Consider the following 56,790-nt stretch of genomic DNA (forward strand, 5'->3'; position numbering starts at 1 on the left):
CCAGCTCGGCACCGACGAGCTCGGCACGATCGTCCCCATCGGACGGCCCATGTGGAACACCCGCGCCTACGTCCTGGACGCCACCCTGCGCCCCGTCCCCACCGGCGTGGCCGGCGAACTCTACATCGCCGGCACCCAACTCGCCCGCGGCTACCTCAACCGCCCGAACCTCACCGCCGAACGCTTCATCGCCGACCCCCACGGCCCGTCCGGCTCGCGCATGTACCGCACCGGCGACCTCGCCCGCTGGCACACCGACGGCAACCTCGAATACCTCGGCCGCACCGACGACCAGGTCAAGATCCGCGGCTTCCGCATCGAACTCGGCGAAATCGAAGCCGCCCTGGCCACCCAACCCGGCATCACCCAGGCCAGCGTCATCGTCCGCGAGGACAGACTGGTCGGATACGTCGCCGCCACAGCGGAGTTGGACGTCGCGGAGGTGCGTGCGCAGCTCGCCACCCAACTCCCCGACTACATGGTCCCGGCCGCGCTCGTGCTCCTGGACGCGCTGCCCCTGACCGTCAACGGCAAGCTCGACCGCCGTGCGCTCCCCGCGCCCGACTTCACCACCACCACCGCGAACTACCGCGCACCCTCCACCCCCCAGGAAGAGGTGCTCTGCGAGGTCTTCGCCGAGACGCTCGGCCTGCCCCAAGTCGGCCTCGACGACAACTTCTTCGAACTCGGCGGCCACTCCCTCCTCGCCGTCACCCTCGTCGAACGACTCCGCACCCGCGACATCCACATCAGCGTTCGCGCCCTCTTCACCACCCCCACCGTCGCCGGCCTGACCACCGCCACCACCGGAGCCGGCACGGCCGAGGTCATCGTCCCACCCAACCTGATCCCTGCCGACGCCCAGCACATCACCCCCCAGATGCTCCCCCTCGTCGACCTCACACCCCAGGAGATCGACCGCATCACCACCACCTTCCCCGGCGGCGCACCCAACATCGCCGACATCTACCCCCTCGCCCCCCTCCAAGAGGGCATCTTCTTCCACCACCTGATGAACGCCGACGGCATGGACCCGTATGTCCTGCCGACCACGCTGACCTTCGACTCCCGCGAGCGCCTGGACACCTTCCTGGATGCGCTCCGGCTCATCGTCGACCGGCACGACATCCTGCGCACCGCCGTGCTCTGGCAGGGCCTGCGCGAGCCGGTGCAGGTCGTGGCCCGTCAGGCCGAGCTGCCGGTCACCCTGGTCGAGCTCACCGGACCGGATCCGGTGGCCGAGCTCACCGCCGCCTGCCCGGCGACCATGGACCTGACCCGGGCACCACTGCTGCGCGCCCACATCGCCGCCGAGCCGAACACCGAGCCGGACACCGAGCAGGACGCCGATCCGGGCAGCGCGCGCTGGCTGCTACTCCTCCAGCGCCACCACCTGGTCACCGACCACACGGCGATGGACGTGCTGATGGCGGAGATCCAAGCCGTGCTGGACGGGCAGCAGGCCGACCTGCCCACCCCACTGCCGTTCCGCGACTTCGTCGCCCAGGCCCGCCTCGGCGTCTCCCGCGAGGAGCACGAGACGTTCTTCACCGAACTGCTCGGCGACGTCACCGAACCCACCGCACCGTTCGGCCTGCTGGACGTGCGCGGCGACGGCCGACAGGCGACCGACGCCCGCCTCCCGCTGAGCCCCGAGCTCGCCGCCCGGATCCGGGCGCGGGCCCGGGCACTGGGCGTCAGCCCGGCCGCCCTCTTCCACGTCGCCGTGGCCCAGGTGGTCGCCGCCACCGCCGGCCGCGACGACGTGGTCTTCGGCACCCTGCTCTTCGGCAGGATGAACGCCGGCAGCGGCGCCGACCGGGTACCCGGCCTGTTCATCAACACCCTCCCGATCCGGGTGCCCACCGCCGGCGTGAGCGCGGTGGATGCCGTGCTCGCCATGCGCGGCCGGCTCGCCGACCTGCTGGTGCACGAGCACGCCCCACTGGCCCTCGCCCAGCAGGCCAGCGGCATCACGGCGCCGGCACCGCTCTTCACCACGCTGCTCAACTACCGCCACGGCCAGGGCCCCGAGGAGCCGGTCCAGGCTGCTGAGCCGCAGGGCATCGAGGTCCGGCACGGCGACAGCCGCACCAACTACCCGCTGACCCTGTCGGTGGACGACCTCGGCGTCGGGTTCGCGCTCTCCGTCCACGCGGTGGCGCCCATCGACCCCGAGCTCGTCTGCGCCCTGGCGCACACCACGCTCCAGGGCCTGGTCACCGCGCTGGAGAGCGCACCCGACACCCCGCTGACCGAGATCGACGTCCTGGACCACGCGTTGCGGCAGCGGATCCTGGTCGGGTGGAACGACACCGCCCATGAGGTGCCGGCCGCGACCCTGCCGGGGCTGTTCGAGGCTCAGGTCAGGCGGACTCCCGACGCGCCGGCGGTGGTGTTCGAGGGCGTCGAGGTGACGTACGGCGACTTGAACGCCCGGGCGAACCGGCTGGCGCGGCTGCTGGTCGAGCGCGGGGTGGGGCCGGAGTCGGTGGTGCCGGTGCTGATGGAACGCTCCACCGAACTGGTCGTCGCGCTCCTCGCGGTCCTGAAGGCCGGCGGCGCCTACCTGCCCGTCGACCCGGACTACCCGGCCGACCGGATCGCGTACGTGCTCGGCGAGGCGAAGGCCTCGGTCGTCGTCACGCGGGAGCTCGTCGACGAGGCCGACCAGCACGACGCGGCTGATCTCGGCGATCGCGGCCTGGTCCCCGGGCATCCGGCCTACGTGATCTTCACGTCGGGGTCGACGGGCCGTCCCAAGGGCGTCGTGATTCCGCACACGGGAATCGTGAACCGGCTGGCGTGCATGCAGGACGTCTACGGTCTGACGGCCTCGGACCGCCTGTTGCAGAAGACCCCGTTCGGCTTCGACGTGTCGGTGTGGGAGATCTTCTGGCCGTTGTCGCAGGGCGCCACGCTGGTGGTGGCGCGTCCCGGTGGCCACCGTGAACCGGAGTACCTGGCCGAGCTGATCCGGCGTCAGCGGGTGACGGTCACTCACTTCGTGCCGTCGATGCTCCGCGCGTTCCTCGGCGAGTCGCTGGCCCCGGCGTGTACGGGACTGCGGGAGGTGATGTGCGGAGGCGAGGCGATGTCGGCGGAGCTGCGGGACCGCTTCGCGCAGGTGTTGCCCGGTGTGTCGCTGCACAACCTGTACGGGCCGACCGAGGCGTCGGTGGAGACCACCGAGTGGGCCTGCGCGGGCGAGCACGGCAGCGGATCCGTGCCGATCGGCGGCCCGGTCTGGAACACCCGCGTCTACCTGCTCGACGCCGGCCTCCGGCCGGTGCCGCCCGGCGCGCTGGGCGAACTGTACGTCGCCGGAGTGCAGTTGGCACGCGGCTACCTGAACCGTCCCGGCCTGACGGCGGAGCGCTTCGTGGCGGATCCGTTCGGCGCCGCGGGTGATCGGTTGTACCGCACCGGGGACCTGGCGCGGTGGCGTGCGGACGGGACGCTGGAGTACGCCGGGCGCACCGACGACCAGGTGAAGATCCGCGGCTACCGGATCGAGGTGGGCGAGGTCGAGACCGCGCTCGCCTCGCACCCGGCGGTGGCGCAGGCCGCCGTGGCGGTACGCGAGGACGTTCCCGGTGACAAGCGCCTGGTCGGCTACGCGGTCCCCGCGGGCGACCTGGACCCGGCGGCGGTACGCGCCCACCTCGCCGCGACCCTGCCCGACTTCATGGTGCCGGCGGCTCTGGTGGTGCTCGACGCACTGCCCCTGCTGGTGAACGGCAAGCTGGACCGACGCGCGCTGCCCGCGCCCGACTTCGTCGCGGGCTCGCACTACCGGGCGCCCACCACGCTGCGCGAGGAGGTGCTGTGCGAGGTGTTCGCCGAGGTCCTCGGGGCACAACAGGTTGGCCTGGACGACGACTTCTTCCAGCTGGGCGGCCACTCGCTGCTCGCCGTCTCGCTGGTGGAACGGCTGCGCGCGCGAGGTGTCCTGGTGAACATCCGGACCCTCTTCACCTCGCCGACCGTCGCGGGCCTGGCCGCCGCCGCCACGGTGGGCGAGGTGGCGGTGCCGCCGAACCTGATCCCCGCCGACGCGCAGCTGATCACGCCTCAGATGCTGCCGCTGGTGGACCTGACGGCGGAGGAGATCGAGCGGATCGTCTCGGTGTTCCCCGGCGGCGCGCCGAACATCGCGGACATCTACCCGCTGGCTCCGCTGCAGGAGGGCATCTTCTTCCACCACCTGATGAACGCCGGCGGCGATGACGTCTACGTGCTGCCGACCGTGGTCACCTTCGACTCGCGGACGCGGCTCGACACCTTCCTGGCCGCGCTGCAGCACGTGGTGGACCGGCACGACATCCTGCGCACGGCGGTTCTCTGGGAAGGCCTGCCCGAACCGGTCCAGGTGGTCGCCCGCCGCGCCCTGCTGCCGGTGGAACTGGTCGAGCTGACCGGCACCGATCCGGCGGCCGAGCTCTCCGCCGCCTGCCCCGCCGCCATGGACCTCGGCCGGGCGCCGCTGCTGCGGGCCCGGATCGCGGCCGAGCCGGGGAGCGAGCGGTGGCTGATGCTGCTCCAGCGGCACCATCTGTCGACGGATCACACCGCGATGGAGGTCCTGCTGGAGGAGATCCAGGCCGTGCTGGACGGCGAGCAGGACCGGCTGCCGATGCCGCTGCCGTTCCGCGACTTCGTCGCGCAGGCACGGCTTCGGGTCTCCCGGGAGGAGCACGAGCGCTTCTTCGCACGGCTGTTGGGCGGGGTGAGCGAGCCGACCGCGCCGTTCGGCCTGCTGGACGTGCGCGGGGATGCCAGCGGGGTGGCGGAGGCCAAGCTGCACCTGGCCGCCGAACTGGCGGAGCGGGTGCGGGAGCAGGCCCGGCGACTCGGTGTGAGCGCCGCCGCCGTCTTCCACGTGGCCTGGGCCCGGGTGGTCGCGGCGACCTCGCACTGTGACGACGTGGTGTTCGGCACCGTGCTGTTCGGGCGGATGAGCGGTGGCAGCGGCGCCGACCGGGTGCCGGGCCTGTTCATCAACACGCTTCCGGTCCGGGTGCCGACCGCCGGTGTCGGGGTGGCGGAGGCACTGCTCGCGATGCGCGGGCAACTCGCGGACCTGCTGGTGCACGAGCACGCGCCGCTCGCGCTCGCCCAGAAGGCCAGCGGGATCGGTGGCGCGACTCCGCTGTTCACCGCGCTGCTCAACTACCGGCACAGCCACGCCGCCGAGCAGCCGGCGCCGGATTCCTCGGGAGCCCAGCCGTCGGGGATCGAGGTCCTGCACAACCGGGAGCGCACCAACTACCCGCTGACCGTGTCGATCGACGACCTCGGCGCCGGGTTCGTCCTCACCGCGCAGGCGGTGGCCCCGATCGACGCCGAGCTGGTGTGCACGCTGCTGAACACGACGCTCGCGGGGCTGGTCGAGGCGCTGGAGACCGCTCCGACGTTGCCCCTCGGGCACGTCGAGGTGCTGGATGAGGTGGAGCGGCGGCGGATCCTGACGGAGTGGAACGACACGGCGGTCGAGCCGGTGACCGGGACACTGCCGGAACTGTTCGCCGCGCAGGTCACGCGGACGCCGGATGCGGTGGCGCTGGTCTGCGGCGACGTCGAGTTGACGTTCACGGAGCTGGACGCCCGGGCCAACGGACTCGCCCGGCGCCTGATCGCGGAAGGCATGGGCGCCGAGCGCGGCGTGGCTGTTCTGATGGAACGCTCGGCCGAGCTCGTGATCGCGCTGCTGGCGGTGGTGAAGGCCGGCGGCTGCTACGTCCCGCTCGATGCCCGCTACCCGCTCGCGCACCGTCAGGCGATCCTCGCGGAGACCGGGGCGAAGGTGATCCTCACCGACACCGCACTGCGCGAGCAGGCCGGGGAACTCAGGCTCACCGTCCTGGAGGTCGGCGACCGCGTCGGTGAAACCGTCGATATCCCGTGCGATGCACGGCAGTTGGCGTACGTGATGTACACCTCCGGCTCGACCGGCCGCCCCAAGGGCGTCGCCGTCACCCACCAGGACGTCGTCGCACTCGCCACCGACCGCCGCTTCGCCGGCCCCGCGATGGAACGCGTGCTGTTGCACTCCCCGCACTCCTTCGACGCCTCCACCTTCGAGCTGTGGGCACCACTCCTGACCGGCCGTCAGATCATCGTCGCCCCCGCCGGCGACATCACAACAGCCTCACTCGGCCGCCTGATCACCCACCACAACGTCACCGGGCTCTGGCTCACCGCAGGCCTCTTCGCCCTCATCGCCGACGAAGACCCCAACTGCCTGCACGGCGTCCGCGAACTATGGACCGGCGGCGACGTCGTCTCCCCCACCGCCGTCACCCGCCTCCAGACCGCCTGCCCCGACACCACTGTCGTCAACGGCTACGGCCCCACCGAAACCACCACCTTCGCCACCACCCACACCGCCAGCCGCCAGCCAGGCCCGCTGCCCATCGGCCGCCCGCTGGACAACATGCGCGCCTACATCCTCGACGCACACCTCCACCCAGTACCGACAGGCAGCACCGGCGAGCTCTACCTGGCCGGCGCCGGCCTCGCCCGCGGCTACCTGGACCGACCCGGCCTGACCGCCGAGCGTTTCATCGCGGCACCCTTCAGCGCTCCCGGCGAGCGCATGTACCGCACCGGCGACCTCGCCCGCTGGAACCACCACGGCCAGATCGAATACGCCGGCCGCGCCGACCAGCAAGTCAAACTACGCGGCTTCCGCATCGAGCCCGGCGAGATCGAGGCCGCCCTGGCCGCACACCCGGCCGTCGTGCAGGCCGCCGTGCTGGTCCGCGAGGACGTCCCCGGCGACAAGCGTCTGGTCGGCTACGTGGTGCCCGTGGGCGAGCTCGACATCACGGCGATCCGGAGCCACCTGGCCACCACCCTGCCCGACTACCTGGTCCCCAGCGCGATCATCCCGCTCGACACCCTCCCCCTCACCATCAACGGCAAGCTCGACCGCCGCACCCTCCCCGCCCCCGACCTCACCACGGCGCCCGGCCGCGAACCCCGCACCCCGCACGAGGAAGTCCTGGCCGTGCTCTTCGCCGAGGTGCTGTCGCTGCCCCGGGTCGGCGTCGACGACGACTTCTTCGACCTCGGCGGCCACTCGCTGCTCGCCACCCGCCTGGTCAGCCGCATCCGCACGGTGCTCGGCGAGGAGCTGGCCTTGCGAGACCTGTTCGAGGCGCCCACGGTGGCCAACCTCGCGCAGCGCCTCGCCACAGGCGCCGAACTCGGCGACAAGTTCGCCGAGTTGATGCCACTACGCCGCGAGGGCGCGCTACCTCCACTGTTCTGCGTCCACGCCGGATACGGCGTCGCGCTGGGCTACAGCCGTCTGCTGCCCTACCTGCCCGATCGTCCGCTCTACGCCCTCCAGGCGCGCAGCCTCACCCAGACCGAGCAACTGCCCCAAACCGTCGAGCAGATGGCCGCCGACTACGTGGCCCACATCCGTTCGGTCCAGCCGTCGGGCCCGTACCACCTGCTGGGCCACTCCTTCGGCGGCCTGGTGGTCCATGCCATCGCCGGTCGGCTGCAGGAGCTGGGCGAGGAGGTGGCCGTGCTCGGCATCATGGACGCCTACCCGTACGCCGCCTACACGGTGAAGGGCACCGAGCGGGACGAACAGGAAACCCTGGCGGTCTTCCTGGAGATGTTCCAGGTCGAGCGTCCGGGCACGGATGGCACGCCGCTCACCCGCGAGCAGGTGGTGCAGACCCTGGTGGAGAGCTCGTTCTCGTCCTTCTCCGCCGAGGACCTCGGTGCCATGGGCGACGCCTGGGAGCGCCACGTCCGGATGATGCGGGACTTCGAGCCCGCCCGCTTCCGCGGCGACGTGCTCTTCTTCACCGCCACCCGCCGGCGCCCCGAGGGCACCCCGCCGGCCACCGCCTGGGCCCCGCACATCGAGGGCCGGATCATCGACCATCACCTGGACGCCACCCACCACGGCCTGATGGATCCCAAACCCCTCGCCGAGATCGCCCGTGCGATCACGGAGTTGACGGAGCATCAGGCCTGACTCGACGCGTGGGACGTTCCGGTCCGGCCGGCGAGGGCACTGCGGTCCGCCGCCCTCGCCGGCCGGCGCCGTACTACAGGCCTCGCTTCATCGCGCCGTCCGCCAGGGCGTCGGTCGCCAGCAGCAGTTGCACCCGGACCTGGTCGAGTCGGCCCAGCAGGGCCAGCATCCTCAGCGACTCGCCGGTGGCCGGCGCGGTCACCAAGGCGACCATCTGCTCCTGATGGGCTCGCTCCAGGGCGGCCGCCGCGAGATGCGTGCCGGCCACGTCGGCCGCCGGCGAGCGCCGGTGGTTCACCAGGCCCGAGACGGCCGTCCGCAGGCCGGCGACCAGGCCGACGATGCCCTGGGTGAGCGGGACGAGCCGGTCCGGCGAGGTCGGGCCGTACAGGTCGAACTCACGGACGAACTCGTGCAGCACGTGGGTGCCGCCGTCCACCGCGTGGGACACCCGTAGCAGGTCCTCCCGGTCGATCGGGGTGGTCAGACACCGGACGAGCCGCGTGCTCACCTCGTCCCGCAACTCCCGGCTCTGCCGCCTGTTCGCCTGTTCGCCTGTTCGCCTGTTCGCCTCCGAGCGCAGCGCCGCCTCCGCGGGGATCGACTCCCCCGTGCTGACCAGGTGGGCTTCCACCACCGCGGCGTCCGACATCGCCAACTGCCCCAGGATCGCCCGCTCCAGCACGCTGTCGGGACGACCGGACAGGGCGCCGGACAGCGCGCGCAGTCGGGGCCAGCCGGCGGCGCGCGCCGAGCGGCCTACCGCTCGGACGCCGTTCGACCATTCGTCGCGCGCGGCCGACCGGTCGTCCCGCCGGTCGTCCGGCCGCGTCAGCCCGACCGACCGCGTGAACCCGGCCCGCGGACGGATCCGTCGTAGCAGGCGGGCGCCCTGCCCGTCGTAGCGAGTTCTCTGGAGGCATCCGATGACCCAGCACGCAGCGGACCGGGTCGTGCTCGACCCGCAGGCCGCCGACCGCCCGGCCGAACGCCGCCGGCTGCTCGCCGCGGGCCCTGTCGCGCCGGTGGAGCTGCCCGGTCGGATCCACGCCTGGGCGGTCACCCGGCAGGAGGTGGCCAGAACCGTCCTGACCGACCCTCGGTTCGTGAAGGACGTCAACCAGTGGGGCGCCTGGCAGCGCGGGGAGGTCCCCACCGGCTGGTCGCTGACCGCGGCGGTGAACCCCACCCGCAGCATGGTGACGGTCGACGGCGCCGACCACCGACGGCTGCGGAGCCTGACGTCCGCCGCGCTCACCGCGCGCCGGGTCGAACAGCTGCGGCCCAGGATCCAGGAGATCACCCGCGAGTTGCTCGACCGCCTCGCCCACCACGACGGCGTGACGGTCGGCCAAGCGGTCGACCTGAAGCGGACCTTCGCGTTTCCGCTGCCGATGAGCGTCATCGGCGACCTGTTCGGCGTCGACCCGGGACAGCACCGCGCCCTGCGACAGCTCTACGACTCGCTGTTCGACAGCACCACCGCCCCAGCCGAGGTGCTGGCCACCATCAGCGCGCTGCGCGACCTCTTCGGCGAGATCATCGCGTCCAAGCGCCGGGCGCCGGGCGCCGGGCGACGACCTCACCAGTGCGCTGATCGCCGCGAGCGAGCAGGGCGACCGGCTCACCGAGGAGGAGTTGCTCGGGACCCTCAGCGTCATCGTCGCCGCCGGTCACGAGACCACGGTGAACCTGATCGTCAACGCCGTCCGCGCCTTGTGCGCCAACCCCGGTCAACTCGCGCTGGTCCTGGCCGGCACGCACAGCTGGGAGGACGTCGTCGAGGAGACCCTGCACTGGGCCTCGCCGGTCAACAACTTCCTGTTCCGCTACGCCACCGAGGACATCGACGTCGCCGGCACGCTGGTCCGCCAGGGCGAGCCCGTGTTGATGGCCTACGGCGCCATGGGCCACGACCCCGGGCAGCACGGCCCCGACGCGGACCGCTTCGACCTCACCCGGGGTACCGGCCGCCACCTGTCCTTCGGCCACGGGCCGCACATCTGCCCGGGCGCCCAACTGGCCCGTCTCGAGGCACGGATCGCGCTGGGTGCCCTCTTCGAGCGCTTCCCCGCGCTCACGCTCGCCGTGCCCGAGGAGGAGCTGGTGCCCTATCCGGCGATCGCGCTGAACAGCCTGCGCTCGCTGCCCGTCCGCCTCTGGCCGCGACGTGCTGCCCAGCAGTAACCGTGCGGGGAGTCGCCGGCGATCTGGCGGCTCGACGTTCTGGCTCTCGCAGGCTGCGCGGCCGGACGGTGTCGTACTGGCGCGAGTGGCGCATGGGCCTGCCGGCGTGGGCCCGGCGGAGAGGCAGACGGCAGTGACGGACGCGGTGACGTGGCTGATGGCGGGGACTGGACAGGGTGACAGGGCTCCCGTGGCGGACCATGGCACGAGCTCGGACGATTCGGGAGCCCGTCGTGATCGCCGGCTTCAGGCTGCGTCGGCGAGGATCTGGTGGACGGTGTCGATGTCGACGCCGGTCCTGCTGCGGATCCGCTCCGCTGTCCAGCCGCGGCGATGCGCCCGTAGGACTGCGTCGGCAGCTCCTTGCCCGGTGGCCTTGTAGTGGCGGATCGCGGCCATGAGTTCGGTCGTCTCGCGGTTCTGCGCGGTGTCGATGGCGCGGTTCATGGCGGCGAACCGCGCGCTGATCTGGTCGACGGGCACGCTGTAGATGGCGGCGAGGTCGCTCTCGGTGAGGCCTTCGGCGTCGCATCGGCGCAGCAGGGTGCAGTCGTCAGGGAGGGCCATGTTCGTCCTCTCGAGGTGGGGCGGCTGACCTTACCTCCGTGGCGGCCTGTTGGGTAGGTGTTGGTGCAGGTGGGCAGCTTGCGGGGGCCTGCATAGGTCTCGGTTTGACGACGGCTGCCACGATCTCATCACGATGAACACGGCGCAATGTCGTTAAGCTGCTGCAGGATCGACCGTCGTCTGGAGGCCCGCCCCGTGCAGATCCCGATACCTGCCGAGGACGACCGCGACGCGCGGCTCACCGCCCACCACGCCGTCGCCGCCGCGCTGAACGACTGCGGCGAGCGGGAGTTGGGCCGGCTGGTCGAGTCGGCCACGCCGATCGGCACCGGGATCGGCGGGGCGGTGTCCCGGCTGGAGGTGGCCGGGACGCCCGTCTTCGTCAAGCGGGTGCCGCTCACCGAGCTCGAGCTGCTGCCCGAGCACCGCGGGTCCACCGCCGATCTGTTCGCGCTGCCCGCCTTCTGCCACTACGGCATCGGCGGCCCCGGCTTCGGCGCCTGGCGCGAACTCGCCGTGCACCGCAGGACGACGGACTGGGTGCTCGCCGGGCAGCACGAGGGCTTTCCACTGCTGCACCACGCCCGGGTGCTGCCCGGCCCCGTCCAACCCCTGCCCGAGGAACTGGCCGACATCGAACGGGCCGTCGCCTACTGGGACGGGCGAGCCGAGGTGCGCCACCGGATCGAGGCGCTAGCCCGGGCCTCGGCGAGCGTGGTGCTGTTCCTGGAGTACCTGCCGCAGACCCTGCACAGCTGGCTCGGCCGGCAGCTGCGCGCCGGCGAGCGGGCCGCCGACCGGGCGTGCGTGATGGTGGAGCGGGAGCTGACCGCCACCGCCGCCTTCCTGCGCGCGCGTGGGCTGCTGCACTTCGACGCGCACTTCGCGAACATCCTGACCGACGGCCGGCGCCTCTACTTCGCCGACTACGGTCTCGCGTTGGCCGACGATTTCGAACTGTCCCAGGAGGAGGCCGAGTTCGTCGACCGCCACCGCAGCTACGACCACTGCTACGCGCTCACCCACCTGGTGCACTGGCTGTTGACCGAGCTCCACGGCGGCGACGCCGCACACCGCAGGGCGCTGCTGCGCGCGTACACCGAGGGCACCCGCCCGGCGGCCGCGCCCGAGGTGATTCCCGAAGCGGCCGAGGCGATCCTGCTCCGGCACGCGCCGTTGGCGCTGGTGATGACGGAGTTCTACCGGCAGCTGCAGCGGGAGAGCCGCCGAACGCCCTACCCGGTGGCGGAGCTCCGCCGGGTGCTGGGCGAGGGCGGGCCCCTGGCTTCCTGATCCACGCTCGCCACCCACCACACCGCATGGGCGAGCGCCACTTCACCGATCCGAGCCTCGCCATTCATGACGTCGCGCCGATCAGGGCCGCGGTGGTGTTCGCGCATCCCCACGACAGCGTCACGCCGGCGCCGCCGTGGCCGTAGTTGTGGACGAGCCGGGTGCCGGGCAAGGTCTGGTCGTCCGCCTCCAGCCGGACGCCGCCGTGGCGCGCGGGGCGCAGTCCGACCAGCTGGCCGGTGATGTCGGCGCCGCGCAGTTCGGGCACCAGGGCCGTGCAGCGGCGCAGGATCGACCGCGCGGTCTGCGGGTCGACGGCGGTGTCCCAACTGCCCTCGTCGAAGGTGCCCCCGAGCACGACGTCGGTGCTGCGAGGGTGGACGTAGGTGTATCCGGCGGAGTTGTCCTGGACCCGGAGGGAGGTCGTCAGGCCCGGGTTGCGCACCAGGACGACCTGTCCGCGCACCGGATGCAGCGCCTGGTCGTCGCAGAGCCGGCGAGCGCCGAGTCCACTCGCGTTGACGATGGTCGATGCCCAACCACGCACCTGTTCCAGGGTGTTCAGCCGCTGCTGGATCAACTCACCGCCGGCTTCCAGGAACCGGTCCAGGAGCAGCGCCAGATACACCGGCATCTCGACGCAGGGAGCAGTGAACTCCCAGCCGCCCGCGTAGGGAGCCGCCAGCTCAGCCAGTTCGGCCGGCTCCAGCCGGCGCAGGTCCGAGACGGGCGCCCCCCACCACGGCACGTCCGGAGTGTCCTGGTGCGTCAGCATGCGGGTGGTGCGCATCGTCACCCCGGGGGTCTCACCGGCGGCCTGGCGGGCGAGCTCGGCGAACGTGCTCGCGGACCAGGCCCGGACCCGGCTGCCGTCCGCCACGCCGGACGGGTACCACACGGCCGCGGCCACGGCCGAGGTCGTCGACAGCGGCGGGTCGGCGGTCACGATCGCCACCCGGGCCCCCTCCCGCTGCAGGCGCAGCGCACTGGTCAGCCCGATGACCCCGCTCCCGATCACCACAACGTCCAGCATGAACTTCCCCTTCGGGTCCGCCGCTGACCGGACGTCGACGGGCTGAGCCCAGGAAAGCCGGTTCGCCCGAGGGTGTCCAAGACCGTCCTGGTCACGAGTGATAAGTGGCGCTTATCATCGGCTGATGGACTTGCGTCGGATGCGCTACTTCGCCGTGCTCGCCGAGGAGCTGCACTTCACCCGGGCCGCGCGGCGGCTGCACATCGCGCAGCCCGCCCTCAGCCAGCAGATCAAGGCCCTGGAGCGGCAGATCGGCGCCCGGTTGATCGAACGGGGCAACGCGGGCTGCACGCTCACACCGATCGGCGCGCTGGTGGCTGAGGAGGCGAACAGGGTGCTGGAGCAGGTCGCGGCCGCCGAGGAACGGATCACCGCAGCGGTCGACGGACGGCAGGGGCGGCTGCGCCTGGCCTACACCCGCTCTGCGCGCGGCGGTCCCGCCGACGCCCTGGTCGCCGCCTTCCGTCACCGCCATCCCGAAGTGGACCTCAGGGCGCAGACCGGCTGGACCGCGCACAACACCGTGGAACTCCTCGCGGGGCGGCTCGACGCCGCGTTCGTCCGCCCACCGCTCGACGTTCCGGACCTGGCCTGCCACGTCATCGCGGAGGAGGAACTCCTCCTGGCCGTCCCGGCCGACCACCCGCTCGCCAGGTCGCACTCCAGGATCAGCCGCCGCCGGATCTGCGCCGAACCGGTGATCCTGTGGCCCCGGGAGAACGGTCCCGGCATGCACGACCTGATCACCGGTCAACTCTGGCCGGGCCAAGGCCCCCGGATCGTCCGCGAAGAGCCCGACGACGAGCAACTGCTCCTCGCCGTGGCCGCCGGACACGGGATCGCCCCGATCCCCGAAGGCCGCGCCCGCACGCTCCGGGTCCCCGGAGTCCGGCTGCGCCGCCTGGCCGACCCCACCCCCACCGTCACCCTCGGCCTCGCCTACGACCCGAGAGCCGACTCCCGTACGGTGCGGCTCCTGCTGGCCATGATCGCTCCGGACGGCCCGCGTTGAGTCCCAGCGCCCAGGGTCTGCCCGATTCCGTCCGGCGACCCGCCGCGCAGCCCGCGCGGGTGCTGGGAGAGCGGAACGGCTACTCGCTCCCCTGATCCGCAGCCACCCGCCCGCCACTCGCCGCCGTCAGTCGCGCGCCGCGCAGGCCAACGCAGTCCAGTGCCCAGAAGGTCTCCGAGTACACGAAGGTGCCGGTCATCCACTCCTGGTGCGCCGACAGCCTGACCACCTGGAACGCGCCCGGCGGGTAACGCAACGTCGGCGGCCGGAAGCCCAGCTCCTCCGCCGGGAGGAAGCCCCGCTTGCGGTAGTAGCTCGGCGAACCCTCCAGGAAGACCAGCGGCACACCCTGCCGATCGGCCGCCCCGACCGCGTCCTCGATCAACCGGCTGCCGATGCCGCGCCCCTGATACTCCGGCAGCACACCCAGCGGCGACAGCGAGTACACGTCGACCAACCGGGGCAGCGCGTCCAGCCGGCCCGCGCTCAGCAGCACGTGCCCGACCACCCGCTGGTCAACGGTGGCGACGAAGGAGAGCGGCGGCAGCGCCGCCTCGGCGGCCCGGAGCGTGTCGACCAGCCTCGGCACCCGCTCGCTGTCGCCGAACGCGCGGGCGTGCACCGTGCGGATCCCGTCGTGGTCCTCGGGGGTCTCGGGCCGGATCAGCAGCTCGGCGGGGGCGTCTGTGGTCATGGCCGCGAGGGTACGTCACCACCGGCGCGAGTGCGGTTCGATTATCCGGCTGCTGTGCTGCGTGGGAACTCTCCGAGCGGCGCAGCAGCAGCACGCTGCGGTTCCTGGACCGAGCCGGGGTGGCGGCGGCGTTGGCGGGGGCCGGGTTGGTGGTCGAGGAGCAGTTCGGCGATCTGCACAGCGGCCCGCTGACGGACGCGAGCCCGGAGATCGTCACCATCGCGCGACGCGACAACGGCAGCTGAACCCCCCTCAGCTTCCGCTCCGGGTGCCGCAAGCAAGGCCCGGTCGATCTTGGCGGTCAGAGCCGCCGCTTCCTGATCACGGGTCACGCCTCGTCGTGATCGCAACGGCCATCGTCTTGTCCGAACCCGGCCCCCCACCTCGCCGACCGGCGCCAGCACCACCCGGATCACGAACTACACCTGCCGTGACCACCATCAGCCCCACTGGCGGATCATTCCCCAGGTTCGACCCACTGCGACCGCCAGGCCGGCGGGTCGAACGGGTCAGCGAAGTACTGCGTCTCCCTCACCACGCGTCCTGCCGAGAACTCCATGATGCTCACCGTCTGCGTGGGCTTGCCGTCATAGGTGAGCACGAACTCGGTCACCCAGAGATCGCCGGCTCCGAGGATCCTGCGCACGGTGAAGGTCCGGACCGCGGGATGTTGGGTACGCAGTGCCTGGATGTTGCTCCTGCCGCGGATGACCTCGCCGGACTGCGGGTACTCGACGATGACGTCGTCGGCGTAGATGTCGTGTTCCGCGTCCGCGTCACCGCTGTTCGATGCGGCCCAGTGCCGGTCCAGCAGAGCCCGGGCAACCGTCGCTTCCATCGTCATGGCCCTTTCGCTCGGAGCACCACGCGCCCGACGTCCTGGGTCGCGGGAACCGATCCACCCCGCCGGTATTCTCCCCCCTCCTCACCCAACCACGCTAGGCAGCCGCGCCGACCGCCCGCAAACCGGTGCTCCGTCGGCGGCCTTGGACGCGTATCGCGCCATCGACGGTGGCGCCCTCGGCCACGGATGCATCCGGTCACATGTGGTCGGCCGGAGAGCGAGTAGTTGCGGATGACCGGGGCGGCCCGTGGGCCCGGCCGCAGGCGGACCGTGAGGAACTGCCCCGGCAGCGCGCCTGGGAGCGGCTGTGCCTGTCCCGTGACGCTCCGAACCCCATGTGGTTCAGGGGATGACGCGACCGATGTCGTTGTCTCGCTGATGGATCTCTTCAAGCTCACCCCAGGGTGGCGGACCGCCCAAACGCCAGGGGACTTGCTTCGTGTCTGACGCGTGGATCGATCGCCTGGCAGCGTCGACGAACTCCCGTTGTGCAGCGTCGAGTTTCGTATGAATCTGACGAAGTAGCGTCATGTCCTTTGGTTCTCCAAACGGGAAGGCACTGAACTCCCCCACAAATGAGGCGAGTTGCTCCGCAGAGATCCCCACATCGGTGTCGGCCACCAGGCTGACCGACACCAAGGCGGCGTTCCACTCCTCCCAGTCGATCCCCACCGGCTCGCGCTGCTCCCAGTACGCGTGGCGCATGCCGATCTCGACCGCGCCGAAGCTCTGGAGAAGGCGCTCGTACGCCGCAATCTTCCGATCGCGTATCCACTGCCCGGATTCATTGCGGCGCCCGGCCCGGGTACCTACGAGGATGCCCAGGATCGTCGCGGCCACTCCGCTGGCGGTGGATATGAGGGTTCCCCAAGGGAGATTCATGATATTCCTACCTTTCAGTCGGACGTCCAGCCAAGGCTCAGTCGAGGCTTCTGTCAGGTCGGGTGTAGAAGGACTCGACGCCCCGCCAGGGCGAGGGGCCGCCCAGTGATCGGTCCAGGCGCCGTTGGGACGGGGCGAGGGAACAGCGGGCCGCATTGACGAAGCTCAGGTGAGCCTCGCCCAGTGCGGTATGAATCGGCCGCAGTTCTTCGAGGTCGGTCGGCTGACGGCCGTGGAAGAGAATGGTGAAGTCCTCCAGGGTCTCGCAGACCCGCTCGGCTGCTGTGCTGGTCGCCGGGTCGGCAACGAGGCTCACCGAGTGCTGGGCGGCCACGAACGGCACCCAGTCGACGGCGGGCCTCCGCTCGTCGAGGAATGCCTCGCGCAGCTCCGCCTCCACGGCCCCGAACGCCTGCAGGAACTTCTCGTAGGCGGCGGTCTGCGTCCCCTGCAGCCATTGCTGGTGCTGGCCGCGGCGCCCGACGACACCGCCGGCGATGACGCCCACGACCGTTGCGGTGACACCACCTGCCGTGGATATCAGCAGATCCCATGAGACAGTCAAGCCAGGTCTCCTCACGATGATGAGCGGGGCGCCCCGGGCAGCCCCGCGCTGAACGAAGCCAACGGAATGAACATCAATTCTTGCCCAGTGTCGATGAGATGGATGCTCGAAGTCTTCTACTCGGCCCTCCAGAGACGCCACCGGGGCGCGTGGCGGGCCTCAGCGCCGTATGGATGTGAATGTCGAGGAGGTCGGCCAGTACCGGTGCGGGTAGCTCGGTGGCGAGGGCGATGAGGGCTGCGGTGCGGGCGGCTCTGGTGTGGATGCCCTGGCGCGCGAGCCGGTCGTTGAACGCTTTGCGGCTGAGTGGACGGCCGGGAACGACGCCGGGGAACAGCCACGGCGGCTGACCGGTGAGGGTTCGGGTCATGGCGGAGCGCTGGTACGGCGCGTCGGCGAGTTGGTGGAGGAGTTCGGCCAGGGGTGGTGGGATCCACAGCCTTTGCGGGTCTGGCGGCCTGAGTGATCGGCAGGTCTGCATGAACACCGCGCAGCGCTTTCTGGTTGCCGAGCAGGGCTTCCGTGTTCTCACGGCAGCAGTAGTTCGGCGATCTGCCCAGCCGCCGGTTGACGGACGCTCGCCCGGCGACCGTCACCATCGCGCGACGCGCGAGCGGCAGCTGAACCCCCCTCAGCCTCCGCTCCCGCTGCCCCCGCGCCGGGCCCGGAATGCGGCGGCCTTGACCCGGTTCTGACACGCCGTCGAGCAGAACTGCTTCGCCGCGTTCCGCGATCCGTCCACGTACACCCGGTCGCAGCGCGGCGCCTGGCAGACGCCCAACCGGCCGGCCAGGTCGCTGCCGATGGCCAGCGCCAAGGCGGTCGCGCACCCGGCGCTCCAGCCCACCGCGAGGGTGTCGTCGCGGCCGTGGAAGTGCAGTTGCCACGGTTCCCCGGCCACCCGGTCCAGCTGCGGTCGGGCGCCGGCGGCGCGCAGCAGCACGTTCAGCGTGGCCGCGGCGGCGTCCAGGTCGCCGGCGTCCACCGCTTCGAAGATCTCGCGCATTCGCCAGGCCGTGGCGATCAGGTGGTCGGCCTGGGCCGGACCGATGGCGTCGGGGTCGGTGCCGGCAGGCGGCAGGGCGGCGACGATCGCGGGCGCCGACTCGGCGCCGCGCGGGGCGGTGTAGGGCCTGCCCCGTGCGCTGCCGTCGGTCAGCGCGTTGACCAGAGCGACCGAGGCGTCCAGCAATCTCACGACGTGACTGTCGAACATCACTTGACCAGCTACTCCTTTGCCTCTGGACCTTCGGTGAGATGCGGCCGTCGCTGGCATGGACCGAGCGGGATCCCGCAGGAGTGGCCCATGGTTTGAACGATGCGGACCCCGGCTTCGGCCGAGGCCTCCCGCCATGCCCACCGCATCAGTTCAGTGGTTCCTTCATCATCACGGAGAATACGGGCGAGTCCGATCTCAGGCATGCGCTTCCCTCCGATGGTCAGTCCAGGATCGGTTGTGTGGACTGCCGGGAGCGACCTTGGCGAGCGTGGCCGTGAACTGGTCAAGCATGTGTCCGGTCCGTCCATGGCTCGCGGAAAGCGGCACCGGCTGAGCCGTGGCCACCGCCGCTTCGAGCTCCGTCTGCCGAAGCTGAGCACTGGTGAGATCGGTCAGCGTCAGGTGGCGGATCCGCTGCACGGAGGGACGCAGGAGGGCCAGGTTCCGGTGAGCATGCGCTTCAGCACCAGCCCACAGACCAGCCTGGGCCAATTTGGGGCGGCGAGACCTTGGTGCGACTGGGCTACCGCGCCCAGCGTCCCATGGCCGGCGCGGTGCCGATCAGGCACTCGATGCCGGTCGGGAAGCCGGCGAGAGCGTAGGCGGTCAGGCGCAGGTGGCCCTCAAGGCAGACCAGGGATGCGTCAGAACCTGCTCGGCCTGCCCGGCTGCCGCCAGATGTGACCGGAGGTTCTGGCCGAACCTCCGGCTGGACAGCTCGCCACTCAAGAAGCAGGCGACCATCTCGTCCTCACTACTCACGCCCAGTACCTGCACGACCGTCAGCATAGGACTGACCCGGCTGGGCACCGCAACCTGCTCGCACGTCATCTCGTCCACAGGTCTTGACCATTGCTCGAGTCTTCTCGACATCGCAGAGACCGTGCTCAGCTCCTTTGCAGCGAACGGGCGGCCACCGCGCGGGCGTTACCGCCTTGCCGTCTCCCAGCACGAACAACGCGTCTGGCTCCATGGGACCGATGGCCCGGTGTGGCACCTGGTCCGACCGGGAGCCCACCCCGCGAACCGCCCCGTCCGGGGCCCTCTCTGCTGCGTTTTCGGAGGTCGTAAAGAGCGAAGCCGACACACGGGAAGACCCCCGCCGGTCAGGTTCTCTCCTGGCTCACGGGGGTCTTCGTCACTTCTCAGGCGCGGGCCGAGCTGTAGCATTCGTCACTGACGATACATGGTTCACCAGTGACGATTGGCATCCACATGCGCTTCGGCCCGAGCCCGGCAGGTTCGCCACCACTGCCACGTACCGTCCGGCTGCTCGTCGCGGCCCGGGCGATGAACCGGCTCGCGGCCTTCTCGCTGCCCTTCCTCACCGTGCTGATCAGCACCGACTTCCACGCTTCCACCGCCACCGCCGGACTGGTCGGCACCGCCTTCGGACTCGCCACCATCCCCTCCCGGCTGGCCGGCGGCAGACTGGCGGACCGGCTGGGCCGCCGACGCACCATCGTGCTCGGACTGACCGGCTGCGCCCTCGCGCAGCTCGGGCTCGCGGTGGCGGGCAGCCTGGCGGTCGCGGCCGGGTTCGCCGTGCTGCTCGGGCTCGCCTTCGAGCTGTACGAACCGCCGAGCCAGGCGATGATCGCCGACGCGGTGGACCCGGCCGACCGGGTGCGCGCCTACAGCCTGCTCAACGCGGCCCTGGCGGCGGCCGGGCTGGCGGCCGGCGTACTGGCGGCCGCGCTCGGGCGGTGGGACCTGCGCTGGCTCTTCGTCGCGGATGCGGCGAGTTGCCTGGCCTGCGCTGTGGTGGTGTATGCCGTGCTGCCGGCAGACCGGCCAGGCGGGTCCAGTGACCCCGGTTCTGACGAACCGTCAGTAGTCGGCAGCCCCTGGCGGGATCGCGGGCTGCTCGCCATGCTCGCCTCCGGCACCCTGTTCGCACTGGTCTACCTCCAACTCACCCTCGCGCTGCCGCTCTCGCTGGCCCGGCACGGCCTGCCGCCGGCCGACGCCGGGCTGCTCTACACCGCCTCGGCGCTGACCGTGCTGGCCGGCCAGCCGCTGCTGCGCCGGCCACCGCTCGCCGGTCTCTCGGCGCCGGTCGCGCTCCGCGCGGGCTACCTGCTGCTGGCGGCGGGCCTGGCCGGCTACGCGATCGCGAACGGTCCGGCCGGCCTGCTGGCCTCCACCGTGGTGCTGAGCCTGGGCGACCTGCTGCTGCTCGGCCGCGCCTACGCCATGGTCGCCGACCTCGCCCCGCCCGGCGCCGCCGGCCGCTACCTGGCCGCCTACGGCACCAGTTGGGGCATCGCCGCCGTGGCGGCACCACTGCTCGGCACCCAGTTGCTCGCCCGCGCCGGGACCGGCGCCCTCTGGTTCACGATGGCGGCCGGCTGCCTGCTGCTGGCCGCCGGACAGCCGCTGCTGCTTCGGGCCACCCCTCGCAATGGCCAGCCAATCGGTCGCTGAAGCCTCGCAACTGCCGGGCGGACCCGCTGTTCGATCACCCAGGAAACCGCCGGCCGCTCGGTGTCCGGCACCAATCGCCCCACCGGTCGCCGCCCTGTTTGGATAGGCCCCGGCCCCACCGCACGGGGCCCGGCTCGCGGCCTCCCCCACCACGCGAGCCCTCGGCGGCAGCCGCGCCCTGGCCCAGGGTGCGGGGGGCCGTGCACGTGGCCTGACCTCAAGCAGGCACACCGCACGCCCCTCCGCACACTCCACCACCGCGCGGCTGCCGCACGAAGCGCCACCGCCTGAGTGTCAGTGGTGTGCGGCACGCTGTCCGTATGCGTGCACCTCGGATCCAGTGCCCCACCTGCAGCCGCCTGGTCGCCCTGATGCCGACGACCCGCCGTCCCGGCTACGGCGTGGTCCACGACCACAAGAAGGACCGCCGCTCGCTCGTGCTCTGCGAGGCGAGCATGCAGCAGTTGCCGACCGCCACCGCTGACGCCTGGCAGGACGCCCTGCCCGGCGCCGACGGCCAACCGGACGCGGCGGCAACGCTGTTCTGAGCGGCTCGCCCACTGCTGCTTCAAGCAGCTACGCCGCCCGACCGCCCGGTGGCCACGGATCAAGGCCGGACGCAACGACGACCTCGGCACCTCATCCGGCGATCATCACCAACCGCACCGTCACTGAGTTCAGGATTTAAGCAGGTGCGGGGCGGCAGGCCGTCAGCTAGCCTCCGGCCCATGACCTGGCTGCCTGCTGATTTTGTCCATCCCGTCCGCGTGCCACTCCCCGGCGGCCACCACCTGCGCCCGATCACGGGCGCCGACACCGAGCTCGACTACCCGGCTGTGATGGGTTCGCGCCAGCGTCTGTGGTCCATCTACGGCGAGGCATGGGGCTGGCCGCCGGCCACCATGACGTATGAGCAGGACCGGGAGGATCTGGTGCGGCACGAGGTCGAGATCGCGGCGCACAAGTCCTTCAACTATGCGCTGTTCGATGACGCGGGCACGGCCCTGCTCGGCTGCGTCTACATCGACCCGCCGGAGAAGACCGGCGCCGACGCCGAGATCTCCTGGTGGGTGGTGGACGACCAGGTCGGCACCGAGCTCCAGCGCGCGCTGGACACCCTCGTCCCGCGGTGGATCGCCGAGGCATGGCCCTTCGAACGCCCCCGGTACGTCGGACGGGACCTCTCCTGGCAGGACTGGCTGGCCCTTCCGGATCTCACCTGACTCAGCTCGATCTCTGAACTCCGCCCGTACCGACGGCCGACCCGATGCGGCGACAACGCTGTTCCGAGCGCCACAGCGTGCGACGATGTCGGTCAACGAGCTTCTGCCGTCGCGAAGTTACGAGAGGGGTCGGCGATGAGCAACCGGGTCAGCGGGGTTGTCCGGTGGTACAACCAGGTCAAGGGCTACGGCTACATCGACGGGGACGACGGCCGCGAGGTGCTGGTGCACCGCGCGGCCGTGGAGGACTTCCCGTTCCTGACCGAGGGCCTGCGGGTCACCTACCTCATGGTCACCGACGAGGGCGACGACTCGGGCGAGGTGCACGCGGAGCAGGTCCATGTCGTCCAGTGACCTCGCCTACCGGGACTCACCGCTCCCCCGTCCCCGCTCATGCAGCGCCTGCCACACCTTGTCGCGCAGGAACGGGGCCTCGGTGAAGCGGATGCCGGTGGCGTCGCGCAGGGCGTTGGCGAAGGCGGGCGGGACGGGGTTGAAGGGGCTCTCGCTCATCGACTTGGCGCCCAGCGGGCCGATGGAGTCCGAGGTTTCGCTGAAGTGGACCTCGGTGCGCGGGACATCCGCGTAGGCGGGCAGGCGGTAGCGGCGGAAGGCGGCGGTGGTGACCTCGCCGCGGTCGTTCAGCAGGACCTGCTCGAAGAGGGTCGCGCCGAGCGCCTGGGCGACCCCGCCCTCGACCTGGCCGCGGCACTGCAGCGGGTTCATCACCTTGCCGGCGTCGGCCCCGTGGACGCTGCGCAGGATCCTGATCTCGCCGGTGTCCGGGTCGACGGCGATCCTGAACCACTGCGAGTTGAAGGCCACCGAGCGGGGTGAACCACCCCAGTGCCCGTCGGCCGACAGCTCAACTCCCTTGCCGCGCGCGGCCTCGAAGATCTCCTTGAGCGAGACCGGGCGCCCGTCGCAGTCCACCGCGTCGGCGGTCAGCCGCAGCAGGCTGCGCGGTGTGCGGGCGTACTCGGCGGTGAACGACAGGAGTTGCTCGGCGAGCGCGTTGGCGGCCTTCATCACGGCCTTGCCGGCCACCACCGTGCCCGCCGAGCCGAAGGCGCCGGTGTCGTGCTTGACCACGTCGGTGTCGGACTGCCGGATGGCGATCCGGTCCACCGTGGTGCCCAGCGCCCCGGCGGTGATCTGCTTGTGGACGGTGGTGGTGCCGTTGCCGAACTCCGCGGTGCCCACGGCTATGTCGTACGTGCCGTCCTCCAGCAGCTTCACCGTCGCGTCGGCGAAGTGGCCGCCGGGCGGGCCGGTGGCGATCGCGGACATCGCGAAGCCCTGGCCCACCAGCCAGCCCTCGGGGGCCAGTTCGGCGCTCCGGTCGTCGGCGAGGGCGTTGCGCACCACTTGTAGGCACTGGTCCAGGCCGTAACTGGCGATGTGCAGGTCCTCCTCCTCGCCGCACGGGCCCTCCATGTGCTCGCCGGGGCCGATGACGTTCTTCTCGCGCAACTCCAGCGGGTCGATGCCCAGTTTGCGGGCCAGTTCGTCCATCGCCGACTCCAGCGCGAAGGTGACCTGGCCGAGCCCGTAGCCGCGGAAGGCCCCGGCGGGCACGCCGTTGGTGTAGACGGAGTACGCGTTGACCTTCTTGTTCGGCGCGCGGTACACGCCCATCGACTCGCCCACGCTGTGGAACATCACCGCGGGACCGTGGTTGCCGTAGGCGCCGGTGTTGGCGACCACCCGGAACTGAATGGCCGTCAGAGTGCCGTCGCTCCTGGCGCCGAGCTTCACGGTGACCTTGAACGGGTGCCGGGTGGTGGCGCCGTAGAACTGCTCGGGGCGGGTGAACTCCAGCTTGACGGGGCGGTGCAGCTTCATCGCGGCGAGCACCGCGATGTCCTCGGTGAGCATCTCCTGCTTGCCGCCGAAGCCGCCGCCGACCCGGCCCGCGATCACCCGGACCTTCTCCATCGGCAGGTCGTACAGGTCGCAGAGCGCGCGCCGGGTGAGGAACGGCACCTGGGTGCTGGAGCGGACCACGATCCGCTCCGCACCACCCTCCTCGTTCTCCTCGTTCTCTTCGTTCTCTTCGAAGTAGACGACGCAGCCGTGCGTCTCCAGGCTGGCGTGCTGCACCCGCTGGGTCTGGAAGGTCTCCTCGTAGACCACGTCGGCCTCGGCGAAACCCTGCTCGACGCTGCCCAGTTCCCCGTGCACCTCGCCGCAGACGTTGTCCGCGGCGCGGAAGATGCGGGACTCGGGGCCCTTCGGGTGGATCACCGGCGCGCCCGGCAGCATCGCCTCCTCCGGGTCGATGACGTACGGGAGTTCCTCGTAGTCGACGACGATCCGGCGGCAACCCTCCTCGGCGGCGCCCTCGCTGTCGGCGACCACGGCCGCGACGCGCTGGCCGACGAAGCGGACCACGTCGTCGAGCACCCGGGTGTCGTCCGGGTCCTCGGTGGGGTGCTCGTGGCGGGCGGAGGAGTAGTGCTTCTCGGGGGCGTCGTGGTGGGTGAGGACGGCGTGCACGCCGGGCACCCGCAGGGCGGCCGAGGTGTCGATGGAGCGGATCCGGGCGTGCGGGTGCGGGGAGCGCAGCAGCTTCAGGTGCAGCAGGCCCTCGACCTCGACGTCGAAGGTGTAGCGGGCGGTGCCGGTGACCACCTGCGGCCCGGCGGGGGCGCCGAGGCTGCGGCCGACGGCCTGTCCGGCGCACGGCCGCTCGGTGTGCTTGACGCCGCGGATCGCGTCCTCGATCGCCCGGTAGCCGGTGCAGCGGCAGAGGTTGCCCTTGAGCGAGCGGGGCAGGTCGGTGAGCTGCTCGGCGTCCAGGGCGGAGGTGGTCATCAGGAAGCCTGCCGTGCAGAAGCCGCACTGGAAGCCCTGGGCGTCCAGGAACTTCTGCTGCATCGGGTGCAGTTCGCCGCCTTCCTCGGCCAGACCCTCGACGGTGGTGACCGAACGGCCCTCGGCGCGGACCGCCGGGAAGATGCAGCTGTGCACGGGCCGGCCGTCGACCTGCACGGTGCAGGCACCGCAGTCACCGGCATCGCAGCCCTTCTTCACGCCGAACCAGCCGCGGTCGCGCAGGTAGGTCCGCAGGCACTGGCCGGGGCGGGGCTCGGCGTCGAACTCCTGGTTGTTGACGCGGATCGAGTAGCTCATCGTCCGGCCTCCTGGGTCTGGGTCAGTTCCCGACGGATCTCCTGCGCGTAGCGGAAGGTCAGGTGCCGCCGCCAGGCCGGGAGTCCGTGGATGTCGTCGAAGTACTCGTGCGGCTCGACGGCGTTCTCGACGGCCTCGCGCACCGCCTCGGCGTTCGGCGGCACCGGGAAGCGCAGCTGGATCGGGCGCACGGTCGAGGCGGTGATGGTGAGGGTGAGGGTGCCGTCGAACGGGTCGACGGCCCCGATCAGCAGCACGCCGGAGCGGCCGAGACCGTAGAGCGAGGCCTGCCGGAAGGCGGTGCGGGCGGCCAGTGCCCGAGCGGGCAGGGTGACCGAGCGCAGCAGCTCGCCGCGCCGCAGCACGTTGCGCCCGGCCCCGAGCACGAAGTCCGCGACCGGCACCCGGCGCCGGCCGCCGTCCTGGTCGAGCAGCAGCGCGACGCCGTCCAGCCCGGCGGACAGCGAGATCATCGGCCCGGCGGGCAGCGAGTTGCACAGGTTGCCGCCGAAGGTGGCCATGTTCCAGATCTTCCAGGAGGCCAGGAAGGCCCGGCAGCACTGCTGGAAGAGCGGCGCCGCCCGCCACCCGGCCGGCTTCGGGTACTCGGAGAGCTCCGCGATGGTGCAGGTCGCGGCGATCTCCAGGTCGCCGCCGGTGGTGATCCGCAGTGGCTCCCAGCCGGTCCGGCTCAGGTCGATCAGCCGGCGCAGGTGGGGCTGCGGCTCGGAGAAGAGGTACGTGCCCCCGCCCAACCACGCGTCACCGGTCTGCCACGCCCCGCGATCGCGGGCGTCGCGCACCTCTACCACCGTGTTCAGATCCACGTCGTTCCACCGTCCTTGACAAACTGGATACGGCGATTGAAGCAACGCGTGTCGGCGGCGACGAGTGGTGCTGGACACCAGCTCCGGGGGGCTGAGTTGGATGATCGACCAGGCTGCCGGTGCCCGGTCCTACCGGTTCGGGACCGAAGCACCGCCTGCCAGAATTCCGGCCATGACGAACGACATCGGAGCGATATTCGAACAGGCCGGCTGCGAAGGCGCGCTGCGCGTCGAGTCGCTGGACGACGGCGCGGCCTTCGGCTTCCATCCCGACGAACCGGTGGTGCTGGCCTCGGTCGCCAAGGTGCTGATCGCCCTGGAGGCCGAGACCTGGTTCGCCGACGGCCGACTGGACCCGCGCGAGCCGGTCACCCTGCCCGCCGCCGACCGGACGCTGGGCCCGACCGGGATCTCGCTGTTCGAGGACGACGCGGTGGTGTCCTGGCGGGACATGGTCGTGCTGATGCTCACCATCAGCGACAACCACACCACCGACGCGCTGCTGCGCCGGGTCGGCGTCGACAGCGTCAACGCCACGGCCGCCCGGCTCGGGCTGGGCAACACGGTGCTGGTGTCCGACCTGCGGACGATGATCGACTCGCTCGCCCAGGACCTCGGCCGCGCCGACTGGGCCGACCTGCTCACCTGGACCGCGACGCTGTCGGAGGCGGAGATGGCGCGGGTGGACGAGTTGCTGCCGTCCACCCGCGCCCTCGACCCGGCCCGGGGCACCCGCAGCACCCCCCGCGAGATGACCCGGCTGCTGCGGCTGCTCTGGGCCGACCAGGCCGGCCCGGCGGCCGCCTGCGCCCGGGTCCGCTCGGTGCTCGGCAAGCAGCTGACCCGGCACCGGCTGGCCGGCGGCTTCCGGCGCCCGGTGCGGGTCGCGGCCAAGAGCGGCAGCCTGGTGGGCGTGGTGCGCAACGAGATCGGCGTGATCGCCTACCCGGACGGCAGCCGGTACGCCGCCGCCGTCTTCACCCGTTCCCGACCGGGCGCGGACGACGCCGCGATCAACACCGCGATCGGCAGTGCCGCCGCGCGGGCGGTCGCCACGCTGCGCGGCGAGGCCGCCCCCGATCTCTGACGGTCCGTCAGTCGGCGGCCCGGCGCGCGAAGTGCACGGTCTTCGCGGTCAGCAGGAACAGGTCGGGCCGCCGGTCGACGCCTGCCGGGTCCGCGGGGTCGAGCAACCGGTCCAGTGTCGCCCGGTCCTCGGCGGTCAGCCCCGGCGCGCTCTGCGAGGTCTGCGGGTCCTCCGGCGGCCCGGCGAGCACCTCCCGGTAGCGCTCCAGCATGCTGCGCACCCAGCGCCGCGGGCCCGCCGCCAACGGGGCGGGGAGGTCGATCAGGAAGGTCCGGCTGCGGGCCTCGGTGAGTCCGGCGGCCCGCAGCATGGCGGGCCAGTCCTCCACCAGGGCCACCGAGCCGGGCAGTTCGGCCCGCATCCGGCTGAACCGCGCCGCCTGCGCCGCGTCCATCCGCTCGAGCAGGCCCGGGCGTCCGAAGCCGAGGTCCCGGGGCAGGCTGCGCAGCGGCAACCCGCCCTCGACCACGGCCAGCACGCCGCCCGGCGCCAGCAGCCCGGCCAGCTGGTCGAGCGCGCCCTGCTGGTCCCCGACGTGGTGGACCGCCTGCCCCGACCAGATCAGGTCCGCCGAGCCCAGCCCGGCCAGCCCCGCCGGGAACTCGGCCTGCTCCGTGCGCAGCCGGACCCCGAGCCGCTCGGCCCGCTCGGCGGCCCGCGCCAGCAGCTCCGGCGTGCCGTCCACGGCGGTCACCTCGGCCTGCGGGAACGCCGCCGCGAGGCTGCAGGCCGCCACGCCCGGGCCGCTGCCGATGTCGAGGATCCGGCGCGGGTTCAGCCCGGGCAGGTCGGCGAGTTCGCCGATGGCCTGCCGCACGTAAGGGCTGTGCGTCTCACCTTCGAGCTCCAGCAGTTCGGCGAGGGCGGCCCAGTCGAACTCGGTCCCCGGCCCGTGTGCGTGTCCGTGTGCGTGTCCGTGTGCCTGTGTGTGCGTGTGTGCCTGTGCCATGGGTGAGCACCTCCTGCAGCGACCATGCCCCGGGCCCGCGTGGCTTGACAAAAACTGTTGCCGATTCAGCAAAATGGCTCCATGGCACACGATCACGCCACGAACTCCGCCGAGCTCTCGGCCACCGCCGACAGTGCCGACAGTGCCGACACCGCCGATGTCCTGGCCGGGGTCGGCCCGCGCCTGAAGCGGATCCGCCAGCAGCGCGACTGCACCCTCGCCGCGCTCTCGGAGGTCACCGGGATCTCGGTGAGCACCCTTTCCCGGCTGGAATCCGGCGGCCGCAAGCCGACCCTGGAACTGCTGCTCCCGATCGCCCACGCCCACCAGGTCCCACTGGACGAGCTGGTCGGCGCACCGCCGGTCGGCGACCCCCGGGTCCGGCTGCGGCCGATCAAGGCGTACGACGCGACCGTGCTGCCGCTCAGCCAGCAGCCGGGCGGCGTTCAGGCCTTCAAGATGATCATCAACGTCACCCGCAGCACCCCCGAACCCCGCACCCACGAGGGTTACGAGTGGCTCTACGTGCTCAGCGGAAAGCTCCGCCTGGTCCTCGCCGACCACGACCTGATTCTGAAGGCGGGCGAGGCCGCCGAGTTCGACACCCGCCTGCCGCACTGGTTCGGCAGCACCGGCCAGGCGCCGGTGGAGGTGCTCAGCCTGTTCGGCCCGCAGGGCGAACGCATGCACGTCCGAGCCCGCCCGACTGCCGGCTAGGCAGCCTGACCACACGCAACGACCCCCTGACGCTGTGCCTCGTGCGGCTCTGCGCATAGGCTGCCTTGTCGGACCTCAGCGGGGTCGGCAACGGTGTCGCCGGACCGGCCGGACAGGAACGGGTGTGGACGCATGACGGAGTCGTGGAGCGGGGCGGGGCTGCCGCCCACGGCCGCGGCGCGGGTCGCCGAGGCGAAGGCCAGCGGGACGTGGTCGTCGGCGCTGTCGACCGGCGAGTTCGCCGCGATCAGGTCGGTCGGATTCGAACCGGTCGGCCAGGTGATGGGCTCGGCCGTCTACCAGGTCGCCCGCAGCGGCCGGTACTGGGGCTACCACGACTGCCTGTATAGCGGCGGGGGACTGATGGGCGGCTACGGCATGGCCGGCATCGCCCTGTCGGGCAACGGCGCGCCCTCGGCCGGGCTGGTGCAGGTGATGGACTCGGCGCGGCGCACCGCACTGGGCCGGATGACCACCGAGTGCGCGGCCCTCGGCGGCGACGGCGTGGTGGCGGCCCAACTCACGATGGCTCCGTTCCCCGCGATGCCGAACTGCCTGGAGTTCAAGGTGATCGGCACCGCCGTGCGCGCCCAGGGCACGGTGCGGCCGCGCCGCCCGTTCACCTCGCATCTGGACGGCCAGGGATTCGCGAAGCTGGTCACGGCCGGCTGGGTGCCGGTGGACCTGCTGGTCGGGATGTCGGTCGGGGTGCGCCACGACGACTACCAGACCCGGCGGCAGAACTTCTCCTGGAACAACCTGGAGGTCGACGGCTGGACCGCCCTGGTCCACCAGGTCCGGGCCGACGCCCGCACGCAGCTGCACCGGCAGGGCGTGGAGCACGGCGGCGACGGGGTGATCCTGGCCGACGGCAACCTGCGGGTCTGGGAGGAGCGCTGCATTCGCACTTCCGTGAACACCGAGCAGACCGACCACATCGCGGAGAGCACCCTGATCGGCACCGCGATCGCCCGCTTCGCCGCCAAACCGGCCGAGCCGCGCACGCTCTCCGTCATGCCGCTGAACGGCGGCGGCGACCTGCTGCGCCGCCGGCTCGCCCAGGCCGGACGGCCGACCGCCCGCCGCTAGCCCGGCGCCAAGGCACGCCCCGGGCCGCCCACCGCCCGGCGCGGCTCAGCACCAGCAACGCTGTCATCCACACCGTCACGGGAGAACAACCCACATGAGCAGCTTCGATCCCAGCGCGCAGGGCGTGCCCGCCGACGCGATGCGGCGGCTGGCCGAGTTGGAGCCCGGCAAGCCCGGCTCCATCTTCACCAGCGACCTCTCGGTCAACGAGTTCCTGCTGGTCCGGGAGGCCGGGTTCAAGCCGATCGGCCTGGTCCTGGGCAGCTCGATCTACCACGTCGGGATCCAGCTCGGCCGCTGGGGCAAGAACCAGGAGCTGGAGACGCTCAGTCAGGCGATGTACCACGCGCGCGAGCTGGCGATGACCCGGATGGAGGCCGAGGCGGCCCAGCTGGGCGCGGACGGCATCGTCGGGGTCCGGCTGACCGTGGAGGCCCGGGAGTTCGGGTCGGACATCGCCGAGTTCATCGCGATCGGCACCGCCGTCAAGGCGGACCAGCCCGCGCCCGACGGCACCAGCTGGCGCAACAACAAGGGCCAGCCCTTCACCTCCGACCTGTCGGGGCAGGACTTCTGGACGCTGATCCGGGCCGGCTACGCGCCGCTGGGCATGACCATGGGCACCTGCGTCTACCACATCGCGCACCAGAAGATGGGCTCGGTCTTCTCCAACATCGGCAAGAACGTGGAGATCGAGCAGTACACCCAGGCGCTCTACGACGCACGCGAGTTGGCGATGGCGCGGATGCAGGCGGAGGCGGAGGAGCTGCACGCGGAGGGCATCGTCGGCGTCCAGCTGAACGCCCACAACCACCGCTGGGGCGGGCACACCACCGAGTTCTTCGCGATCGGCACGGCGGTGCGACCGCTGCGGGCCGACCACGAGATCGAGCGGCCGACCATGGTGCTGAGCCTGGACGGCTGAGCACCACCAGGACCACCAGCACCGCCGACCAACCGCCGGACCACAGCACATCGCAGCGCATCACAGTACATCGCAGCGCATCGCGACAAGGAGCGACATGACCGACCACGGCGAGATCGAACCCGCTTCGGAGGGCGAGGGCTCGATCGACCTGCTCGCGGCCGCCCTGCGGCGGGACGCCGCGGACCTGGAGGTGTACACCCAGGTGCTGACCGGCGCGCTGGCGGACGCGCTGCCGGCCGACGCGGTGGCGATCGAGCGCAAGCGCAGCGTCGGCGACCGGATGGCCGGGCGGCCCGGCCGGATCGAGCGGGTCGAGGTCTCGATGGAGGATCAGCGACTGATCCTCAGCGTGGCCCAGGGCCGCCCGACGGGCGAGGTGTGCCGGGTGGTCCGCGGCGTTATCCTCTCCCGCCGACCGGTGCCGCTCGACGAGTGGGCCCATGAGCTGGCGGCAGCCGTGACCGCCCGCGCCCGCTCGGACGCGCGGGCCCGCGCAGCGCTCGAACGGCTGCTGCTGGGCGAGTGAGCGAGGCCACCAACGGACCGCGCCGGGCGGCTCGGTAGGGTGTGGACCATGATCAATGACTGGCGGACGGACCGGATCGGCAGCGCGCTGCGGGGTGAGAACCCGACCGTGCTGCGGCGCCTCGACGAGGGGTTCGCGGTGATCGGGGACGTCCAGTTCCTGCCCGGGTACTCGGTGTTGCTGACCGACCAGCCAGCGGTCCAGCGGCTGTCGGAGCTACCGAGGGGGCGGCGGCTGCGGTTCCTGTCCGACATGGACCGGCTGGGCGAGGCGGTCGAGCGCGCCTGCCGCCGGTCGGATCCGGCCTTCCGCCGGGTGAACCTCGAAATCCTCGGCAACACCGACGGCTTCCTGCACGCGCACGTCTGGCCGCGCTACGAGTGGGAGGACGCCGAGCTGGTCGGCCTCCCGGTCTGGCTGTACCCACACGAGAACTGGCGGGCCGAACGGTTCGCGCTCGACGCACGGCACGACGGCCTGCGCGTGGCGATCGGCACCGAACTCGACCGGCTGGCCGACCAGCACTGACGCCCGGTCGGCCCAGCCGGTGCGACCTCCGAGCGCCGCGCCGACCGGCGGGCGCACGACAGCGGGGGCGGACCCGAAGGCCCGCCCCCGCCACGCTATCTGACGCTAGGTCAGCTCGCGTTCAGCGCCGTGTCGTCGATCACGAAGCTGGTCTGCAGCGAGGAGTCCTCGGTGCCGGTGAACTTGAGGGTGACGGACTTGCCGGCGTAGCTCGACAGGTCGAAGCTCTTCTGCACGTAGCCGGTGTTCGCGTTCACGTTGGAGTACGTGGCGAGGTTGGTGCCGTTGGCCGTGACGGCGAGCTTGTCGTAGGCGGTGCTGCCGGTCTCGGCGGTGTCGATGTGCAGCCAGAAGCTGAACGTCGCCTTGCAGCCGGCCGGGATGGTGACGGTCTGCGACAGGGTGTCGGTGTGGGTGGTGCCGTAGCCGTCCAGCCAGGCGTCGTAGCTGCCCGAGTGAGCGGGCTCGGAGGTGGTGTCGCTGTTGATGACACCCGCGGTCGCGGTCCACGGGGACGCGCTACCGGTCTCGAAGCCGGGGTTGCCGAGCAGCTGGCCGCCGCCGGTGCAGCCGCCGCTGCCGGAGCCGATGGTCCAGCTGAAGCTCGCCGAGCCGCTGGCGCCGGTGGTGTCCTTGGCGGTGACGGTCACCGAGGAGGTGGCCGCGGTGGTCGGGGTGCCCGAGATCAGACCCGAGGAGCTGATCGACAGACCCGCCGGCAGACCGGTGGCCGAGTAGGTCAGCGTCTGACCCGAAGCCGAGTCGGAACCGGAGACCTGCAGGCTGACCGCCGTGCCGACGGTGCCGGACTGGTTGCCGGGGCTGTTCACAGTGACCGTGTTACCGGTGGTGGAGGAGACGGTCCAGCTGAAGCTCGCCGAGCCGGAGGCGCCGGTGGTGTCCTTGGCAGTGACGGTCACCGAGGAGGTGGCCGCGGTGGTCGGGGTGCCCGAGATCAGACCCGAGGAGCTGATCGACAGACCCGCCGGCAGACCGGTGGCCGAGTAGGTCAGCGTCTGACCCGAAGCCGAGTCGGAACCGGAGACCTGCAGGCTGACCGCCGTGCCGACCTTGCCGGACTGGCTGCCCGGGTTGGTCACGGTGACCGTGTTGCCGTGGTTGAGGATCGGGTGCGAGATGGCGCACGCGTTGGTGTCGTTCGACCAGCTGGCCTGCTCGGCGAAGGTGCCGGTGCCCATGGTGATCATGGCCGCGCCGCCCGCGGTGCCCGCAGCGATCCAGGCGCACTCGTCGGAGTTCTCCTGGCCGTTGTTGGCACTGCCGCTCTGCTGGTTGGTCCAGCCACCCGCCGGGAACTGGTCGGACATCATCTCGTGGTACTCGTGGCCGAGGGTCATCGTCCAACCATCGAGCGTTCCAGGCGAGTTGACGAAGCCGACGCCACAGCCCGAACCGGAGTCCATGTTGTAGGGCTGGTTGGAGAACGCGAGGTCGCCGTAGGGCGAGTTGACCGCGCCGCCGGTCAGCGAGCTGTCACCGGTGTAGTCGTGCCAGGCGCAGTACTGGCCCTGGTAGCTGTCCGGGTTGGTGCCGGTCGGGGACATGATCACGTAGTACGTGTGCCGGTTCGACGCGGCGGTGGTGTTGCCGAAGTGGGCGGCCGCGTTGACCGCCTCCTGGCCGAGCTGGTTGCCGGTCGTGGCGCTCGGCGAGGCAGCCGAGTTGTCGTACCACACGCCGGACAGCACGCCGCCGGCCTGGTACGGGACGAAGCTCGCGTTCGAGGGGCAACTGGTGGCCCCGGCCGCGACGTTCGGACCGTCACACCACTGGGTCAGGTCGGCCGACCACAGCTCACCGCCGGTGCCGATGCCCTTGAACATCTCCTGGGCCACCGGCGCGGCACCGTCCTGGTCACCGGAGAAGGTGGCGTCACCGGAGCTGTTGGTGCTCTGCGTGCCCCACTGCGAGCCGTAGAAGACCAGGTAGACCTGTGACTTGCCGTCGTTGACGCCGACCCCGTTGACGCCGCCGCCGTAGGAGAGGGTCTCCGGGCCGGTCGTGGCGGTGGTGGAGTGGGTGTCCGCCCACGACTTCATCTTGGCGTTCTGCTGCAGCGTCGGGATGACGCCGTGCCGGTACGCGTGGTCGGTGCTCGGGTTGTACGGATTGGCGGTCGCGCTGCTCGACGCGTTCGTCGAGGCCAGCGCCTCGGGCGCGGTCACGGCGAGCATGGCGCCGGTGACGAGCGACAAGGACGCGAGGCCGGTCAAGGCTACTCGGGCCGAGCCGCGGAAGCGGGGGATGCCCATCTTGTGGGGGGTTCCTCTCTCCTGCAGACCGCCGGGCGCTGGTCGGCGCGGGCGATCGGGTCTGCTGCACGGGACAGGGTGACGAGGGCGCACCGGGCCATCGGCCGGCGATCGCACGACAGGACGGAGCGAAGGGTCACGCGCGAGCTTCGCTCAGGTTGGGGACCTGGCGGTGAGGGTTCGGTGCACGGCGTGGCGGTTCGCGGAGAGCTACTCGTCCTGCCCTGATGAAGGGCGGTGGAACCAACCGTGACGACTCGCACGGTGTCTGGCGGTCTGACAGGTGGTGCGCCGTTGCTGCGGTGAAGCAAAGCAGAGTTGGCTCACCCCGGTCAACGGTGCAGACAGGCTTTTCAGGTACCGACCGACCGATCGGTCGTGCCGTCCCGGAGGGCTGACGATTCCTCTGGTGACAAACTGTCAGTAGTGCTCCGAGTCAAGGGTCCTGTCCGGTGGCGGGCGGTCCCGCAGCACGAGCGGCGGCCCGCTGAAGGGATGCCATTCAGCGGGCCGCCGGGCGGTACGACACCTCTCGCTCAGCGGACGGCGGCCTAGGGCCTGTACGGCGGATCTTTCCGGGCCCGCGACGCCGGGCAAGATCCGTAAGAGAGGCCCTAGGACCGGACCTTGCGCCAGGCGCTCTCGCGCAGCAGCCGCAGGCCGTTGAGGCCGACGATCACGGTGGAACCCTCGTGTCCGAGCACGCCGAGCGGCAGCGGCAGGGTGGTGCTCAGGTCCCAGACCACCAGGCCGGTGATGAACACCGCGGCGATCACCAGGTTCTGCACCACCAGGGCACGCGCCCGCCGGGAGAGCGCCACCACGGTTGGCACGGTGGCCAGTTCATCGCGGACGATGACCGCGTCGGCCGTCTCCAGCGCCAGGTCCGAGCCGGCCCGGCCCATCGCGATGCCGGTGTGTGCGGCGGCCAGCGCCGGGGCGTCATTGACGCCGTCGCCGATCACCAGCACCTTGCGCCCGGCCTGCTCCAGTTCCCGCACGGCGGCGACCTTGTCCTGTGGCAGCAGGGCCGCCCGCACCTCGGTGATGCCGACCTCGGCGGCCAGCCGGCCGGCCGCCCGCGCGTTGTCCCCGGTGAGCAGGACCGGGGCCGCCCCGGTCAGTTCGGTGAGGGCGGCGACCGTGCCGGCGGCGTCCGGGCGCAGCCGGTCGGCGATGCCCAGCAGGCCGACCGGCCGTCCGTCGACGGTGACCAGCACGGCGGTGCGGCCGTCCTCCTCCAACTCGGCGGCCAGCTTGGCGACCTCCTCGGCGTCGGTACCTTCCAGCAGCCGGGCGGGCGCGCCGACGGCGATCACCCGCCCCTCGACGGTGGCGCGCACGCCGACGCCGGGAGTGGAGTCGAAGTCCGTCGCGGTGGCCAGGACCAGACCCCGGCCGCGGGCGGCGTCCAGCACGGCGCGGGCCAGCGGGTGCTCGCTGGCGTGCTCGGCGGCGGCGGCCAGCGCCAGCAGGGCGTCCTCGGTGAACTCGGCGCGCTCGGTGAACACAGTGCCCTCGGCGAACTCGGCACGCGGCAGCGGTCGCAGGTCGGTGACCCGCGGCGTGCCCTCGGTCAGCGTGCCGGTCTTGTCCAGCGCGACCGCGTCCACCTGGCCGAGCCGCTCCATCACCACGGCGGACTTGACCAGCACCCCGTGCCGCCCGGCGTTCGCGATCGCGGAGAGCAGCGGCGGCATGGTGGCCAGCACCACCGCGCACGGCGAGGCGACGATCATGAAGGTCATCGCGCGCAGCAGCGAGCCGGTGAGGTGCGCGCCGAAGGCGAGCGGGACGGCGAAGACCGCCAGGGTCGCCAGCACCATGCCGATCGAGTAGCGCTGCTCGACCTTCTCGATGAACAGCTGGGTGGGGGCCTTGGTCTCGCTGGCCTCCTCGACCATCGCGACGATCCGGGCGATCACCGAGTCGCAGGTGTCCCGGTCGACCCTGATCCGCAGCGCGCCGGTGCCGTTCAACGTGCCGGCGAAGACCTCGTCGCCAACCGCCTTGGCCACCGGCAGCGGCTCGCCGGTGATGGTGGCCTGGTCCACCTCGCTCGCGCCGGCCAGCACCCGGCCGTCCGCGCCGATCCGCTCCCCCGGCCGCACCAGCACGGTGTCGCCGACGGCCAGCGCCTCGGTCGCGACGCTCTCCTCGGTGCCGTCCGCGAGCAGCCGGGTGGCGGTGGTCGGTGCCAGGTCCAGCAGCCCGCGCACCGAGTCCGCGGTGCGGGCGGTGGCCAGTGCCTCCAGCGCGCCGGAGGTGGCGAAGATGACGATCAGCAGCGCGCCGTCCATCACCTGGCCGACCGCCGCGGCCCCCAGCGCGGCCACGATCATCAGCAGGTCGACGTCGAGGGTCTTCTCCTTCACCGCCCGCAGTCCCGCCCAGGCCGGCTCCCAGCCGCCGGTCAGGTACGCCAGCGCGTACAGCGGCACCCAGACCCCGGCGGGCGCGCCGGTCAGCTGCAGCGGGAGCGCGAGCAGGAAGAGCGCGGTCGCGGTCGCCGCCCAGCGTGCCTCGGGCAGCGCGAACACCCTGGTCCGCCGCCGCGGGGCGAGGTCGGAGCGCACGGGCGCAGCGCTGGTGGGACGGTCGAGGAGGGTGACAGGCATGGTGACGGGGTCCTTCGCGGCACGGCAGGTGGGAGCTGGGCGGCAGGACCACGATACAGGAATATATGAACAGCTCTTCATTCATTGGCATCGAGCCGCCCGGGCACTGCCGTCGAGCCGTCCAGGCACTGCGGTCGAGCCACCCGGGCACTGCCGTCGAGCCGTCCAGGAGCACAGCCGGTCGGGAGTCCGCGGACCGCTTTGTAGGCTGACCTCGTGACCTCTTCTGAGCAGGCGTCAGCCACCATCACCTCCCCGGTCCCCCTCGCGGCGCTGATCGCCGACCCGCACCCGAGCTACGCCGCGCTGCGCGAGGCCGGTCCGGCCCACCGGATCATCGGCTCGGACGGCCTGCCCGTCTGGCTGGTGACCCGCTACGCCGACGTGCGCCAGGGTCTCGCCGACCCGCGCCTGGCCCTGGACAAGCGGCACGCCAGCCCGGGCAACTACCGGGGCCTGGCCCTGCCGCCCGCACTGGACGCCAACCTGCTGAACATGGACCCGCCGGACCACACCCGGATCCGCCGCCTGGTCGGGCAGGCCTTCACTCCCAGGCGGGTCGAGCAGCTGCGCGAACCCGTCCAGCGGATCGCCGACGAGCTGCTCGACGCGATCGCCCCGCTCGGCCACGCCGAGCTGATCGCCACCTACGCCGGACCGCTGCCGATCACCACGATCTGCGACCTGCTCGGCGTCCCGACCGACGACCGCCGCGACTTCCGCGCCTGGACCGACACGCTGATCGCGCCCGATCCCGGCCGCCCGCAGGACGCCCGGGCGGCGGTCGGCGCGATGCTCGCCTTCTTCACCCGGCTGCTGGCCCGCAAGCGCGCCGAACCGGGCGACGACCTGCTCTCCGCGCTGATCGCGGTGCGGGACCAGGAGGACCGGCTCTCCGAGGACGAACTCACCTCGCTCGCCTTCCTGATCCTCTTCGCCGGCTACGAGAACACCGTGCACCTGATCGGCAACGCCGTGCTGGCCCTGCTCCGGCACCCCGAGCAACTGGCCGCCCTGCGCGCCGACGAGCGGCTGATCGGCCCCGCCGTCGAGGAGCTGGCCCGGTTCGACGGCCCCGCGCCGGTGGCCATCCGCCGCTTCGCCCGCGAGGACCTGACGTTCGGTCAGGTGACCGTGCCGGCCGGTGAGACGGTGCTGCTCTCGCTGGCCGCCGCCAACCGGGATCCGGAGCGGTTCGCCGAGCCGGAGCTGCTCGATCTGCGGCGCGCGGACAATGGCCACCTGGCCCTCGGGCACGGCATCCACTACTGCCTGGGCGCCCCGCTGGCCCGGCTGGAGACCGAGATCGCCCTCACCACGCTGCTGCGCCGCTTCCCCGCGCTCGCCCTGGCGGAGCCCGCCGAGCAGTTGTCGCACCGCCCGTCACTGCGCGCCCGGGGGCTGCTGCGGCTACCGGTGCGCTTCTGACGGGACGTCAATCGCTCGCGACCCATCTCTTCTGACGGAACGTCAGTCGGGTGGCGATGGCGGCCGGGCGCTGCTGGCGGCACAGCAGCCAACAGCGCCGGGCGCGGCCGCCTCACGCCAGCGCCCGCCCGCGCAGCAGCAGGAGTGCCACGGCGATCGCCGCCATCGCGAGGGTGGCCAGGAACGGCCGGCGGCTGCCCACGTCGCCCGCACCACCGCCCGGCCTGACGACCGCCACGCAGAGACCGCCGGTGAGGGCGAGCGCCGCCCAGCCCGCTGGTCCCACCGGCCCCGGCGGGCCGAACACCAGGACCGCGCAGGCGCCGAGCAGCGGCACCGGCGCCACCGCCCGGGCCCGGCGCCGGCCCAGCCGCTGCGGCAGCCCGCGCACCCCCGCCCGCAGATCGTCCTCGATGTCCGGCAGCACGTTGGTGACGTGCGCGCCCACCCCCAGCAGCGCCCCGGCGGCCACCGCCCAGGCGGGCGGCCACGGGTGGCCCGGCAACCCGAGGGTGACGAAGGCGGGCAGCAGGCCGAAGCCCAGCGCGTAGGGCAGCCAGGACGCGGCGGTGCGCTTGACCCCGAGGTTGTAGCCCCAGGCGGCCGCGACCCCGGCGAGGTGGGCGGCGCCCGCCGACCAGCCGCTCGCCAGCGAGAGCGGGACGCACAGGGCCAGCGCGGTGGCGGCCGCGAGCGACACCGTCCGCCCGTCCAGGTCCCCGATCGCCAGCGGCTTGTCACGACGCCCGGCCGCGCGGTCCCGCTCGCGATCGAGCCGGTCGTTGCACCAGCCGACCGACAACTGCCCGGTCAACACGGCGCACCCGACCAGCAGCGTGCCGATCGCCCCCCGCCCTGCGGTGGCCGCGAGCGCGGTGGTCAGCCCGGTCACGGTCAGCGCGGGCTCGAGGTGGCCAGCCCGCAGCAGTGCGAGCGCCACTGCGCCGGGCTGACGCGAGGTCACCAGCGCAAGCTGGTCGGGGTCGTGAGCAACAGCGCTGCGCACTCCGGGGCTCGGCACCTGATGATGGTAAGCCCGTTTCACACCTTTCCTCCCTATGCTGTGCCAATGACGCGAATCGCCGCTGTCCACGGAGTCCTGCCGGCCCACGAGTACCAGCAGCACGAGATCACCGACGCGCTCGCCACCATGGGCCTGGCGCCGCAGGGCAACCGCGCGGTACTCGACCGGCTGCACGCCACCTCCACCGTGCGCACCCGGCGACTCGCGCTGCCGCTGGAGCGGTACGCCACGCTGAGCGGCTTCGGCCAGGCCAACGACCTCTTCATCGAACTGGCCGTGGAGTTGGGCGAGCGAGCGCTGAAGGCGGCACTGGAGGAGGCCGGGGTACGGCCGGGCGAGGTCGACCTGGTGATCTTCACCTCCGTGACGGGGATCGCCGCCCCGTCGATCGAGGCCCGGCTGGTCGAGCGGGTCGGGCTGCGTCCCGATGTGAAGCGAGTGCCGATCTTCGGACTCGGCTGCGTGGCGGGCGCCGCCGGGCTCGCCCGGTTGCACGACTTCCTGCTGGGACAGCCGCGCGGCGTGGCGGTGCTGCTCTCGGTCGAGCTCTGCTCGCTGACCCTGCAGCGCGCCGACGCCTCGACGGCGAACCTGGTGGCCGGCGCGCTCTTCGGGGACGGCGCGGCGGCCGTGGTCGCGCTCGGCCGCGAGCACCCGAGCCGACGGCCCGACGACGGGCCGGTGGTGGAGGCGACCCGCAGCCGTCTCTATCCGGGCACCGGACGCCTGCTCGGCTGGGACATCGGCGACACCGGCTTCCAGATCCTGCTCGGCAGCGACCTGCCCGACCTGGTGCGTCGCCAACTGGGCGACGAAGTCCGCGCGTTCCTGACCGACCACGACCTGAAGCCGCAGGACGTGACCGCCTGGGTCTGCCATCCGGGCGGCCCGAAGGTGCTGGAGGCTGTCCGCGATACGCTCGATCTCCCGGCCCGGGCACTGGAGTTGACCTGGCGCTCGCTCGCCGAGGTGGGCAACCTCTCATCTGCCTCGGTGCTGCACGTCCTGCGCGACACGCTGACCCTGCGACCGCCGCTGGCCGGGACGCCCGGGGTCGTGCTCGCGCTGGGCCCGGGCTTCTGCTCCGAAGCCGTCCTGCTCCGCTGGTAGGCACGCGATGACTCCGTTCCTTGGTAGACCACAATGACGCTGCTCCTGGTAGGCCGCCGATGACTCCCTTCGCCGCACTCGTCCTGCTCGTCGCCGCCGAACGGCTGGCCGAACTCGCCGTCGCCCGCCGCAACACCGCCTGGAGCCGGCGGCACGGCGGGATCGAATACGGTCGCGGGCACTACCCCGTGATGGTCCTGCTGCACACCGGCCTGCTGGTCGGCTGCCTGGCCGAACCCGCCTGGGCCGACCGGCCGTTCCTGCCCGCCCTCGGCTGGCCGACGCTGGTCCTGGCGGTGGCTGCGCAGGGCCTGCGCTGGTGGTGCATCAGCACGCTGGGGCCGCGCTGGAACACCCGGGTCATCGTGGTGCCCGGGCTGCCGCTGGTGACCGGTGGGCCGTACCGGCTGCTGAGCCATCCCAACTACCTCGCGGTGGTGGTCGAGGGCGCCGCGCTGCCGCTGGTGCACAGCGCCTGGCTCACCGCGACCGGGTTCACCCTGCTCAACCTGCCGCTGCTGGCGGTGCGGCTGCGCTGCGAGAACGCGGCGCTGGGCACGGCCGTGAGCCCCCTTCCCGCCACCGCCGGCGTGACGCCGTGATCGACCTGCTGGTGGCCGGCGGTGGCCCGGCCGGTCTGGCCACCGCCATCAACGCCGCCCGGGCCGGGCTGCGCGTGGTGGTCGCCGAACCACGCGGCACGCCGGTGGACAAGGCCTGCGGCGAGGGGCTGATGCCCGGGGCCGTCCGGGCACTGGCCGATCTCGGCGTGCCGGTGGCCGGGCATCCGTTCCACGGCATCCGCTACCTGGACGGCCGGCAGCAGGCCGTGGCGTACTTCCGCGAGCGGCCCGGCCAGGGCGTGCGGCGCACCGAACTGCACGCCGCGCTCGCCCGGCGGGTCGCCGAACTCGGCATCCCCGTCCTCCCGTTGCGGGTCGGCGCGGTCCGGCAGGGCCCCGACAGCGTGACCGCGGCCGGGATCACCGCCCGCTACCTCGCCGCCGCCGACGGCCTGCACTCGCCGATCCGCCGCAACCTGGGTCTGGGCCTGGACCTGAGCGCCGGTGCTGGTGGCGGTGGCAGAGCCGCTGCCGGTGGCGGCACGGGCCCAGCGGCCAGGTACGGGCTGCGCCGGCACTTCGCCCTGCCACCCTGGACGGACTGCGTCGAGGTGCACTGGTCCGCGCACTCCGAGGCCTACGTCACCCCGGTCGGCCCCGGCCTGGTCGGCGTCGCGCTGCTGAGCTGCGAACGCGGGCCCTTCGAGGAGCAGTTGGCCCGCTTCCCGTGGCTGGCCGAGCGCCTGCCCACGCCGGCGACGGCCACCCGGGGCGCCGGACCGCTGCGCCAACGGGTGCGCGGCCGGGTGGCCGGACGGGTGCTGCTGGTCGGCGACGCGGCGGGCTACGTCGACGCGTTGACCGGTGAGGGGGTCGCGATGGCGCTGCGGGCGGCCGAGCAACTGGTGCGCTGTGTGGTGGCCGACCGGCCGCAGGAGTACGACCGGGCCTGGCGCCGCGTCTCCGCGCGGTACCGTCTGCTGACGGGTGTCCTGCTCCGGCTGCGCGAACACCCCGCGCTGGCACACCGGATCGTCCCCACCGCCGCCCGCTTCCCCGCCCTCTTCGCGGCGGCCGTCAACCAGCTCGCCTGAGCGCCCGCCTGCGGCGCCTGATCCGATACACCGTCAGAAAGCCGGCCAGGGCGGACGCGGTGGCCACACCCTCGGCGATGGCGGAGGCGGCCTTCTCGGTGAACCAGATCGGTTCGTACATGTTCGGCAGCGGACCCAGGGTGCCCACGTCGACGTACCGGTACAGCAGGACGGCGCCCACCCCGGCGGCGGCGACCACGAACGCGAACGCCCAGACCACCAGCCGCCGCCCGGCCACCAGCACGAGCAGCGCGGCGAGCGAGGCGGCGGCGGCCTCGGCCCGGAACAGGGTGCCCTGGCTGACCTGCTTGCTGACGGAGTCGTACTGGGAGGCCAGGTCGGCGTGCACGTAGGCGTCCACGGCGAGTGCCGCCGCCGTCAGCACCTGCAGCGTCCACAGCACCGACTCCTCCACCGGGCGCCGATCCATCGGCCCACCTCCTCATCCTCTCCGGCAGCCTGACGCACGCTCACTCCCCCGGCGGGCGCCGCCGGGCTGTGCCGACCGGCGTTCCACCCGTTCGGACGGCGGCTCCAGGAAGTTACTTATGAGTACACATTTTTCTTTGCACAGAACCCTGTGCAAAGAACCTTGTGATGTCATACGGTCATCGCATGGACGAGGAAGACCCCACCGGACAGCCCGTACCGCCCGCACGGCCCGCACGGCCCGCACAGGTCGAACCGGCCGAAGAGCTCGCGCAAGTCGCCCTGGACGCACGGAACCTGCGCGGGATCGCGCACCCGCTCCGGGTGCGGATCCTGGGCATCCTGCGGACCGACGGACCGGCCACGGCCTCCACCCTGGCCCGCCGACTGGACGTCAACACCGGCGCGACCAGCTACCACCTGCGGCAGTTGGCCGAGCACGGCTTCATCGCCGAGGTGCCGGCCCGCGGGGTGCGTCGCGAGCGCTGGTGGCAGGCCGCGCACGCCAACACGGTGGTGCCGGACAGCGAGCTGCTGGCGGATCGTCAGAGCCTCGGGCCGGTCTTCCTGGAGTCCCTCTCGCGGGTCTGGGCCGACAACCTGGTGCGGGCGGTCGAGGCGACCCCGACGCTGACACCGGCCTGGCGCGACGCCCAGGACTTCGGCGACTACATGTTCAACCTCACGCCCGACGAGGCGAAGCACCTGATGGCCGAGCTGCACGAGGTACTGAAGCGCCGTCACCGCACCGACGCCAAGGACGAACCCACCGAGGGCGCGGCCCGGATGACCTTCCAGTTCCAGTTCTTCCCCAATCCCGAGGACCAGCGCACCAACGCCCGCACCAGCCCCCGCACCAGCCCCGGCACCACCCCCCGCACTGCCCCCGAAACGGAGTGAGACGATGACCACCGCCAGCAGGGCCACCACGGACCTCCCGAACCGCCGCTTACTGCGCGGGCTGATCGGCATCCTCTCGGCCAGCGCCGCCTCCCTCTCCGCCAACCGGGTGCTCTCGATCGCGCTGCCCTGGTTCGTGCTCACCACCACCGGCAGCATCGCCAAGACCGGCCTGGTCGCCTTCTGCCAGGTACTCCCCTACGTCATCTGCCAGGCCCTCTCCGGCCCGATCATCGACCGGATCGGCCCCAAGCGGATCAGCGTCCTGGGCGACCTCATCTCGATGACGGCGATGGCCATCGCGCCCGTGCTCTACCTCAGCGGCGCGCTCTCCTTCCCGGTCCTGCTGGCGCTGATGGCCGTGATCGGCATCGCGGACGGCCCGGCCAACGGCGCCAAGGGCCTCTTCCTGCCGGGTGCCACCCGCGCGGCCAGGGTCTCGATCGAACGCGGCACCGGCCTGTGCGCCGTGGTCGAGCGCACCGCCACCACCGTCGGCCCCGCGCTCGCCGGCGTGGTGGTCGCCTCCTTCGGCAGCATCTTCGCGCTCTGGATCACCGCCTCGCTCTTCGCCCTCTCCGCCCTGATCGTCTCCACCACCCTGAGCAACCCCGTCCCTGACCCCCACGAGCAGCGGACCGCCCAGGACGCCGGCTACTTCACCCGCCTCCGCGAGGGCGCCGACTTCCTGCGCAGCGCAGGTCTGCTGCGCTCGATCATCCTGATGCTCGCCGCGACCAACCTGCTGGACCAGACCTTCATGTCGGTCCTGCTGCCCGTCTGGGCCAAGCACTCCGGCAACGGCGCCGCCGCGATCGGCCTGGTGGTCAGCGTCTTCGCCGCGACCTCGATCATCGCCGCCCTGGTCGCCGCCGGCGTCGCCGAGCGCCTGCCGCGCCGCACCGTCTACCTGGTCGGCTTCGTCATCGGCGGCATCCCGCGCTTCGTCGCGATGGCCGCCGGCGTCCCGCTCTGGGGAGTCCTGGCCGTCCTGGCCGCCGGCGGCCTCGGCTCCGGCTTCGTCAACCCCATCCTCGGCGCGGTGACCTACGAACTGATCCCCACCGCCCTGCTCGGCCGGGTCAAGACCCTGGCCCAGGCCGTCACTTGGGCCGGCATCCCGTTCGGCGGCCTGGTCGGCGCCGGCCTGGTCACCGCCGCCGGCGTGAGCGGCGCCCTGTGGATCACCGGCGGCCTCTACCTGGCCGCGATCGTCCTGCCGGGCCTGAGCGGCGACTGGTCGGGGATGCGCAAGCAGCAGCCGGCGCAGGCGGAACAGACCGAGCAGGCGGCGCAGACCATGCAGACCGCCGAGGACGGCGCCGCAGCCACCGTCCCGGAGCTCGCCACCAGCTGAGCGCCGCGGCTGGGCCTCATCGAGCAGCCTCCCTCCCCGTGGTCCCGGATTCTCGATCGAATCCGGGACCACGGGGAGAAGGGCATTTCCGCGCCGCCAGGACGCCGACGCCACCTCCGAGGCCGAACCCGAGGGCTCAGGGCCGCTGGAAGGTCACCTCCGGATTCGCCGGTGACGGTCCGTCGAGCAGCGGCTGCGGGATGCCCTTCAACTGGAGGTCGAAGAAGGCCCCGAGGTACTCGCGAGTGAGCTCCAGACCACGCGACGGCGAGAGCGGCTCGGGCGGCTCGGGTATCCCTGCCTGCGAAGCGAGCAACGGCACGTCCGTGGCGCTGCTGTGGTTGGCACCGGCGATGGTCAGCCAGCGCTTCCAACCGTCCAGCCGGGTCCAGCCCTGACTCCAACTGGGGTCCTGGCCCGGGCTCTCGTCGGCCTGGGCGCCGAGCAGCAGGAAGGGGCGGCCGTCCAGCCCGGTGGCCGGGATCGGTGCGAAGAGGGTGCCGTCCAGGTCGACGCCGGCCCGCACCCGCTGGTCGGCGGCCATGGTCGCGGCGGCGGCATCGCCCCCGATGGAGTGGCCGGCCAGGCCGATCCGCTGCGGGTCGATCAGGCGGGCGTACCGCCAGGCCGGATGGCGGTCGGTCAACTGGTCGATGACGAACGAGAGATCCTTCGCGCGACTGCTGGCCACGGCCGCGGGGCCGCCTGCCGGGGGCCGGTCGCAGATGACGCAGCCGAGCGTCCGGCCGTCGGGAAAGGTGATCCCTGGTGCCTCGTAGGTGTGGTCGACCAGCACGACGACGTACCCGCGGCTGGCCAGATCGACAGCGACGCTGGTCAAGGTGGCACGCGGCATGGTGAGACCGGGCGAGAGCAGCACCAGCGGGAACCGCCCGGGCGCTGGGCGCGCGTCGGCGCGTGCCCAGCTCCGGGTGACGCTGACCGCTTGGGCGAGACCGGTGGCGTTCGGAATGTTGTCCTGCTGCAGCCAGGCCAGCGCCTCCGCGGTGGTCATGTAGGCGGCAGGCCCGCCGCTCCCGGGACGGGCCGGGTAGACCATGGACACCATCAGCTGCCGGGGCCCCGCAGCGGGCACCCAGGGGTCTGGCCGATCCGCGTCGACCAGGTGCAGCGTGTCGAGACCGACCGCGAACGGGCCGGTCGGACGCGGCAGTTCCGCCGAGACGGGAGCCGGAGACGAGGCGGCCGCGATGGCGGTGGCCGGGCCGGTGACTGCGCTGGCCGCGGTGGCCGCCCCGGCGATCGGCAGCGGAAGGACAAGCGCGAGCACGGCAGCCACGGCCGTACGACGAAGTGTGGTCATACCCAGGAATCTAGGCCGCCCACCCAGCTCCTGACGTCCCCTCAGGGGCGGATCACCACGTCCCCTCCCGGGCGGACGAGCACGTCCGCCCAGAGGCGGACGGACATCCACCTGGCGGCGGACGACGGCCACCGCGGCCGACGCCGAGCCGGGTCGGGGCCGGCACCTTCGCGTCGCCGCCCACCTTCCGGTCCGCCCGGTGCGACAGCGCCCACGACTGCGGCGACCCGGACGAGTACGTGCCCCTCCTCGTACAGCTTCACGGCCAGCTCGCGGTCCACCCCGACCCTCCCGCTCCGGCTGTTCCACGTGTCCGTTGCCCGGGCCTTGCTCTTCCCCCGCTGCTTGGGGATTCCCCACCGGTCGAACCACATGCTCATGGTCGACGCGCCCACATTCGCGCGTCTCGCCAAGTCTGCGATGGTCTCGCGGCTGCGGCAGGAGTTTGGAGCCCCACCCGTGCGCCGGGAGACGACTCACGGACTGGGTGGTTCAACGGGCCGGACGGTCCAACGCCAGGGCGTACACGCCTTCGCCGATCGGGCGGAACCCGTGGCGTTCCCACGCCTTCCGGAGTCGACCCACAGCCTCTTCGTCCGGCCGCCGGACTTCCGGGTCGTCGGACACGTAGGAGCACGGTTCGTCCGGCCCGTGGTCGTGAAGCGGTGCCGGGTAGCAGACGGCCACTGTCCCGGGGACGGCCAGCCGACGGAGCGCGGTGACAGCCAGGCGCATCCCGACTCCCTTGCCACGCCACTCGTCCGTGACGTGGACCGACTCCAGCAAGAGCAGAAGCGTGGGGTTCAGGTGGGCCACGGCGGGGGCCAGGCTGCCATCTTTGGTGAAGACCACGCGGGGGATGCGTTCGAGATACCCGGGGTCCACCTCCAAGGCCAGGCGGGGGTTCGGGGTCACGCCGGGAATCACGCGGGTGATCTCGGCGCTGCCGATCTTCAGGTCGGGGACGTAGAACTTCGCCGTCCAGCGCTCCGCACGCTCCTTCCACGTCTCGTCAGCGAACTGCCGCATGGTGTACGAGATGTGGAGCCGGTCAGGGTCCATGGTCTCTCCCTCGGAGGGTGGGCCCCCGCCAGTTGCTCGACAGGAGCCCACAAGTCTGCCAGGCGGTTACTTCGGGTCGGGGGCGGGCTGCTCCGGGGCGGGGTTGCCCTGGTGCTTCGGCGGGGGCTTCTCGGCTCCCTTGTGCTTGGACACGATGATCTCGATACGCATGGGGTGGTCCTCCTACTCGAAGTCGGTGGTGGCGGTGAAGGTGATGTCCTCCGGCGGCATGGGGCCGGGCGGGCGCTCGGTCGGGACGGTCATACTGATGACTCCTCACACTGTGGCGAGCCGACCACCTGTTGGTGGTTGGGCCGTTCGGTGTTGCGGGCCCGCTCCGGTCGGTCGTGCTGTCGAAGGGGCGCCGATCGGGGCGGGAGCTTCAGGACCGTGTCAGGCCGGACAACGCAATCCCGTCAGCAGGAAGGTAGGGACTGGGCAGACCAACCCGCGAGCAAGTTGCACGACCTTGCACGGATTCACCCGAGGGCGGCTATTGCCGACGTGATGAGCGCACGTGCCTGGGCACCGTAGACCGCGAGGCGCTGCAACTCGCCGAACGCCCGGATGTAGTCAGCGATCTCGCGGGGTTGGGTGACGTTGACCTCAGCTGTCAGCGTCTCCACGACAGCACGCCGATCGTCGTAAAGGTAGAACGCTTCGAGGGGCCACATGCCGCGCTGTGCCGTGGACGGGATGACCCCCAGCGACAGTGATGCCAGCGGCATCACCGCCAGAAGGTGACCGAGTTGACCGGCCATGGTCTCCGCGTCACCGATCCGGGAGCGGAGCACCCATTCCTCCATCAGCACCGCGAACCTGTGCCTGCCCTCGTGCAGGAGTCGCCCTCTCGCCACCCGCGCGGCAACGGCGTCGGCCACATCATCAGGAGTCCCCTGAAACTCCGTGATGGAGCGCATCAGGGCAGTCGCGTACTCGGGCGTCTGGAGGAAGCCGGGAACGACATTGGAGACATACGTCCGGCACAACTGCGCCCGCTCGTGGAGCGTGTAGAAGTCCTCCTGCACCTGACGCATCCCTGCGCGGTGCACCCGACGCCACTCCATGTACATCGACTCGACCGCTCTCGAAGTGGCGATCAGGTCGTCCGCCTGGTCAGCCGCTGCGCAAGCAGTGCACCACGCCCGAATGTCGGAGTCAGATGGAGGAGTTCGCGCACTCTGGATGCGGGAGACCTTCGACGGGTTCCACCCGCACCGGACTGCTAGCTGTTTACCCGTCAGGCCGGCATCCTTGCGGAGATCGACAAGGCGGTTGGCAAGGGCAAGACGCGCCGCTTGCGCGCTTGATGACGGAGACGTCGGCATAGGTCTGGCGGTCCGGTGCTCGCAGGGTAAGGGCGGGTCAGGCGCTGTACTTGTCGTGCGGGGTGCCACGCTCCCACACGGCCTCGAACGCGGAGGAGACGAGACGAACCGTCGCGGGGTCCTCGGAGAAGGCGAACCCAGGCTCGGCCCAGTCGCCATACCCCGTGAAGAAGTGGAACAGCACCAACTTGTCGTCGATCAGCCAGAAGTCATTCCCCGGCAGCGCGATGTCCGACGCCTGATTCCTCGGCAGCCACCGAACCAGTTCTCCGGCCGCCAGGTTCATCGGGGTAACCGCGTGCTCCCACCGGATGTAGTCGGTCACCGGCTCGGACACGATCCGGGCCCGCCGCATGACCACGCCACGACCGACCGTCTCGCGGACGAGTCCCAGCCACTCGGGCCACCACGACGCTTCCGGGTCCAGCTCGATCTCGCCGGTGCGGGCGAATTGGTCGATCTCCTCGGCCTCGTCGCCCACGGCGTAGGCGTCACGCATCTCCAGATGAACTGCGGTCCTCTGAGCACTCCTCAGCAGCGCGGTGAAGTCGGGCACGTTCGACACGTTCAAGAGCCTCCTTCAGGATCGGCACCATGCGGGCCGGGATACGGATCACGGACTCGTGAGCGGGAATCCCGAGCGCGTGGCCGGGAACCCACTCGGTCCCTGCGATCTTCTCGCAGAGCGCGTCATCGGCCGTCCAGCTCTGCACGATGATCTCCTCCGCCTCGTCCTCGACCCACACGGTAGGCGAGCCTCCGCCGCCCGTGTTGGGGTCGACGCCCACGAAACCCAGTGCCATGACGATCTCCAACGTCTATGGAGTTGCAGGGACGTACACCACCGTCAGCACTACGAGTCAGAAGCACAACCCCGCATGCACGAAATTGCACGAACCCGGCCAGAGCCACACCCCACACCGTGCTTCGTCCGCATCGCCGATCACCAACCGGAGGCAGGCCGCTACCCGGTCGGATAATCCGAGTGCGGACCGGCCATCCCGCGTGATAGTCCTCCCTGTCATGGACGATCTCGTGACAGCGCGCCTCACGCTTCATCCGATGACCGTCATCGAGGCGAAGCGGGTAGTGGCGGGCGAGCCGGACGACGGTGCCCGGTGGGCACCCGGATACCCGTCCGAGGGTGTCGTGACCGGGGCCAGGGGATTCCTCAACACCTGCGCGAACACCGGTGATCCCCAGCCGTTCGGCGCCTACGAGATCCGTCGCCGCGCAGACGGGGAAGCCATCGGCGGGCTGGGCTTCCACGGACCTGCGGACGAGAACGGCAGCGTCAGGATCGGCTACGGTCTGATCCCGTCAGCGCAAGGCCAGGGATACGCCTCCGAGGCTCTCCGTGCACTGCTGGCATTCGCGCGCGGACGCGGCGTCAACTGCGTGGAAGGCGACACGACGCACGACAATGTCGCGTCCCAACAGGTCATGACCGCCGTCGGCATGCGTCTCGTCGCAGCAGACGAACGGCTCAAGCACTACAGGATCGCCTGGACCGATGCGATGGCGGGTGCCGACCCGCGCTCCGAGCCCTCTAGCTGAGGTCCGCGACCGCCGCGCGGAGTTCGTCGAACGCTGCTCCCGTGAGGGCTGCCAGCTCGCCGGGGTCGTCGTCGCGAGCCGGGTCCGCCCACCGTGCGTATCCCAGCCTGAACGCGAGCACGCCCAGTTCGGCGGCCACCTGGGCCGTGGGTTCCGCAACGCCGCGCCGTTTCAGTGCGTCGACCATCGCCGCGGCCATGCCGATGCTCTTCAGCGCCTCGCGACTGCGCAACTCCTCGTTCGCCTCGATCGCCGCGTGCAGCAGCGGACCGAGCGAGCGGTTGAACGCCGTCATCTCCCCCGACGCGCGCTCCAGGCCGGCCGCGACGGCCGTCATCGGCGTCGCCTCGTCGGGAGCGGCGTCGATGCCTTCTGCCAGCAGTCGGCTCAGAGCCTGCTGCCCGGCGGTGAGGATCTCGCGCTTGTCCGCGAAGTGGCGAAAGAACGTGCTGCGCGTCAGTTCGGCGCGCTCGGCGATCTGCGCGACCGTCGTCTCGTCGTAGCCCTGCTCGGCGAACAGCCCGAGCGCCGCCACGACCAGACGCTGACGCGCATCCGGCTTCCATCTAGGCATGTCCCCATCCTAGACGACGGGACACGTGTCGCATCATGCGGTACGGTGATGGGACACCAGTCGCATCACTTCTTGGAGCTCGTCATGCGCGTCTTCATCACCGGCGGCACCGGCCTCATCGGCTCGGCCGTCGTCGCCGAACTGCTCTCCGCGGGACACTCGGTCACCGCCCTCGCCCGCTCCGAGGCCTCCGCGGCGCACGCCAAGGCCACCGGCGCCGAGGTGCTCAGCGGCGCACTCGCCGACCTCGCCGTGCTGCGAGCCGGCGCGGAGCGGGCCGACGGCGTCATCCACCTCGCCTTCAGCAACGACTTCAGCTCGCCCGAGGCCCTGGCCCAGGGCATCGCCGAGGAGGCTGCCGCGCTCGCGACGCTCGGCGACGCCCTCGTCGGCACGGACCGCTCGCTCGTCACCGTGGCCGGCACGCCCTTCCTGCCGGGGCGCACCTCCACCGAGGCTGACGCCTTGCCGACCGAGGGGCCGGTCGCCGGCCGCAGCCGGTCGGTGACCCGCGCGCTCGAACTCGCCTCGCAGGGCGTGCGCAGCTCGGCGGTACGGCTTCCGCGCACGGTCCACAACGAGGGCCGGGGCGGGTTCGCCGGGCTGCTCACCGACATCGCCCGCCGTAGCGGCGTCGCCGGCTACCCCTCGGACGGCGCGCAGCGCTGGCCGGCCGTCCACGCGCGGGACGCCGCCGTGCTGTTCCGGCTCGCCCTGGAGCAGGCGCCCGCCGGAAGCTCCTGGCACGCCGTCGCCGACGAGGGCGACGCGGTCCGCGACATCGCCGCGGTCATCGGCCGACGGCTCGGCCTGCCCGTCGAGTCGGTGCCGCAGGAGAACTTCGGCCCCCTCGGCCCGATCTTCGCGGCTGACCAGCCCGCGTCCAGCGCCCACACCCGCGCCGCCCTCGGCTGGCAGCCGACCCACCCGAGCCTGCTCGCCGACCTGGAGAACATCGAACCCTGAGACGCGCCAGGACGGCCCTGACGAGTACCTCCTGCTCCCCCTGTGAGGAACAAGTTCCCATGACCTACGGACCGCACGACCCAGCGGCGACCTACGTCGCTCACGACTACCCCGAACACGCCTTCGACACCGGGGAGATCAGCCTCAACTACGCCACGACCGGATCGCCCGACAACCCCGCCCTGCTGCTCATCCCCGCACAGGGCGAGTCCTGGTGGGGCTACGAGGCGGCGATGACGCTGCTCGAGGACGACTTCGAGGTCTTCGCCGTCGACCTGCGCGGCCAGGGCCGCTCCAGCCGAACCCCCGGCCGCTACACCCTCGACAACATGGGCAACGACCTGGTCCGCTTCGTCTCCGGACGGATCGGACGCCCGGTCATCGCCTGCGGTCTGTCCTCCGGCGGCGTCATCGCCGCATGGCTCTCCGCCTACGCGTCGCCCGGCATGCTGCGCGGCGCGTACTACGAGGACCCGCCGCTGTTCTCCTCGGAGATCCAGCCCGCCTACGGCCAGGGCATGAACCAGGTCATCGGCCCCTGGTTCGAGCTGATGAACAAGTACCTCGGCGATCAGTGGTCGGTCGGCGACTGGTCAGGCCTGAAACGAGCCATGGCCACCGACCTGCCGCCGGCACTCGCGCGAGGCCTGGCGGCGATGGGCGACTTCCTGGGCGGGGACGAACCACCCCAGACGTTCAAGGAGTACGACCCCGAGTGGGCCCGCGCCTTCGCCAGCGGCTCGGCCAGCGCCTCGGTCGACCACGCCCGGATGCTCGCGGCGGTGAAGGTCCCGGTGCTCTTCACCCACCACTTCCACCACGTCGACGAGGAGTCGGGCCGACTCCAAGGCGCCATCTCGGACTTGCAGGTCCGGCACGTACGCGAGCTGATCACCGGCGCCGGCCAGCGGTTCGACTACAAGACGTTCCCGAAGGCCGGCCACGTCATGCACGGCAGCGATCCACAGCTCTACAGCCGGACCCTGCGCGAGTGGAGCCGCACACTCGACATCTGACGACCCGATCCGCGCCCCAGGGCGCGGATCGAGTTGCGCGCCTTGCTGATCCGGATCAACGACCTCACACCCGGACCGCCCATTGATCAGGGCTCGATCGGCGCCCTAAGGTCAAGCTGAGACATCGTCAGTTCCCGTCCGCAGCGGCCGGGGCGGAGCCGGAGGGGTCGAGTTGGCGGAGATCATGGTCATCGGCGGGGGCATCGCCGGCACCGCGGCGGCGCTGGGGCTGCACAAGGCGGGGTTCGACGTCACCGTCCATGAGGCGCATCCGGACAGTGGTGCGGACGGTGGCGCGTTCCTCAGTCTGGCGAGCAACGGGATGCGGGCGCTCGCCGAGTTGGATGCCGCGGCCGCGGTGGCCGAGCTCGGCTTTCCGCTCGCCACGATGCGCGTCCTGGACGAGGCGGGGGCGCAGCTCGCCGACGTGCCGCTCGGGGAGCACGATCAGGTGCTGACCAGCTACCGCTGTCTGCGCCGGGCCGAGCTCGCCGAGTGCTTGCGGCGGCTGGTCCGTGACCGGGGGATCCCGATCCGGCACGGGGCCCGGCTCGTCGGGCTGACCGAGGGCCCCAGCGGCGCCACCGCGACCTTCGCAGACGGCAGTTCGGCCACTGCGGAGCTGGCGGTGGGGGCCGACGGGCTCAACTCCGCGGTGCGCGGACAGCTCGACCCGGGCGCGCCCCGACCGGAGTACGCGGGCCAGCGCGTCTTCTACGGTTACACCGCCGCCGCGCCGACCCCGTCCGAGGAGTGCGCGGACCGGATCACCATGGTGCGCGGCAGCGGTGCCGCCTTCGGCTACGCCTACTCCCCTGCGGGCGAGGCGTACTGGTTCGCCCGGGTGCCGGGGCCGCCCGCGAGCGCGGCGGAGCTGGCCGGCACGGGGCCGGCGCAGTGGCGCGAGCAGTTGCTGCCGCTGCTACGGCCCGACCGCACGCCGACCGCGGACATCGTCGCCGCCACCACCGACCGGCTCATGGTGACCAACGCCCAGCACCTGCCCGCCGGCGGCAACTGGCGCGGCAAGCGCACGGTGCTGGTCGGCGACGCCGCCCACGCGGCATCACCCGCCACCGGCCAGGGCGCCTCGATGGCGCTCGAGGACGCTGTGGTGCTCGCCAAGGCCCTGCGCGACGCGTTGCCCGACGCCGACGCCAGGCCGGCGGCCCTGGAGCGCTACGAGCGGCTCCGCCGCCCCCGGGCGGAGCAGAACATGGAGACGAGCGCCAAACTCACCGCCAGTCGCACCACCACGACCGCAGCGCCGCGCGACTCCGCCCACCCCGCGCCCCGGGTGGACGACGGCCTGCTGCGCCTGCTCGACTGGCGCACCCCGCTCCCCGAGGACGGCCCCGAGGCCTGAGCGGTCACCCGGCCGCGCACCCCGGCGCCCGCCGTCGGCGCCGCCATCGGGGTACGCCGTCGGGGTGCGCCATCGGGGTGCGCGCCGGTCAGGACCGCGTGAGCCTGACCGAGCCGAGCTCCCGTTGGTCAGAAGTACCCCGCCCACCGCCGGGTGAAAGTGCCCAGTTATCCCGTCAGGCCCCCTCTGCCAGCCTCGATATCGGCCAACGGCTCAACCGGAGCTGGTCGATGACGAGGATCTGGTGGACTCATGACGACGAATCCGACGGCGGAACCGAGGCGCGACGAGCTGTCCCCGGCCCAGCTGCGCATTGCCGGGATCTGGCAGGCACTGCTCGGGGTCGAGGTGACCGACGGCGACCGTGAATTCTTCGAGCTCGGCGGCGACCACGCCGCTGCCGCGGCGATGGCGGAGCGGGTCGCGGGCGAATTCGGCACCGCCTTCCGGGCCGACGCGATCACCGGTCCGCTGACGGTGAGTTCGATCTCCTCCCACCTCGCCGAGCAGGCGATGCTGCAGGCGATGCGGATGTTCGAGGAGGGCACCGAACTCGAACTCGAGGCGAGCGGCCCCGAGGAGCCCGCCATTCCCGCCGCTGTCCGGGACGGTGGCCCGCTGCCGATGAGCTTCGCTCAGCAGCGGCTCTGGTTCCTGGACCAGCTCGAGCCCGGGCGCGCCGAATACCTGATCCCGATCGGGCTGCGGATCACGGGGGTGCTCGACACCGCCGCACTGCAGGCGGCGTTGAGCGGGCTGGTGGCGCGGCACGAGGTGTTGCGCACCCGGTTCGTCGCCGACCAGGACGGGCAGCCCGCGCAACTCATCGACCCGCCAGGCCCGGTGACGATGAGCGTGCACGATCTCCGGCATCTCACGGACCACGGCGCCCGGGAGGAGAGCGCCCGGCGGATCGTGGACGGCGAGGCCTTCCAGCCGGTCGATCTGGCGCGCGGGCCGCTGCTGCGGGCGGTGCTGGTGCGGGTGGCCGACGAGGATCACCTGCTCGCGGTGACGGTGCATCACATCGTCTTCGACGGCTGGAGCACCGGGATCCTCTCGCGCGAGCTCACCGCGCTGTACGCGGCAGCGGCGGCCGGCCGGGACCCGGTCGCCGCGCTGCCCGCGCCGGCTCTGCAGTACGCCGACTTCGCCCTCTGGCAGCGGCGGTGGCTGAGCGGTGACACGCTGGAGCGCCAACTCGGCTACTGGCGCGACCGGCTGGCCGGCATCGAGCCGCTGGAGCTGCCCACCGATCACCGCCGCCCGGCCCGGCGCAGCGGCGACGGCGCCGAGCTCACCTTCACCGTCCCGGCCGAGCTGGTCGAGCAGGCGCGCACACTGGCCGCCGAGACCGGCGCGAGCCTCTTCATGACCTTGCTGGCGGCATTCCAGCTGCTGCTCGCCAAGTACAGCGGCCAGCAGGACATCGCGGTGGGCACCCCGATCGCCGGCCGCAACCGGGCCGAGATCGAGGAGATGATCGGGTTCTTCATCAACACCCTGGTGCTGCGCACCGACCTGTCCGGTGACCCGAGCTTCCGGCAGCTGGTCGAGCGGGTCAAGGAGACCGCGCTCGGTGCCTACGACCACCAGGACCTCCCGTTCGAGCGGATCGTCGAGGAGCTCGCCCCCGAGCGGGACCTGAGCCGCAACCCGCTCTTCCAGACCATGTTCCTGCTGCAGAACGTCCCCGACACGCGCAGCTGGAAGCTGGCCGGGCTGGGCGTCGAGCCGATGGAACTGGAGGCCCAGGACGCTAAGTTCGACTTCAGCTGGTATCTGACCGAGGCGCCCGACGGCAGCCTCGACGGGATGGTCGTCTACACCACGGACCTGTTCGAGGCACCGACCATGCAGCGCATGGTGGGCCACTTCCAGGCCCTGCTGGCAGCCGCCACCGCCGCCCCGGACCGCCGGCTGTCCGAACTGGAGCTGCTCACCGCGGCCGAGCGCCGGCAACTGCTGATCGACTGGAACGGTCCGAAGACCGACGGCCCGGATGACGTGACGATCCATCAGCTCTTCGAGCGACAGGTCGAACTGCGCCCCGATGCCGTCGCGGTCCACACCAGCACGGGAGAGTTGACGTACCGTCAGCTCAATGAGCGGGCCAACCGGCTCGCCCACCACCTGCGCGGCCTGGGCCTGACTCCCGGCTCCCCGGTCGGCGTCTGCCTGGAGCGCGGCCCGGACCTGATCTGCGCGCTGCTCGGCATCCTCAAGGCCGGCGCCGCCTACCTCCCGCTCGACCCCGAGTACCCCGCCGAGCGGCTCGGTCACATGGTCACCGACAGCGGGGCGCCGCTGATCGTCACCGAGCGCGCACACAGCCGCCACTTCCCGTCCTCGGTCCCGCAGTTGCTGATCGACCAGGACTGGCCGACCGGCGACACCGGCAACCCGGAACCGCTGGCCGGCCCGGGCGACCTCGCCTACTTCATCTACACCAGCGGCTCGACCGGCCGGCCCAAGGGCGTGCAGATCGAGCACGGCGCGCTGCGGGCCCGGATGCGCGAGACCGTCCGGCAGCTCGGGCTCACCCCCGACGACCGGGTACTGCAGTTCGCCTCGATCGCCTTCGACTCCTCGGTCGGCCAGCTCTTCGCGCCGCTCAGCTGCGGTGCCTCGGTGGCGCTGCGTGACGCCGAGTGGGACCCGGCCGGGCTGGCGGAGCTGATCCGTGCCGCCGAGGTGACCGTCGCCTGGTTGACCCCGACGGCCTTCGCCGCGCTGACCGCCCAGCTCGACGGACCCCAGTCGCTCTCTCCGGCGCTGCGGCTGGTCCGGCTCGGCGGTGAGGCCCTGCGGCAGGAGCAGGTCCGGCAGTGGTTCGAGCGCTGCGCGGTCCCGCTGGTGAACGGGTACGGCCCCAGCGAGGGAGCACAGGAGGCGGCCACCGCCCTGATCGAGGGACCGGGCCGGTTCGTCCCGGTCGGACGACCGGTGGCGAACACCGAGGTCTTCCTGGTGGACCGGGACGGCCGGCTGGTCCCGGTCGGGGTTCCGGGCGAGATCCTGATCAGCTGCCCGGGCCTGGCCCGCGGCTACCAGAACCACCCGGAGC

49 protein-coding genes (2 of these 49 running past the window's edge) are annotated in these 56,790 nt (G+C 71.7%); 26 read left to right on the forward strand and 23 right to left on the reverse strand.

The features are described from left to right. Positions 1 to 8,002, forward strand: the 3' portion of a protein-coding gene (locus tag P3T41_RS23760; protein ID WP_280692062.1) for a non-ribosomal peptide synthetase. Its footprint begins 5,405 nt before the window's first position; 8,002 of the gene's 13,407 nt are visible here — the last part of the coding sequence; its start codon lies beyond the left edge, outside the window; its stop codon occupies positions 8,000 to 8,002. A 73-nt stretch (positions 8,003 to 8,075) separates the two neighbouring features. Here the strand turns inward: P3T41_RS23760 and P3T41_RS36965 are convergent, their stop codons facing one another. Next, positions 8,076 to 9,305 (reverse strand): hypothetical protein, encoded by a 1,230-nt coding sequence (locus P3T41_RS36965; protein ID WP_348533690.1) that lies wholly within the window; start codon positions 9,303 to 9,305, stop codon positions 8,076 to 8,078. A 335-nt stretch (positions 9,306 to 9,640) separates the two neighbouring features. On the opposite strand from P3T41_RS36965, the gene P3T41_RS36970 reads away from it, so the two are divergent. After that, positions 9,641 to 10,189, forward strand: coding sequence for a cytochrome P450 (locus P3T41_RS36970; protein WP_348533691.1), 549 nt, complete (start codon positions 9,641 to 9,643; stop codon positions 10,187 to 10,189). 246 nt (positions 10,190 to 10,435) lie between these two features. On the opposite strand, the gene P3T41_RS23775 is transcribed toward P3T41_RS36970, so the two are convergent. Continuing rightward, positions 10,436 to 10,756, reverse strand: coding sequence for a hypothetical protein (locus tag P3T41_RS23775; RefSeq protein WP_280692065.1), 321 nt, complete (start codon positions 10,754 to 10,756; stop codon positions 10,436 to 10,438). Positions 10,757 to 10,951: 195 nt separating this feature from the next. Between P3T41_RS23775 and P3T41_RS23780 the strand changes: the two genes are divergently transcribed. Beyond that, positions 10,952 to 12,049 carry a protein kinase family protein gene (locus P3T41_RS23780; RefSeq protein WP_280692067.1) on the forward strand — a complete coding sequence of 366 codons (1,098 nt, stop codon included), beginning with the start codon at positions 10,952 to 10,954 and terminating at the stop codon, positions 12,047 to 12,049. A 64-nt stretch (positions 12,050 to 12,113) separates the two neighbouring features. Here the strand turns inward: P3T41_RS23780 and P3T41_RS23785 are convergent, their stop codons facing one another. Further along, the gene (locus P3T41_RS23785; RefSeq protein WP_280692069.1) at positions 12,114 to 13,082 is read right to left on the reverse strand and encodes an FAD-dependent oxidoreductase; all 969 of its coding nucleotides are present in this window, start codon (positions 13,080 to 13,082) and stop codon (positions 12,114 to 12,116) included. A gap of 124 nt (positions 13,083 to 13,206) precedes the next feature. Here P3T41_RS23785 and P3T41_RS23790 point away from each other — a divergent pair, with 124 nt between their 5' ends. Then, positions 13,207 to 14,094, forward strand: coding sequence for a LysR family transcriptional regulator (locus tag P3T41_RS23790; protein ID WP_280692070.1), 888 nt, complete (start codon positions 13,207 to 13,209; stop codon positions 14,092 to 14,094). Positions 14,095 to 14,173: 79 nt separating this feature from the next. Here the strand turns inward: P3T41_RS23790 and P3T41_RS23795 are convergent, their stop codons facing one another. Next, a complete protein-coding gene (locus P3T41_RS23795; protein ID WP_280692072.1) occupies positions 14,174 to 14,788 on the reverse strand; it encodes an N-acetyltransferase in 615 nt (204 codons plus the stop codon). 119 nt (positions 14,789 to 14,907) lie between these two features. On the opposite strand from P3T41_RS23795, the gene P3T41_RS23800 reads away from it, so the two are divergent. Then, positions 14,908 to 15,033 (forward strand): hypothetical protein, encoded by a 126-nt coding sequence (locus P3T41_RS23800; RefSeq protein WP_280692074.1) that lies wholly within the window; start codon positions 14,908 to 14,910, stop codon positions 15,031 to 15,033. 212 nt (positions 15,034 to 15,245) lie between these two features. Here P3T41_RS23800 and P3T41_RS23805 read toward each other — a convergent pair whose 3' ends face one another. From P3T41_RS23805 to P3T41_RS23830, 6 genes are all read right to left on the reverse strand, one after another. Beyond that, on the reverse strand, positions 15,246 to 15,626 hold the full coding sequence (locus P3T41_RS23805) for a nuclear transport factor 2 family protein (protein WP_280692075.1): 381 nt from the start codon (positions 15,624 to 15,626) through the stop codon (positions 15,246 to 15,248). A gap of 348 nt (positions 15,627 to 15,974) precedes the next feature. Continuing rightward, complete coding sequence (locus P3T41_RS23810; protein WP_280692077.1) at positions 15,975 to 16,514, reverse strand: hypothetical protein; 540 nt, start codon at positions 16,512 to 16,514, stop codon at positions 15,975 to 15,977. 37 nt (positions 16,515 to 16,551) lie between these two features. Beyond that, positions 16,552 to 17,079 carry a hypothetical protein gene (locus P3T41_RS23815; RefSeq protein WP_280692079.1) on the reverse strand — a complete coding sequence of 176 codons (528 nt, stop codon included), beginning with the start codon at positions 17,077 to 17,079 and terminating at the stop codon, positions 16,552 to 16,554. A gap of 73 nt (positions 17,080 to 17,152) precedes the next feature. Further along, a complete protein-coding gene (locus tag P3T41_RS23820) occupies positions 17,153 to 17,449 on the reverse strand; it encodes a hypothetical protein (RefSeq protein ID WP_280692081.1) in 297 nt (98 codons plus the stop codon). 261 nt (positions 17,450 to 17,710) lie between these two features. After that, a complete protein-coding gene (locus P3T41_RS23825) occupies positions 17,711 to 18,295 on the reverse strand; it encodes a CGNR zinc finger domain-containing protein (protein WP_280692082.1) in 585 nt (194 codons plus the stop codon). Positions 18,296 to 18,904: 609 nt separating this feature from the next. Beyond that, complete coding sequence (locus P3T41_RS23830; protein ID WP_280692083.1) at positions 18,905 to 19,138, reverse strand: hypothetical protein; 234 nt, start codon at positions 19,136 to 19,138, stop codon at positions 18,905 to 18,907. Positions 19,139 to 19,495: 357 nt separating this feature from the next. On the opposite strand from P3T41_RS23830, the gene P3T41_RS23835 reads away from it, so the two are divergent. The 4 genes from P3T41_RS23835 to P3T41_RS23850 all read left to right on the forward strand — a co-directional run bounded on the left by P3T41_RS23835 (position 19,496) and on the right by P3T41_RS23850 (position 22,302). Next, the gene (locus P3T41_RS23835; RefSeq protein WP_280692085.1) at positions 19,496 to 20,725 is read left to right on the forward strand and encodes an MFS transporter; all 1,230 of its coding nucleotides are present in this window, start codon (positions 19,496 to 19,498) and stop codon (positions 20,723 to 20,725) included. A gap of 320 nt (positions 20,726 to 21,045) precedes the next feature. Continuing rightward, the gene (locus tag P3T41_RS23840; protein WP_280692087.1) at positions 21,046 to 21,273 is read left to right on the forward strand and encodes a hypothetical protein; all 228 of its coding nucleotides are present in this window, start codon (positions 21,046 to 21,048) and stop codon (positions 21,271 to 21,273) included. A 180-nt stretch (positions 21,274 to 21,453) separates the two neighbouring features. Beyond that, the gene (locus tag P3T41_RS23845) at positions 21,454 to 21,948 is read left to right on the forward strand and encodes an N-acetyltransferase (RefSeq protein WP_280692090.1); all 495 of its coding nucleotides are present in this window, start codon (positions 21,454 to 21,456) and stop codon (positions 21,946 to 21,948) included. A gap of 135 nt (positions 21,949 to 22,083) precedes the next feature. Continuing rightward, the gene (locus P3T41_RS23850; protein WP_280692091.1) at positions 22,084 to 22,302 is read left to right on the forward strand and encodes a cold shock domain-containing protein; all 219 of its coding nucleotides are present in this window, start codon (positions 22,084 to 22,086) and stop codon (positions 22,300 to 22,302) included. A 6-nt stretch (positions 22,303 to 22,308) separates the two neighbouring features. Here the strand turns inward: P3T41_RS23850 and P3T41_RS23855 are convergent, their stop codons facing one another. Continuing rightward, on the reverse strand, positions 22,309 to 25,083 hold the full coding sequence (locus tag P3T41_RS23855; protein WP_280692093.1) for a molybdopterin cofactor-binding domain-containing protein: 2,775 nt from the start codon (positions 25,081 to 25,083) through the stop codon (positions 22,309 to 22,311). Continuing rightward, positions 25,080 to 25,910 (reverse strand): FAD binding domain-containing protein, encoded by an 831-nt coding sequence (locus P3T41_RS23860; protein ID WP_280692095.1) that lies wholly within the window; start codon positions 25,908 to 25,910, stop codon positions 25,080 to 25,082. Before P3T41_RS23860 ends, P3T41_RS23855 begins: the two co-directional genes overlap by 4 nt. A 172-nt stretch (positions 25,911 to 26,082) precedes the next feature. Here P3T41_RS23860 and P3T41_RS23865 point away from each other — a divergent pair, with 172 nt between their 5' ends. Continuing rightward, entirely contained in the window at positions 26,083 to 26,997 is a 915-nt protein-coding gene (locus P3T41_RS23865) for a class A beta-lactamase-related serine hydrolase (protein ID WP_280692097.1), read from the forward strand. Between the two features lie 7 nt (positions 26,998 to 27,004). On the opposite strand, the gene P3T41_RS23870 is transcribed toward P3T41_RS23865, so the two are convergent. Next, positions 27,005 to 27,946 carry a class I SAM-dependent methyltransferase gene (locus tag P3T41_RS23870; RefSeq protein WP_280692099.1) on the reverse strand — a complete coding sequence of 314 codons (942 nt, stop codon included), beginning with the start codon at positions 27,944 to 27,946 and terminating at the stop codon, positions 27,005 to 27,007. A gap of 81 nt (positions 27,947 to 28,027) precedes the next feature. On the opposite strand from P3T41_RS23870, the gene P3T41_RS23875 reads away from it, so the two are divergent. The 5 genes from P3T41_RS23875 to P3T41_RS23895 all read left to right on the forward strand — a co-directional run bounded on the left by P3T41_RS23875 (position 28,028) and on the right by P3T41_RS23895 (position 31,734). Further along, positions 28,028 to 28,663, forward strand: a complete 636-nt coding sequence (locus tag P3T41_RS23875) for an XRE family transcriptional regulator (protein ID WP_280692100.1) — start codon at positions 28,028 to 28,030, stop codon at positions 28,661 to 28,663. A 132-nt stretch (positions 28,664 to 28,795) separates the two neighbouring features. After that, the gene (locus P3T41_RS23880; RefSeq protein WP_280692102.1) at positions 28,796 to 29,752 is read left to right on the forward strand and encodes a heavy metal-binding domain-containing protein; all 957 of its coding nucleotides are present in this window, start codon (positions 28,796 to 28,798) and stop codon (positions 29,750 to 29,752) included. A gap of 94 nt (positions 29,753 to 29,846) precedes the next feature. Further along, on the forward strand, positions 29,847 to 30,677 hold the full coding sequence (locus P3T41_RS23885) for a heavy metal-binding domain-containing protein (protein WP_280692104.1): 831 nt from the start codon (positions 29,847 to 29,849) through the stop codon (positions 30,675 to 30,677). 97 nt (positions 30,678 to 30,774) lie between these two features. Next, on the forward strand, positions 30,775 to 31,206 hold the full coding sequence (locus tag P3T41_RS23890) for a hypothetical protein (RefSeq protein ID WP_280692105.1): 432 nt from the start codon (positions 30,775 to 30,777) through the stop codon (positions 31,204 to 31,206). Positions 31,207 to 31,254: 48 nt separating this feature from the next. Next, entirely contained in the window at positions 31,255 to 31,734 is a 480-nt protein-coding gene (locus tag P3T41_RS23895; protein ID WP_280692107.1) for a diadenosine tetraphosphate hydrolase, read from the forward strand. A 110-nt stretch (positions 31,735 to 31,844) separates the two neighbouring features. Here the strand turns inward: P3T41_RS23895 and P3T41_RS23900 are convergent, their stop codons facing one another. Next, positions 31,845 to 34,007: a putative Ig domain-containing protein gene (locus tag P3T41_RS23900; RefSeq protein ID WP_280692109.1), complete on the reverse strand. Its 2,163-nt coding sequence runs from the start codon at positions 34,005 to 34,007 to the stop codon at positions 31,845 to 31,847. A 614-nt stretch (positions 34,008 to 34,621) separates the two neighbouring features. Beyond that, entirely contained in the window at positions 34,622 to 36,625 is a 2,004-nt protein-coding gene (locus P3T41_RS23905) for a heavy metal translocating P-type ATPase (protein ID WP_280692111.1), read from the reverse strand. A 273-nt stretch (positions 36,626 to 36,898) separates the two neighbouring features. On the opposite strand from P3T41_RS23905, the gene P3T41_RS23910 reads away from it, so the two are divergent. Continuing rightward, positions 36,899 to 38,053, forward strand: coding sequence for a cytochrome P450 (locus P3T41_RS23910; protein WP_280692153.1), 1,155 nt, complete (start codon positions 36,899 to 36,901; stop codon positions 38,051 to 38,053). A 112-nt stretch (positions 38,054 to 38,165) separates the two neighbouring features. Here the strand turns inward: P3T41_RS23910 and P3T41_RS23915 are convergent, their stop codons facing one another. Next, on the reverse strand, positions 38,166 to 39,074 hold the full coding sequence (locus P3T41_RS23915; protein WP_280692113.1) for a UbiA family prenyltransferase: 909 nt from the start codon (positions 39,072 to 39,074) through the stop codon (positions 38,166 to 38,168). 48 nt (positions 39,075 to 39,122) lie between these two features. On the opposite strand from P3T41_RS23915, the gene P3T41_RS23920 reads away from it, so the two are divergent. From P3T41_RS23920 to P3T41_RS23930, 3 genes are read left to right on the forward strand one after another with little or no spacing between them, the layout of a single operon-like run. After that, a complete protein-coding gene (locus P3T41_RS23920; protein ID WP_280692115.1) occupies positions 39,123 to 40,187 on the forward strand; it encodes a 3-oxoacyl-[acyl-carrier-protein] synthase III C-terminal domain-containing protein in 1,065 nt (354 codons plus the stop codon). Between the two features lie 59 nt (positions 40,188 to 40,246). Next, positions 40,247 to 40,789: an isoprenylcysteine carboxyl methyltransferase family protein gene (locus P3T41_RS23925; RefSeq protein ID WP_280692117.1), complete on the forward strand. Its 543-nt coding sequence runs from the start codon at positions 40,247 to 40,249 to the stop codon at positions 40,787 to 40,789. Further along, positions 40,786 to 41,844, forward strand: a complete 1,059-nt coding sequence (locus tag P3T41_RS23930; RefSeq protein ID WP_280692119.1) for an NAD(P)/FAD-dependent oxidoreductase — start codon at positions 40,786 to 40,788, stop codon at positions 41,842 to 41,844. The genes P3T41_RS23925 and P3T41_RS23930 overlap by 4 nt, the downstream gene beginning before the upstream one ends. Here the strand turns inward: P3T41_RS23930 and P3T41_RS23935 are convergent. Further along, positions 41,828 to 42,274: a hypothetical protein gene (locus P3T41_RS23935; protein WP_280692121.1), complete on the reverse strand. Its 447-nt coding sequence runs from the start codon at positions 42,272 to 42,274 to the stop codon at positions 41,828 to 41,830. The two genes, P3T41_RS23930 and P3T41_RS23935, sit on opposite strands and share 17 nt — an antisense overlap. Positions 42,275 to 42,459: 185 nt before the next feature. Between P3T41_RS23935 and P3T41_RS23940 the strand changes: the two genes are divergently transcribed. Further along, on the forward strand, positions 42,460 to 43,173 hold the full coding sequence (locus P3T41_RS23940; protein WP_280692122.1) for a helix-turn-helix domain-containing protein: 714 nt from the start codon (positions 42,460 to 42,462) through the stop codon (positions 43,171 to 43,173). Between the two features lie 4 nt (positions 43,174 to 43,177). Further along, positions 43,178 to 44,530: an MFS transporter gene (locus tag P3T41_RS23945; RefSeq protein ID WP_280692124.1), complete on the forward strand. Its 1,353-nt coding sequence runs from the start codon at positions 43,178 to 43,180 to the stop codon at positions 44,528 to 44,530. Between the two features lie 136 nt (positions 44,531 to 44,666). On the opposite strand, the gene P3T41_RS23950 is transcribed toward P3T41_RS23945, so the two are convergent. The 5 genes from P3T41_RS23950 to P3T41_RS23970 all read right to left on the reverse strand — a co-directional run bounded on the left by P3T41_RS23950 (position 44,667) and on the right by P3T41_RS23970 (position 49,047). Beyond that, positions 44,667 to 45,854, reverse strand: a complete 1,188-nt coding sequence (locus P3T41_RS23950) for an alpha/beta hydrolase (RefSeq protein ID WP_280692126.1) — start codon at positions 45,852 to 45,854, stop codon at positions 44,667 to 44,669. Between the two features lie 492 nt (positions 45,855 to 46,346). Further along, entirely contained in the window at positions 46,347 to 46,916 is a 570-nt protein-coding gene (locus tag P3T41_RS23955; RefSeq protein ID WP_280692127.1) for a hypothetical protein, read from the reverse strand. 479 nt (positions 46,917 to 47,395) lie between these two features. Further along, a complete protein-coding gene (locus tag P3T41_RS23960) occupies positions 47,396 to 48,244 on the reverse strand; it encodes a helix-turn-helix transcriptional regulator (RefSeq protein WP_280692129.1) in 849 nt (282 codons plus the stop codon). A gap of 37 nt (positions 48,245 to 48,281) precedes the next feature. After that, positions 48,282 to 48,815 (reverse strand): DUF6879 family protein, encoded by a 534-nt coding sequence (locus tag P3T41_RS23965; protein ID WP_280692130.1) that lies wholly within the window; start codon positions 48,813 to 48,815, stop codon positions 48,282 to 48,284. Then, the gene (locus P3T41_RS23970) at positions 48,736 to 49,047 is read right to left on the reverse strand and encodes a hypothetical protein (RefSeq protein ID WP_280692132.1); all 312 of its coding nucleotides are present in this window, start codon (positions 49,045 to 49,047) and stop codon (positions 48,736 to 48,738) included. The genes P3T41_RS23965 and P3T41_RS23970 overlap by 80 nt, the downstream gene beginning before the upstream one ends. A 220-nt stretch (positions 49,048 to 49,267) precedes the next feature. On the opposite strand from P3T41_RS23970, the gene P3T41_RS23975 reads away from it, so the two are divergent. Then, entirely contained in the window at positions 49,268 to 49,801 is a 534-nt protein-coding gene (locus P3T41_RS23975; RefSeq protein ID WP_280692133.1) for a GNAT family N-acetyltransferase, read from the forward strand. Here P3T41_RS23975 and P3T41_RS23980 read toward each other — a convergent pair. Beyond that, positions 49,794 to 50,375 carry a helix-turn-helix domain-containing protein gene (locus P3T41_RS23980; protein WP_280692135.1) on the reverse strand — a complete coding sequence of 194 codons (582 nt, stop codon included), beginning with the start codon at positions 50,373 to 50,375 and terminating at the stop codon, positions 49,794 to 49,796. The genes P3T41_RS23975 and P3T41_RS23980 overlap by 8 nt on opposite strands. Positions 50,376 to 50,459: 84 nt before the next feature. On the opposite strand from P3T41_RS23980, the gene P3T41_RS23985 reads away from it, so the two are divergent. From P3T41_RS23985 to P3T41_RS24000, 4 genes are all read left to right on the forward strand, one after another. Continuing rightward, a complete protein-coding gene (locus P3T41_RS23985) occupies positions 50,460 to 51,341 on the forward strand; it encodes an SDR family oxidoreductase (protein WP_280692137.1) in 882 nt (293 codons plus the stop codon). 59 nt (positions 51,342 to 51,400) lie between these two features. Further along, positions 51,401 to 52,357 carry an alpha/beta hydrolase gene (locus P3T41_RS23990; RefSeq protein WP_280692139.1) on the forward strand — a complete coding sequence of 319 codons (957 nt, stop codon included), beginning with the start codon at positions 51,401 to 51,403 and terminating at the stop codon, positions 52,355 to 52,357. A gap of 172 nt (positions 52,358 to 52,529) precedes the next feature. Then, positions 52,530 to 53,723, forward strand: coding sequence for an FAD-dependent monooxygenase (locus P3T41_RS23995; RefSeq protein ID WP_280692141.1), 1,194 nt, complete (start codon positions 52,530 to 52,532; stop codon positions 53,721 to 53,723). Positions 53,724 to 53,975: 252 nt separating this feature from the next. Beyond that, positions 53,976 to 56,790, forward strand: the 5' portion of a protein-coding gene (locus P3T41_RS24000) for a non-ribosomal peptide synthetase (RefSeq protein ID WP_280692143.1). It continues 4,004 nt past the right edge of the window; only the first 2,815 of its 6,819 coding nucleotides appear in the window; its start codon is at positions 53,976 to 53,978; its stop codon lies beyond the right edge, outside the window.

The sequence above is a fragment of the Kitasatospora sp. GAS204B genome, from assembly GCF_029892155.1.
GTDB lineage: Bacteria > Actinomycetota > Actinomycetes > Streptomycetales > Streptomycetaceae > Kitasatospora.

Excerpts from the sequence above, each read along its gene's own strand:
- P3T41_RS23805 (WP_280692075.1), bottom strand. The coding sequence starts at position 15,626 with ATGGAAGCGACGGTTGCCCGGGCTCTGCTGGACCGGCACTGGGCCGCA.
- P3T41_RS23870 (WP_280692099.1), bottom strand. The coding sequence starts at position 27,946 with ATGGCACAGGCACACACGCACACACAGGCACACGGACACGCACACGGA.
- P3T41_RS23890 (WP_280692105.1), top strand. The coding sequence starts at position 30,775 with ATGACCGACCACGGCGAGATCGAACCCGCTTCGGAGGGCGAGGGCTCG.
- P3T41_RS23825 (WP_280692082.1), bottom strand. The coding sequence starts at position 18,295 with ATGTTCGACAGTCACGTCGTGAGATTGCTGGACGCCTCGGTCGCTCTG.
- P3T41_RS23920 (WP_280692115.1), top strand. The coding sequence starts at position 39,123 with ATGACGCGAATCGCCGCTGTCCACGGAGTCCTGCCGGCCCACGAGTAC.
- P3T41_RS23850 (WP_280692091.1), top strand. The coding sequence starts at position 22,084 with ATGAGCAACCGGGTCAGCGGGGTTGTCCGGTGGTACAACCAGGTCAAG.
- P3T41_RS23875 (WP_280692100.1), top strand. The coding sequence starts at position 28,028 with ATGGCACACGATCACGCCACGAACTCCGCCGAGCTCTCGGCCACCGCC.
- P3T41_RS23790 (WP_280692070.1), top strand. The coding sequence starts at position 13,207 with ATGGACTTGCGTCGGATGCGCTACTTCGCCGTGCTCGCCGAGGAGCTG.
- P3T41_RS23880 (WP_280692102.1), top strand. The coding sequence starts at position 28,796 with ATGACGGAGTCGTGGAGCGGGGCGGGGCTGCCGCCCACGGCCGCGGCG.
- P3T41_RS23960 (WP_280692129.1), bottom strand. The coding sequence starts at position 48,244 with ATGCCGACGTCTCCGTCATCAAGCGCGCAAGCGGCGCGTCTTGCCCTT.
- P3T41_RS23975 (WP_280692133.1), top strand. The coding sequence starts at position 49,268 with ATGGACGATCTCGTGACAGCGCGCCTCACGCTTCATCCGATGACCGTC.
- P3T41_RS23840 (WP_280692087.1), top strand. The coding sequence starts at position 21,046 with ATGCGTGCACCTCGGATCCAGTGCCCCACCTGCAGCCGCCTGGTCGCC.
- P3T41_RS23935 (WP_280692121.1), bottom strand. The coding sequence starts at position 42,274 with ATGGATCGGCGCCCGGTGGAGGAGTCGGTGCTGTGGACGCTGCAGGTG.
- P3T41_RS23945 (WP_280692124.1), top strand. The coding sequence starts at position 43,178 with ATGACCACCGCCAGCAGGGCCACCACGGACCTCCCGAACCGCCGCTTA.
- P3T41_RS23970 (WP_280692132.1), bottom strand. The coding sequence starts at position 49,047 with ATGGCACTGGGTTTCGTGGGCGTCGACCCCAACACGGGCGGCGGAGGC.
- P3T41_RS23795 (WP_280692072.1), bottom strand. The coding sequence starts at position 14,788 with ATGACCACAGACGCCCCCGCCGAGCTGCTGATCCGGCCCGAGACCCCC.
- P3T41_RS23900 (WP_280692109.1), bottom strand. The coding sequence starts at position 34,007 with ATGGGCATCCCCCGCTTCCGCGGCTCGGCCCGAGTAGCCTTGACCGGC.
- P3T41_RS23990 (WP_280692139.1), top strand. The coding sequence starts at position 51,401 with ATGACCTACGGACCGCACGACCCAGCGGCGACCTACGTCGCTCACGAC.
- P3T41_RS23940 (WP_280692122.1), top strand. The coding sequence starts at position 42,460 with ATGGACGAGGAAGACCCCACCGGACAGCCCGTACCGCCCGCACGGCCC.
- P3T41_RS23925 (WP_280692117.1), top strand. The coding sequence starts at position 40,247 with ATGACTCCCTTCGCCGCACTCGTCCTGCTCGTCGCCGCCGAACGGCTG.
- P3T41_RS23985 (WP_280692137.1), top strand. The coding sequence starts at position 50,460 with ATGCGCGTCTTCATCACCGGCGGCACCGGCCTCATCGGCTCGGCCGTC.
- P3T41_RS23775 (WP_280692065.1), bottom strand. The coding sequence starts at position 10,756 with ATGGCCCTCCCTGACGACTGCACCCTGCTGCGCCGATGCGACGCCGAA.
- P3T41_RS23905 (WP_280692111.1), bottom strand. The coding sequence starts at position 36,625 with ATGCCTGTCACCCTCCTCGACCGTCCCACCAGCGCTGCGCCCGTGCGC.
- P3T41_RS23955 (WP_280692127.1), bottom strand. The coding sequence starts at position 46,916 with ATGGACCCTGACCGGCTCCACATCTCGTACACCATGCGGCAGTTCGCT.
- P3T41_RS23820 (WP_280692081.1), bottom strand. The coding sequence starts at position 17,449 with ATGACCCGAACCCTCACCGGTCAGCCGCCGTGGCTGTTCCCCGGCGTC.
- P3T41_RS23845 (WP_280692090.1), top strand. The coding sequence starts at position 21,454 with ATGACCTGGCTGCCTGCTGATTTTGTCCATCCCGTCCGCGTGCCACTC.
- P3T41_RS23885 (WP_280692104.1), top strand. The coding sequence starts at position 29,847 with ATGAGCAGCTTCGATCCCAGCGCGCAGGGCGTGCCCGCCGACGCGATG.
- P3T41_RS23865 (WP_280692097.1), top strand. The coding sequence starts at position 26,083 with ATGACGAACGACATCGGAGCGATATTCGAACAGGCCGGCTGCGAAGGC.
- P3T41_RS23785 (WP_280692069.1), bottom strand. The coding sequence starts at position 13,082 with ATGCTGGACGTTGTGGTGATCGGGAGCGGGGTCATCGGGCTGACCAGT.
- P3T41_RS23980 (WP_280692135.1), bottom strand. The coding sequence starts at position 50,375 with ATGCCTAGATGGAAGCCGGATGCGCGTCAGCGTCTGGTCGTGGCGGCG.
- P3T41_RS23895 (WP_280692107.1), top strand. The coding sequence starts at position 31,255 with ATGATCAATGACTGGCGGACGGACCGGATCGGCAGCGCGCTGCGGGGT.
- P3T41_RS23810 (WP_280692077.1), bottom strand. The coding sequence starts at position 16,514 with ATGAATCTCCCTTGGGGAACCCTCATATCCACCGCCAGCGGAGTGGCC.
- P3T41_RS23950 (WP_280692126.1), bottom strand. The coding sequence starts at position 45,854 with ATGACCACACTTCGTCGTACGGCCGTGGCTGCCGTGCTCGCGCTTGTC.
- P3T41_RS23855 (WP_280692093.1), bottom strand. The coding sequence starts at position 25,083 with ATGAGCTACTCGATCCGCGTCAACAACCAGGAGTTCGACGCCGAGCCC.